Source organism: Streptomyces sp. VRA16 Mangrove soil (assembly GCF_017377775.1).
Classification (GTDB): domain Bacteria; phylum Actinomycetota; class Actinomycetes; order Streptomycetales; family Streptomycetaceae; genus Streptomyces.
In genome coordinates this window covers 346,028-402,494 of sequence record NZ_JAFVLN010000002.1, presented here as the reverse complement: position 1 = coordinate 402,494, position 56,467 = coordinate 346,028, and the positions used below count along the sequence as shown (strand labels likewise).

The window sequence follows — 56,467 nt, the reverse complement described above, 5'->3', positions numbered from 1 at the left end:
GCTGCACGTTCGTCGTGGTCGGCGCCGGGTACACCGGGACCGAGGTCGCCGCGCAGGGACAGCTGCTGACCGACGCGCTGGTGCGCAAGCAGCCGCTGCGGTTCGGGATCCGGCCGCGCTGGCTGCTGCTCGACATCGCCCCGCGCGTGCTGCCCGAACTCGACGAGCACCTGTCGCGCACCGCCCACCGCGTGCTGCGCGAACGCGGCGTCGCGGTGCGCACCGGCACCTCCGTGAAGGAGGCGACCAAGGACGGGGTGCTGCTCGACGACGGGGAGTTCGTCGACACCAGGACCCTGGTGTGGTGCGTGGGCGTGCGGCCCGATCCGCTCGTCTCCTCGCTCGGCCGCCCGCTGGAGCGCGGCCGACTGCTCGTCGACCCGTATCTGAACGTGCCGGGGCACCCCGAGGTGTTCGCGTGCGGCGACGCGGCCGCCGTGCCCGACCTGGAGAAGCCGGGCCACGGGGGGTCCGGGGGTGGTCCCCCGGAAAGGCACAGCACGCCGATGACCGCCCAGCACGCCTGGCGGCAGGGGCGGATCGCCGGGATCAACGTCGCCGCCTCGATCGGGCGCGGCGAGCGCCGCAGCTACCGGCACAAGGACCTCGGCTTCACCGTCGACCTCGGCGGCGTCAAGGCCGCCGCCAATCCGCTCGGCGTCCCGCTGTCCGGACCGCTCGCGGGCGCCGTGACCCGCGGCTACCACCTCGCCGCGATGCCCGGCAACCGCGTCCGGGTCGCCGCGGACTGGCTCCTGGACGCCGTACTGCCGCGCCAGGCCGTCCAGTTGGGCCTCGTACGGTCCTGGTCCGTGCCCTTGGACACGGCCTCGCCCGAACTGGCGCGGATGCCCGACGACACCACCGACCCGCCCGACGCAGGAACCGGAGGAACCCCGTGACCACGTCCTCGCCCGCGCCCGCCCCCGACACCGCCGAACTGACCGCCCTGGCCCAGCAGTTGAGGGTCGACTCGGTCCGTGCGGCCGACGCCGCCGGGTCCGGGCACCCCACCTCGTCCATGTCCGCGGCCGACCTGATGGCCGTGCTCGTGGCCCGCCACTTCCGCTACGACTTCGAACGCCCCGCCCACCCCGGCAACGACCGCTTCATCCTCTCCAAGGGACACGCGTCCCCGCTGCTGTACGCGACGTACAAGGCGGCCGGCGCCATCGAGGACAGCGAACTGCTCACCTTCCGCTCCCTCGGCAGCCGCCTCGAAGGCCATCCGACGCCGCAGCGGCTGCCCTGGGTGGAGACCGCCACCGGCTCCCTCGGCCAGGGCCTGCCGATCGGCGTCGGTATCGCCCTGTCCGGCAAGCGCCTCGACCGCATCGGCTACCGCGTGTACGTGCTCTGCGGCGACAGCGAACTCGCCGAGGGCTCCGTGTGGGAGGCCGCCGAGCACGCCGGGCACGAACACCTCGACAACCTCACCGTGATCGTCGACGTCAACCGGCTGGGACAGCGCGGACCCACCCGGCACGGCCACGACCTCGACGCGTACGCGCGCCGCTTCCGGGCGTTCGACTGGCACACCGTGGAGATCGACGGACACGACGTCACCGCGATCGACCGGGCGTACGCCGAGGCCCGCTCCACCGTCGGACAGCCCACCGCGATCATCGCCCGCACCCTCAAGGGCAAGGGCGTGAACTCCGTCCAGGACCGCGAGGGCCTGCACGGCAAGCCGCTGCCCGACGCGGCCGCCGCGATCGAGGAGCTCGGCGGCGACCGGGGCGTGCGCGTCACCGTGCAACAGCCGCCCGCCGCACGGCTGTTGCACGCCGTGCGCAGCGGACGCCTCGACCTGCCGCGCTACCCGGTGGGCGACGAGGTCGCGACCCGCGACGCGTTCGGCGAGGCCCTCGCCGCGCTCGGCTCCGCCCGCGGAGACGTCGTCGCCCTCGACGGCGAGGTCGGCGACTCGACCCGCGCCGAGTTCTTCGCCAAGGAGCACCCCGACCGGTACTTCGAGTGCTACATCGCCGAGCAGCAGCTCGTCGCGGCCGGTGTGGGACTCGCGACCCGCGGCTGGGTGCCCTACGCGTCGACGTTCGGGGCGTTCCTGACCCGCGCCCACGACTTCGTACGGATGGCCGCGGTCAGCGGCGCCGGGATCAATCTGGTCGGCTCGCACGCGGGCGTCGCCATCGGGCAGGACGGGCCCTCGCAGATGGGCCTGGAGGACCTGGCGATGTTCCGGGCCGTGCACGGCTCGACGGTGCTGTACCCGTGCGACGCCAATCAGACGGCCCGTCTGGTCGGGACGATGGCCGACCTGACCGGCGTCCGCTACCTGCGCACGTCGCGCGGGACCTCGCCGGTCATCTACCCGCCCGACGAGGAGTTCCCGGTGGGCGGCAGCAAGGTGCTGCGCTCCGGGGACGGCGACCGGGTCACGCTCGTCGCCGCCGGGGTGACCGTCCACGAGGCGCTCGTCGCCGCCGACGAACTGGCCGCGGCCGGCATTCCGGTACGGGTGATCGACGCGTACTCGGTGAAGCCCGTGGACCGGGTGACCCTGCGCGACGCCGCGCGGGCCACCCGGTGCCTGATCACCGTCGAGGACCACCGCGAGGAGGGCGGCCTCGGGGACGCCGTCGCGGAGATCTTCGCCGACGGCAGCCCCGCCCCGCGCCTCGTGCGGCTCGGCGTCCGCGTGATGCCGGGGTCCGGTTCACCGGAGGAGCAGCTGCGCGGCGCCGGGATCGACGCGGCGTCCATCTCGGCGGCGGTCGGACTGCTGGTGGAACATCAGGTGGCTCCCTGAGGGGGTCGCCCGGCTCCCCAGGCATCCGAGGGGCGTACATGGCCGAGGCTCGGGCACCCGGGGTGCCCGAGGGAGGCGGCCACCATGAAAGACGACGTTCGAACCATGCGCGCCGGAAGCCGGAGCATCGACCTGCACCGACCCGACAAGGTGCTGATCCCCGACGGCATCACCAAGGCGGATCTCGCCGACTACCACCGCGAGATCGCCCCGTTCATGCTGCCGCACCTGCGCGGCCGCCCCCTGATGCTGGAGCGCCACCCCGACGGCGTCGACGGGCCCCGGTTCATGCAGAAGGACACCCCGGACAGCTACCCGGAGTGGATCCGGCGGGTCGAGGTCGCCAAAGAGGGCGGCACCGTCACGCACACCGTGTGCGAGGACACCGCTACCCTGCTGTACCTCGTCGACCAGGCCGCCCTCACCCTGCACCGGTGGCAGTCCCGCGTCGGCCGGATAGACCGCCCCGACCGGCTCGTGTTCGACCTCGACCCCGCCGAGGACGACTTCACCGAGGTCCGCGAGGCGGCCCGGCTGCTGCACGGGATGCTCGACGAACTGGGGCTGCCCGGGGCGCCGATGACCACCGGATCACGCGGCGTCCACATCGTCGTACCGATCGACGGACACCACGACTTCGACGAGACCCGGGAGTTCGCCAAGGAGGTCGCGGACGCGCTGGCCGCCGACCACCCCGACACCCTCACCACGGCCCCGCGCAAGAAGGACCGCGGCGGCCGGCTCTACCTCGACGTGCTGCGCAACGGATACGCCCAGACCGCCGTCGTGCCCTACAGCGTGCGGGCCGGCAAGGGCGCCCCCGTGGCCACCCCGCTGACCTGGGAGCAGCTGGCGGAACCGGGCACGCACGCACGGCGCTGGACCATCGCCGACGCGGTGGCGCAGGCCCGCACCAACCCGTGGAGCGGGCTGCTCGGCAAGGGGCGGGCCCTTGGCCCCGCCCGGCGCAAACTCCGTGCACGGAAGGGGAGTTGAAAGGTTTGGCCAGGGCTTTTCAGGCGACCCGGAGGGTGAGGCTGCCATGACCGACAGCAGCAAGTCGGACACTGACACCGACGACAAGAACAACAAGACGCAAGGCGAGAAGACGCAGGACGAGTCCGGTCGCGCCCCGGGGCCCATGGAGGTGCTGCGCGAGGCGCGCATCCAGCTGGCGGAGCTCACCGGGATGGCGGCCGAAACCGTGTCGTCCTTCGAACGCACCGAGGACGGCTGGGAGTTGGAGATCGAGGTCCTCGAAGTGGCCCGGGTCCCCGACACGATGAGTCTGCTGGCGAGCTACCGGGTGAGCCTGGACCCGCAGGGCGTGCTCACCGGGTACCGGCGGGTCCGGCGCTACGAGCGCGGGCGGGCCGAGTCGCGAAGGCCCGGCGGCCGCTAGGCCGCCCTTCTCCGCCTCGCACCACCCACACAGACAAGGAGGACCGGCTCCCATGACCGTGGTTCCCGCACAGCAGTCAGGCGGCGGTGGTGGCACCAGCGGCCTGTACGACGTACTCGAACTCGTCCTGGACCGTGGGCTCGTCATCGACGCGTTCGTCCGCGTCTCGCTGGTCGGCATCGAGATCCTGAAGATCGACGTCCGGGTCGTCGTGGCCAGCGTCGACACCTATCTGCGGTTCGCCGAGGCGTGCAACCGGCTCGACCTGGAGACCGGCAGCAAGAAGCCGTCCGGGCTGACCGACATCGTCGGCGACTCGGTCGAGTCCGGCGCCCGCGGCAAGTCCAAGGGCGCCCTGACCGGTGCCGCGCAGACCATCTCCGACGCCTTCAGCCAGGCCCGTGAGGAGGGCCAGGCCGAGCCGAGGCGCACCCGTCGCGCCCCGAGCCGCCGTAAGGAGGAGCAGGAGTGACCAGCACCTACATCTACGGCATCGCGAGCGCCGGGCATCCCGGCCTGCCCGACGGCATGGCCGGCATCGGCGAACCCGCGCGCACGGTGCACCTCGTCAAGAAGGGGCCGCTCGCGGCGATCGTCAGCGACGCCCCCGAGGACCTGCGGCCCAAGCGGCGCGACCTGCTCGCCCACCAGAGCGTGCTCGCCGAGGCCGGGGCGGCGGGGCCCGTGCTGCCGATGCGGTTCGGCAGCCTCGCCCCCGACGACGAGTCGGTCGCCGCGGTGCTGGCCGAGCGCGCGGAGCACTACGAGGAGCGGCTGCGCGCCCTGGACGGAAAGGTCGAGTACAACGTCAAGGCGCAGCACGACGAAGAGGCCGTGCTGCACCGGGTGATGGCCGAGAACCCCGAGGTCCGCACCGTGATCGAGGCCAACCGGCAGGCGGGCGGCGGAACCTATGAGGAGCGACTGCGGCTCGGCGAGCTGGTGGTCGCCGCTGTGCAGGCCCGCGAGGCCGAGGACGCGGTGGAGCTGCAGCATCTGCTCGAACCGGACGCGGAGGCCGTCTCCACCGGGCCCGAGGGCACCGGCTGGCTGGCCAACGTCTCCTTCCTCGTGAAGCGGGACGGCGCCGAGCGCTTCCTCGCCGCGGTCGAGACGATCCGCACGAGCCACCCGCACCTCGACATCACCGTCAACGGACCGCTCCCGCCGTACAGCTTCGTGGAGCCGGGCCCGTCCGCACCGGCGGACAGCACGGAGTGAGGCGGTGGGCCTGGTGAAGGAAGTGCTGCTGCTGCCGCTCGCGCCGGTCCGCGGATCGCTGTGGGTGATGGAGCAGGTGCTGGCGGAGGCCGAGCGGCACTACTACGACCCGGCGGTGATCCGTTCCGAACTCGCCGCGCTGGAAGAGAAGTTGACGGCGGGAGAGATCGACCAGGAGACGTTCGACCGGATCGAGGACGAGCTCCTCGACCGGCTTGAAGGGAAGTGAAGCGTGAACCGAGCAGCGCTCGGCCTCGCGGTAGGGGCCGGTTACGTCCTCGGACGTACGAAGAAGATGAAGCTGGCGTTCGCCGTCGGCACCATGGTCGCCGGCAAGCGGCTGAAGCTCAGTCCGCGCGCGATCGGCGACCTGGTCTCCCAGCAGCTGCAGAACAACCCGCAGTTCAAGGAGATCGGCGACCAGCTCCGCCAGGACCTGCGCGGCGTCGGCAAGGCGGCGTCCGGGGCGCTCGTGGAGCGGCAGATCGAGGGACTCGCGGGCCGCCTGCACGACCGTACGCAGGGCGTGCGCGACCAGATCGCGGGCGTCGCACCCGATGCCGACGACGTGCGGGACGCGGGGGAGCGGGTCACCGGCACGGTGATACCGGGCCGGGGACGGCGCGGCCGTGACGAGGACGAGTCCTACGAGGACGAGCCGTACGACGACGAGGACAGCGGCGGGGACGGCGCCGAGGCCGAGCGGTACGACGCCGAGGACAAGGAAGAGGACAAGGAAGAGGACGAGGGCGAGGAGCCGTCCCGCAAGGATCCCGAGGCGGAGTCGCGGGACGACGGGGACGAGCGCAGGGGCCGACGCGCCCAGGGCGCCGACCGGCCCCGGACGGGCACGTCGACCGCGCGCCGCGCACCCGCCCAGAAGACCGCGGCCAAGAAGCCGGCGGCCAAGAAGACCGCGGCGAAGAAGGCCCCCGCCAAGAGGGCCGTGAAGCAGGCGGGGGGGCCGCAGAGTGCCGCCAAGAAGACCGCGGGCCGTGCGACCCGCGCCGCGAAGGGAGGCCGGGACCGTGGCTGACTCTCCCACGAAGGCGCTCGGAGGCCTGGCCAAGAGCGAGGCCGCCGACCATCTCAAGGCCGAAGCACAGGAGTACCTCGCCGCGCAGGCCCAGCGGCTGCTGATGGGCGCGGGCCGCAAGCTCGGCGAGACGACCCTGAAGCTGAACGACATCGCGGAGGGCAGGAGCCCCGGCTTCGCCAAGCTCGCCCTCGACGGCGGCCGCAAACTCGCCGAGGGCAAGGGCCCGGTGCGCAGCGCCGTCGAACTCGGCGCGGGGCATCTGAAGGACAAGGTCGTCGGGGCGTTCAAGGGCCTCGGCGGCAAGGGCAAGCGCAAGGGCGGCGCGGGCAAGAAGCCGACCGTCATCATGGAGTTCATCGACGTCGGCGTCGATCTGCGCACCGCGTACGACCAGTGGACGCAGTACCAGGAGTTCTCCACGTTCGCGAAGGGCGTCAAGAACGCCAACCGCGCCGACGACGTCACGTCCGACTGGCAGCTCAAGGTCTTCTGGTCCAACCGGAGTTGGAAGGCGCACACGACCGAACAGGTGCCGGACGACCGGATCCAGTGGACGTCGGAGGGCGCGAAGGGCACCACGAAGGGTGTCGTCACCTTCCACCGGCTCGCCGAGAACCTCACGCGGGTGCTGCTCGTCATCGAGTACTACCCCAAGGGCCTGTTCGAGAAGACCGGCAACATCTGGCGCGCCCAGGGCCGCAGGGCCCGCCTCGACCTCAAGCACTACGCGCGGTTCGTGACGATCCGCGGCGAGGCGAGCGACGGCTGGCGCGGCGAGATCCGCGACGGCGAGGTCGTCACCAGCCACGAGGACGCCGTCGCGCAGGAGGAGGAAGAGCGCGAGCAGCAGGAGCAGGAACCCGAGCAGGAGCAGGAACCCGAGCAGGAGTCGGAGCAGGAACAGCAGGAGGGCAAGCCCGACGACGCGTACGAGGAGGAGCCCGAGGAGGGCGAGTCCGACGACGAGGGTTACGACGACGAGGCCGGCTACGAGGAGTACGAGGACGAGGACGCCGGCGACGCGTACGAGGAGGAGCCCGAGGACGAAGAACCCGAGGGCGACGAGGAACCCGCGCGCGGCCGGGAGCGCGCCGGCAGCGGGGCCCGCCGATGACGACGGCCACCAGGGGCGGCGGCCGCTTCCCCGAGCCCTACCGGGGTGACGGCGGGGCCAACCTCGCCGACATCCTGGAACGGGTCCTCGACAAAGGCGTCGTCATCGCGGGCGACATCCGGATCAACCTGCTCGACATCGAACTGCTCACCATCAAGCTGCGCCTGATCGTCGCCTCGATCGACAAGGCGAAGGAGATGGGCATCGACTGGTGGGAGGACGACCCGGCGCTGTCGTCGGGCGCCCGGCGCAAGGAACTCGCGCGGGAGAACGCCGAGTTGAGGGAGCGCCTGGCCGCGCTGGAGGAGGCGCCGCGAGGATCGGGGCGGTCGGGGCGCCGGGGCGGGCAGGGCGGCTGAGACGCCGCGAGCGTCAGGCGTGGGCGGCGCCCCGAGGCTCTGGAGTTCGACCTCGGGCCGCCGGATGGCTGCGCTACTGCTTGCGGGCCAGGATCTCGCCGTGCACCACGGTGAACCACGCGTCGTCGTGCGTGCCCCACTCCCGCCACGTCTCGGAGACCGCCGTCAGCTGCTCGGCCGTCGCGTGTCCGTCCTTCGCGCGGTCGGCGTACGCGGAGGCGACGGTGCGGTCCGCCCACAGCCCGCTCCACCAGTCGATCTCCTCCGCCGTCGCGTAGCACCAGGTGCCGGCCGAGCACGTGACGTCCTCGCGGGCGAAACCGGCCTGCATGGCCCAGGACTTCAGGAAGCGTCCGGCGTCCGGCTCCCCGCCGTTGGCACGGGCGACGCGGCGGTACAGGTCCAGCCAGTCGTCCATGCCGGGCAGTTGCGGATACCACGCGAAGACCGAGTAGTCGGAGTCCCGGGCGGCGACGATCCCGCCCGGCTTCGTGACGCGCCGCATCTCGCGCAGCGCCTGGAGCGGATCGCCGACGTGCTGCAGCACCTGGTGCGCGTGCACGATGTCGAAGGTGTCGTCCTCCCACTGCAGCGCGTGCACGTCGGCCGTGGTGAACTCCGTGTTGGTCAGGCCCCGTTCGGCCGCCGTCGCGCGGGCCTGCGCCACGATGCCCTCGGCGTGGTCGGCGCCGACCACCTGTCCCTGGGGGACCAGGGCGGCCAGATCGGCGGTGATGGTGCCGGGGCCGCAGCCGATGTCCAGGATCTTCGCGTCCGGCTTGATCGCCCCCGAGTCGAGCAGGTAGGCCGCCGAGTTGGCGGCGGTGCGCCAGGTGTGCGAACGCAGCACGGACTCGTGGTGTCCGTGGGTGTACACGGCGGTCTCCTGAGGCATGGCCCGATCCCTTCACGTCACGGTGCGACGGGTCGCCCCGGGGCGGGCGCCCCGGGCGATGTGATCACCGTACGCCGGTTGGCCGTATTCTGAGACCCCTGTCTCACAGTATGGTCAGCGGCCGGTACACGCGCAGCTCCTCGTGTCCCTTGGTGACCGTCAACTCCCGTCCGCACGGGGCGACTTCACCGTCATAGGCGAGCGGGGTGCCCGGCGCGATGCCCGCCACGTGCAACCGGGTCATCCGGGTCGCGGTGTGGAACGGGGAACGGGACAGCGGGCCGGAGGCCGCCGCCGCGAGGAGCCGGACGCCGGGCAGCCGCCCGCCGCTGACGGTGCGTACGTCGAGCAGGCCGTCGGCGAGGTCCGCGCGCCGGCCCGCCGTCAGGCCCATCCGCCGGTAGGTGCAGTTGCCCGCGAACAGCAGCCACAACTTCCGCTTCTTTCCCCCCAGTTCGGCCTCCAGCGGATGGTCGCGGCGCAGCACGTGCACCGCCGCCACCACATCGGCGAGCCGCCCGCCGAGCCGCGCCGACCAGCGTTCGCGCTCGTGCACCAGCTCCGGATAGGCACCCAGGCTGAAGGTGTTGAGGAAGATGCCCGACGTCTCGGAGGACTCGAAGCGCCCCACGTCGACCGCGACCGCGTCGCCGCCCTGCACGGCCCGGACGAGATCGCCCGCGTCCTCGATCCCGAGGTCGTACGCGAAGTGGTTGAGGGTGCCGCCGGGCAGCACCGCCAGCGGCAGACCGTGCTCCATGGCCACCCGCGCCGCCGTGTTCACCGAGCCGTCGCCGCCCGAGATGCCGAGCGCGCGGGCCCGCGGCGCCGCCTTCTGCAGGACCTGCGCGAGATCGCCGTCGGAGAACTCCACGATCTCCGCCCGGGGCAGCGCGTCGGCCAGCGCCTTCACCCGCTCCGGCGTCCCGGCCTTGGTGTTCACCACCATCACCAGGCCCTCGCCGCCCGGCAGCGCCGGGACGTCGTCGACCAGCGGCCGTCCCGGCGACGGCATCTGGTCACGCGTCGGCACCAGACCCCGTACGGCGAACGCGGCGCCCACGCCGAGCGCCGCGCCCGCGACGACGTCGCCCGGGAAATGGGCGCCGGTGTAGACGCGGGAGGCCGCCACGGAGAACGCCACCGGGGCGACGAGCGCGCCCAGGCCCCGCGACTCCAGGGCCACGCCGGTCGCGAACGCCGCCGCCGACGCCGAGTGCCCCGAGGGGAACGACGTCGTGAAGGGCTGCCGCTTCAGACGGCGGGCCAGCGGCACCGGGTCGAGCAGCGGCCGGGCGCGGCGCACCGAGCGCTTGCCGAGCGTGTTGATGGTGGCCGACGCCACGGCCAGCGACGCGATCCCGCGCACGGCGGCCCTGCGGGCCCGCGGCGAGCCGCTCACGGCCAGGGCGCCGCCGATCGCGAACCAGAGCACACCGTGGTTGGCGGCGCGGCTGAGCCGGGGCAGGACGCGCTCGGCGCCGGGCCAGTTCGATCCGGCGGCGAACTCGAAGACCCGGCGGTCGAGACCGGCGAGCCGGCCGCGCAGGGACGGTCCGGGCCGGGCGGCCTCCAGCGGCGGCGGCGAGGGAAAGAAATCGGCACACATGTGACGACGACTACCCCGAGACCCGTCGCGCACCCAGGGCCCGGAACGGTATTCGTTTGCCCGTCACCCGCACGGGCGTCCAGAATGCGGGATCATGGGACATCTGGAAGCGGCGCACCTCGAGTACTACTTGCCGGACGGGCGGGCGCTGCTCGGTGATGTCTCGTTCAGGGTCGGCGAGGGCGCGGTGGTCGCCCTGGTGGGGCCCAACGGGGCGGGCAAGACGACCCTGCTCCGGCTGATCTCCGGCGAGCTCCAGCCGCACGGCGGGACCGTCACGGTCGGCGGCGGGCTCGGCGTGATGCGCCAGTTCGTCGGCTCGGTCCGCGACGAGACGACGGTCCGTGACCTGCTCGTATCGGTCGCGTCCCCGCGCATTCAGCAAGCGGCGAAAGCCGTCGACAAGGCCGAGCACGCGATCATGACGGTCGACGACGAGGCCGCGCAGATGCAGTACGCGCAGGCCCTGTCCGACTGGGCCGAGGTGCAGGGCTACGAGGCCGAGACGCTCTGGGACATGTGCACCATGGCCGCGCTCGGCGTCCCGTACGACAAGGCGCAGTTCCGTGAGGTGAGCACGCTCTCGGGCGGTGAGCAGAAACGCCTGGTCCTCGAAGCCCTGCTGCGCGGCACCGACGAGGTCCTCCTGCTCGACGAGCCGGACAACTACCTGGACGTCCCCGGCAAGCGCTGGCTGGAGGAGAAGCTCCGCGAGACCCGCAAGACGGTCCTGTTCGTCTCCCACGACCGCGAGCTGCTCGCCCGCTCCGCCGAGAAGATCGTCAGCGTCGAGCCCGGTCCCGGCGGCGCCGACGCCTGGGTGCACGGCGGCGGCTTCTCGACGTACCACGAGGCGCGACAGGAGCGGTTCGCCCGCTTCGAGGAGCTGCGGCGGCGCTGGGACGAGAAGCACGCGCAGCTGAAGAAGCTGGTGATCAACCTGCGGCAGGCGGCCGCGGTCAGCCATGAGATGGCCTCCCGCTACGCCGCGGCCCAGACCCGGCTGCGCAAGTTCGAGGAGGCGGGGCCGCCGCCGGAGCCGCCGCGCGAGCAGGACATCACCATGCGGCTGAAGGGCGGCCGCACCGGGGTGCGGGCCGTGACCTGCGAGAACCTGGAACTCACCGGCCTGATGAACCCATTCTCGCTGGAGGTCTTCTACGGCGAGCGGGTCGCGGTGCTCGGCTCGAACGGCTCCGGCAAGTCGCACTTCCTGCGGCTGCTCGCCGGCGACGACTCCGTGGCGCACTCCGGGATGTGGAAGCTGGGGGCGCGGGTCGTTCCCGGGCACTTTGCCCAGACCCACGCCCATCCCGAGCTCCAGGGGCGTCCGCTGCTCGACATCCTGTGGCGCGACCACGCCAAGGACCGGGGTGCGGCGATGTCTCTCCTGCGGCGCTACGAGCTGACGGCCCAGGCGGAACAGAACTTCGAGCGCCTCTCGGGTGGCCAGCAGGCCCGGTTCCAGATCCTCCTCCTGGAGCTGGAGGGCGCCACGGCCCTCCTTCTGGACGAGCCCACGGACAACCTCGACCTCGAATCGGCCGAGGCGCTTCAGGAGGGCCTGGAGTCCTTCGACGGCACGGTCCTGGCCGTCACCCACGACCGCTGGTTCTCCCGCTCCTTCGACCGCTTCCTGGTCTTCGGATCGGACGGCAAGGTCCGGGAGACGACGGAGCCGGTGTGGGACGAGCGGAGGGTCGAACGCCAGCGCTAGCCCTGCCGGGCGCACCCGATCGATGGGGGCCGCGCCCTGTCGGGGGCGCGACCGGCGGCGGGGCGCGCCCCGTCAGGGGCGCGGGGCTGTGTCCATGTGCGGTTCCGCCGCGGGGCGCGACCGGCGGTGAGGTGAGCCCCGTCGGGGGTGGCGACCGGCGGCGAGGTGTGCCCCGTCAGGGGCGCGGGGAACTGCGCGACCAGCCCCCACCGGGCCCACACCCGGCGATGGCGGGGCCGGGACCGAGCTGGAGGCCGGTTGGAGCGCTCGCCCCGCGCTGGGGTGCCGCCTTGCCCACCCTGCCGCCCATGGCGGCAGATTGCCCAAGGCTGTGGGGCCGGCACGCGGTGGAGGGTCAGTGCGGGGGGTGCAGGAGGGCGGCGAGGGCTCCTGGGGGGCCGGAGAGGGAGAGTGCGCCCGCCCCGCTCGCCGCAGCGCACAGCATGAGGGCATCGTCCGCCCGCCCGGGAAAGGCGTCCCGCGCCCCGAGCGCCAGAACATCCGCCCGCCGCACCCCGATCTGGTCCGGCACCGAGCCGACCCAGACCTGCCGGCAGGCCTCCGCCCCGCCCGCCCGGACGAGCAACTCCGAGATCCGGTGCTCGCGCGCCGCCTCGACCAGCGCGGGCACCCCCTCCGCGGCCCCCTCGCCCCGCCCGCGCGCCGCGGCGAACGACTCCAGCCCGCCGGTCCCGTGCCGCACCCGCAGTGCCGCGGGCAACCGGTCGCGCACGGCGGCACACTCCTTGTCGTCCCCGACGAGCACGACGAACTCGGCCCGCGTCTCGGCCTGGCGGCGGGTGAGCGCCTCGGCGACCTCGGCTGCGTCCGGCTCCCCGGTGTCCGCGACCAGCCACAGCGGCTCCTCACCGGCCAGATCGAGCAGGGGAGTGGTGTGCGGCAGCGCCGCCCACCGCGCCGACGTACCGGGCGGCGCCGTGCTCAGCGGCGGATCGAGCACCACTTCGCCGCCGGTGGCGAAGAACGCCCGGCCGACGGGCTCAGGGGAGTGCCACAACTCGTCCACGGCCATCCGCACCGCATGGCACGTCGCCTCGTCGGCCCCCGAGCAGGCGAGCGCGCGCTGTACCCCGAGCGCCTCCGACGAGCGTTCCTCGGCGGTGGATCCGGCGAGCCGCGAGGCGTCGACGTAGACGGAGGCCCAGGGGCCTGGCCGCTCGCACAGCGGGGTGAGGAACGCGAGGTCCATGTCTGCCTCCTTGGCGACCGCGGGCGTGGCGGGCGGGATACCACCTGCGGCGCGGGTACCCGGACCGGACACGGACAGACACCACGTGACGCAGACGAGTGAAAGGTGAGTTCCGATGGACGAACTGCGCGAGCCGCACAAGGTGCAGGAGCGAACCGAACGCCGACGGGCCCCGGTGGACGCCGAGTTCGATGCGTACGGGGTCGACCCGGAACGCCTCGACGAACCGCACCTCATGGCCGAACTCGAATCCCTGCACCGGACCCGGCACGACACCCTGCTGCACGGATCGGTGGACGCGTTGCGGAATCACACCTCGCGTACGGCCCTGCTGGAAGCGGAGTATCTGCGCCGCCATCCGGAGCGCGTGGCGGCACAAGGGCGCACCCGTGCGGGCGCTCGCCGCAGGTGACGTCGCCAGAGCCCCGCCGCCGTCGTACGCTGCTGATTCAGCGGGTACGCACGGGCATGACGCGCGTACGACGAGTCATGACGAGTCATCGCGGGGGGACAGGGTGGCGAGAACGTCCTTGCGGACGGGCGAGGTCGACCGGGCCATGGAAGCGATCAAGGACGCGTTCTATGCCAATCGGCTGGACGTGCTCGCGCGTCCCGAAAGGTTCGGAGCCGCGTTCGAGGTGCTGGCCCTCGACGGGATCACGGTGGGGGACCTGGTGTGCGGGGCCGATGTCCGGGTGCGCTGCGGGGAGTTGGGCTGCTACCACGTGAACATCCCGGTCGGCGCCCCGCTCGCCTGGCACCAGGCGAGCCACCCGGTGCAGATCACCGCGCCGGGCACGGCCGCGCTGTTCCAGCCCGACGGCAAGACGTCCGTGGACCACTGGACGGGCGAGGGAAGGGTGATCGCCATCAAGTTCGAACGCTCGCTTCTGGAGCGGCGGGTGGAGGAACTCACCGGCCGCGCCGTGCGCGGCCCCATCCTCCTCGACCCCGCTCTCGACCTGACGCAGGGACGCGGCAGGACCTGGGCGAGTCTCGTCGGGACGCTCGTCGAGGACCTGCACCAGCCGATGCGGCTGGTCGAACACCCTTTGGTCGCCGCCCCGTTGCGGGACGCGATCCTCAACGGTCTGCTGCTGAGCGCGCAGCACCGCTACCGGGACGAACTGGACCGCCCGGCGGGCGGGTTGCGGCCCGCTCCGGTCAAGCGGGCCATGGACGCGATGCGGGAACGGCCCGAACACCCCTTCACCACCGCGGAACTCGCCGCGCAGGCGCGGGTCGGAGTGCGCTGGCTGCAGGAAGCGTTCGCCCGGTACGTGGGCATGCCGCCGATGACGTATCTGCGCTCGGTCCGCCTGGAGCGGGCGCACGCCGACCTGTGCGCGGCCGACCCGCGCACGACGACGGTCGGCGACATCGCCCACCGCTGGGGCTTCGGCCACCTGGGCCGGTTCGCGGAGCAGTACCGGGCCAAGTACGGCCGGGTCCCGTCCCAGTCCCTGCGTGAAGGACCCGACGGCGTCCCGATGCACGCCGACCTGCGCACGACCTGACCCGGACGGACGGCGACCGCGCGGCAGCCACCCGGCGACCGCGCGCCAGCCGCCCGGCAACCACGCGGCAGCCACCAGGGAACCGCCCGCATACGGGCGCGGATCCCCGCACACCGGGTGCGTGCAACGGACAACGACCGCGTTCAGCGGATCGTTTCGCCGGTGCGCACGATCTACCGTCGACACGTCGCGGGGATCTCACCCCCGGGCGGTCCTGACAGTTCACCGTCCCCCGGACGGGACCGTCGCGGATCCCGGCGGCACCCGGCCCGGCTCAACTCCGCCGGGCCGGTACCAGCCCCGGCTCAGACCCCGCTGACCTGCTCGAGCAGGGCCTCGTCGAACGCCTTGAGGTCATCCGGCCTGCGGCTGGTCACCAGCACGTTGGGGCCACCCGTGCAGACCTTCACCTGCTGGTCGACCCAGGTGCCGCCCGCGTTGCGGATGTCGGTGGCCAGGCTCGGCCACGACGTCAGCGTGCGGCCGCGCACCACGTCCGCCTCCACGAGCGTCCACGCGGCGTGGCAGATCGCCGCGACCGGCAGACCGCGCCGGAAGAAGTCCCGTACGAACGCCACCGCGTCCGCGTCGGTGCGCAGCTGGTCGGGGTTGGCGACGCCGCCCGGCAGGACCAGCGCGTCGAAACCCTCGGCGCCGGTCGCCGAGAGCTCCCCGACGGTCGTGTCGACCGGGAACGTGTCCGCCCGGTCCAGATGGTGGAAGGCCTGCACCTCGCCGGGGCGCGTCGACACGAGCACGGGCTCGCCGCCCGCGTCCCGCACGGCCTGCCAGGGATCGGTCAGCTCCACCTGCTCGACGCCCTCGGGTGCCACCAGGAACGCGATGCGCATGACGTGCTCAACTCCCTTGTACGGATGCTCTGTACGGATGCTTCGTACGGATTCACTTGTGCGGGTGTGCGGGGCGGTTCAGGTCGGCGTGCCGCCCGCCCAGGTGTCCGGTGCCGCGCCGCTGATGTCGGCGAGGGCGGATTCCGGATCCTGGGTGAGAGCCAGGTCGCCCAGGCTCACCATGCCCACCACCCGGCCGTCCTCGACGACCGGAAGACGGCGCACCGCGTGCTCGCGCATCAGCGTCACCGCCGCGGAGACCGCGTCGTCCGGCCCGACCGCCACCGGATGCGGCGTGCACACCGCCTCCGCGCTGACGGTCAGCGGATCCGCGCCGTCGGCGACGGCCCGCAATGTGATGTCCCGGTCCGTCAGCACTCCGACGAGGCCCGCCTCGTCCGCCACCAGGACATCGCCGATGTCCTGGGCGCGCATCAACTGCGCGGCTTCCACCAGTGAGGCGTCGGGGCGTACCGCCACCGCGCCTGGCGTCATGACTTCCCTCACCACATCGGCCATGACCGTGGGTCCTTCCGCTCCCTCGACTGCCTCCGGATCCCCGGCCGCAGTACCCGTGCGGCGGCACTTCATTCCTGTCGTTCCGCACCGCCGGTGAGTGCCCTGGCCAGCTCCGACGCCGTACGGAATTCGGTCCCGGACGGCAGGGCCGCCACCTGGTCGACGAGCGCGTCCGGCGCGGACCGCTCGCGCAGCAGCCCGGCGAGCGGCGCGGGCGTCGCGGGGAACGCGGTCCGGCCCAGCAGCCGCGCCAGTTCGAGGCGGACGGCCGCGAGCCGGCCCGGTCCCGCGCCGGGCAGCACGGGGCCGCCGGCCACCTCCGGATCGTCGTCGGCCACCGGCTCGGGGTCGTGCCACTCCTCGGTCCTGGTGGGGTGCCCGGACCGCAGCAGACCCTGCAGCTCGTGCTTCATCTCGTCGTCGCGGTGGGCGCTCATCCGGTGGCTGCCTCGCTGCATCTGTCCCTCCAGTGACTCGGGTGACTCGGGGGTGCCCGGTCGCGTACCCGACGGACTGTGGCCGACACCCGCGGGTTTGCCGGTTCCGGCCGGGGAGACCCGGAGCCCGTCACCCCTCGCTCCGCTCGCTGGGGAAGGACAGACCATGGAACTTCTCACGGTCCTCGTGCCGGTCGGCATGCTGGGCCTGCTGCTCGCGCTCGGCCGGTACGAGGAGTGGCTGCTGCCACGCCCGAAGGAACAGGACGCACCCCCGCCCGCCGCCCCCGTCCACTGATCCGTTCCCGGGCCTTTTGCCCCCTCTCCCGAGCTGCCGGGGTGTTTGCCCCGGCACCTCAGGGGCAGGCGGACAACAGTGCTTCGGACAGGAGGCACGTCCGTGGGAGGGACCCGTACGCAGCGCGTACGCGTCCGAGGCCGCAGCACCGCTGCCTCCGCCCCCCGGGTGTGTCCGATCCCGCTCGGGGCGCGACTCCCACGGTGACCACCGAACCCAGGCACCACAACGCACCACCAGGGAGTTGCGATCCATGCGAACGCGAACCAGCGCACCCGTGAACCCGGTGAAGCCAGGTCAGCGCCATCCGCACGACGACGCCCCCGACACCGCCGAGGCCTTCGTCAGGCTCTGTGAGCTGCCCGACGGCGCCGAGCGCCAGGAACTGCGTCGTGAGGTGGTCGAGGCGTGGCTGCCGATGGCCGAGCGACTCGCGGGCCGCTTCCGTAACCGCGGTGAGTCCCTCGACGACCTCCGGCAGGTGGCCGCCCTCGGCCTGGTCAAGGCCGTCGACCGCTACGACCCCGAGCGAGGCAACGCCTTCGAGAGCTACGCCGTACCCACCGTCACCGGCGAGATCAAGCGCCACTTCCGCGATCACATGTGGACCCTGCACGTACCGCGCAGGGTCCAGGACCTGCGCAACCGCGTCCGGTTCGCGCAGCACGAACTCGCGCAGAGCATCTCGGGGCGCGCCCCGACCCTGAGCGAGATCGCCGAGCACGCCGGGATGACCGAGGACGAGGCCAGGACCGGACTTGAGGCCCTGGAGAGCTTCACCGCGCTCTCCCTCGACGCGGAGCTGCCCGGCAGCGAGGACGGCTACTCGCTGTCCGACGCGCTCGGCGCCGCCGACCCCGCGCTCGACACCGTCGTCGACCGCGAGGCCGTCAAGCCGCGCATCGCCGCCCTGCCCGAACGCGAGCGGCGCATCCTCTACATGCGGTTCTTCGGGGACATGACGCAGAGCCGGATCGCCGAGCAGCTGGGCATCTCGCAGATGCACGTGTCCCGGCTGATCAGCCGGTGCTGCGACCGACTGCGCGACCAGGTGCTCGCCGACGCCGCGTGACGCTCGCCAGGGCCTGTCCGGCGGATCTTGTCGCGGGCGGGGGGCCTGCCACGCGGACCTGCGGCGTTGTCGTCGGTGGCCAACTCCCCCAGCCTCGAACCAGGCTCCGCCAGGCTCGGCCGGGAGGTGCCCCCTTCGCGTTGACGCCCTCCTGCGCCTTGCATCTCGACGCGCCAGACCCCGCTCACCGGCAAGGAAAGGCGCGGGCCGCACGGATGCGGCCTGATCCGCCGGACCGGCCCTAGCCCCGCCGGCCCATCGCCAGCGCGATGTGCCGGGACATCACGTCCAGCGCCTGCGCCTCCGCCATGGAGAACGCCAGGCGGCCCGCGGACCGGAACAGGGTGAGGACGCCCTGGACCGGTTCGCCGGGCGACGGGATCAGCGGTACGCACAGCAGCGAGGTGACATCGGCCCGGACCAGGACCGGCGCGCCCGACGCGTCCGTGCCCAGCGCCTGCGCGTCCTCGGGGCGCACCAGCAGCGTGGGCGCCCCGCCGCGGGCCGCCTCCACGACCAGCGGCGCGCTCGCCGGGTCCTGCGCGGCGATGTCCCGCACCGCCGCGTCGTCGGCGCCCAGCACCGTGACCCGGGAGAGGCGGGCCGCTCCCGTGTCCGCCGTGACCCAGTCGGCGAACCGGGCGTGCAGGACCCGTGCCGCGCGCCGCAGCACCTCCGCCGGATCGCCGGCCGGAGCGGCGAGCAGCTCGCGCGTCATCGCGTCCATCAGATCCATCAGGGCCTGATGGCGGCTGGTCTCCGTGAGATCGGGGAGCGGTGTCGCCGCAGCGCGCGACAGCGGCACGGAGGAGTCGTCGCCGGGCTGCAGCAGGACCAGCACCGTGGTGCGCGGCTCGTTGCCCGGGCGCAGGCCCGTCAGCGTGACCCGGACCGGCTGCTGCGCGGACTGCTGGAGGTGCACCGTCAGACCCCGGTCGCCCTCGCCCCTGGCCACCGCGGCGACCTGGGAACGGAAGGCGGCCCGGTCGGCGTGCGCCAGCAGACCGGTCAGCGGGCGCCCGGTCGCGTACCCGGCCCGCACCCCGGTGAAGTTCGTCGCCGCGAAGTTCAGCCGGCGCACCACGCACTCGCGGTCCACGAGCGCCACCGGCAGCGGCAGCCGCTGGAAGACGGCGCGCAGCAGCTGCTGTTCCTGCCGGTCGGCCCCGGCCGAACGCCCGCTGGGGCCACCGCTGTCGGCGGTCAGCCGCTCGTACCACGGCCACAACTCGCGTACCGCGTGATCGAGTTCGAAAAGGGCGGCGTCGAGGACCGCCGGAAGCTCCTCGGTGGGGACGGAACGTGCGGCCTTCAACTCCGCCACCCGGCGCACGAGATCCGCCAGTTCCTCACCGAACTCTTCCATCTGAGCCATGCCGAGAACCTATCCCGGACAGCAGTTTTCCGGGGCCGAGTGGGGGAAGCCGTAGAGAGGTGAGGAGGCGTTTTTCCGATGCGCAAGGCCGACCGGAACGAACCAGTGACGGACGTGCAGCGGGCGTTCGGGACGTATGCCGCGCGATCCGCGCATCTCGCTCCCGACATCCCCGAAGCGGGTCTCCCGGCCCGCAGGCTCTCCGAGCTCGCGGAGGAGGCGGTGCGCTGCACCGCCGAGTGCTGCGGCGCGGTGGCGACCGTGACCGACGGCACCGACGAGCGACCGACGGCCGTCACTCATCCCGACCTGACCGCCCTGATCTCCGTGCAGCTGCGGTCGGGCGAGGGGCCCATCCCCGTGGCCGAGGAGCAGGGCAGCCCCGTCGACGCCACCGACCTGCTGGAGGACCGGCGCTGGCCGCAGTACCGGGCGGTCGCGCTCGACTCCGGGGTGCGCTCCAGCGTGACCATCCCCTTCCGCAGCGCGGACCTCACCGTCACGCTCAGCCTGTACAGCTTCCGCGCCGGCGCCCTCGCCGACGCCCCGCACGGCCCGGTCCGCGCCCTCGGCGATCTCGCCGCGACCTGCATGCTGCGCGACCGTTCCTACCGCGCGGCGCTCACCGAGCTGGACCAGCTGGGCGCCGCGCTGCGCACCCGGCCCGTCGTCGACCAGGCATGCGGCATCGTCATGCATGTGCTGGGCTGCGACGCGGACGCCGCGTTCACCGTGCTGCGCCGCATCTCGCAGGCCACGAACCGGAAACTGTCCGAGGTGGCCTCCGCCGTCGTCGAGAAACGGGGGCGCGGGCTCGAGCGGGAGTTCACGGCGCTGACCCGGTGAGGCGGCCGCGCCCTCGGATGTCCGTCGCTCCGGCACCGGCCACGGCGCAGCACGCCGCGCGCGAACCCGGCCTCGAATGTGAGGCTGGTTCCAGCACCACCACCGCGGCGACGAACACGGCACGGAGGCACCATGCGGCACCCGGACCCCGAAGGACGCGGCCCCGTGCGCTACGGGCCGCCGCTGCCGGAGCCGGGTCTGCCCGTGCTGCCCGAGCTGGCCGCCGTGGTCGCCGCGGCGGCGGCCCGCGCCCACCCCGAACCGCCCGGCGGCCCGCCCGCACTCCTCGAAGCGGCCCGCGGGCACGGGCAGCGGCGCGGCCTGGCCCCCGAGCGGGCCCGGGTCACCGCGGCCCCCGGCGCCGCCCCGCTGCTGCTCGCGCTCACCGCCGCGCTCGGCGGTGACGTCCTGGTGCCGCGCCCCTGCCCGGCCTGGTGGGTGCCGCAGGCCAGGCTCATCGGGCGGGACGTCTTCCACGTACCGACACCCGCCGAGTGCGGCGGCGTCCCCGATCCGTACGCCCTCCTGGAGACCGTCCGCCGGGTCAGAGCCGAGGGCGGCGACCCCCGGCTGCTCGTCGTGTCCGTGGCCGACGACCCGACGGCCACCGTGCCGCCGCCCGAAGTGCTGCACGAGGCCGTGGAGGCCGCCGTGGGGGAGGGCCTGCACGTCGTCAGCGACGAGACCTGGCGCGACACCGTCCACCCCGGCCCGGACGGCTCAGGGCCCGGCACCGTCCTGTTCAGCCCCGCCGAGATGTTCCCCGGCCGGGTCACCGTCCTCACCGATCTGACCGGCGCGTATCTGCCGCCGTCGCTGCCCGCCGCCTGCGCCCGCTTCGCGCCGACCGCCGAGGGCGACCGGCTCGCCGCCCGCACCCTCGACATCCTCACCGCGACCGGCGCGCACCTCGCCGCACCGGTCGCGGCGGCGGCGACGTACGTCCTGGAGGAGGGCGCGGAGGTCACCGCCCGCCGCACCGCCGCCGTCGCCCTGCACGCCCGGGTGGCCGCGGCCCTGCACCGCACGGTGCTCGCGGCCGGCGGCCTGGCCCGACCGCCGCGCGCCGGGCGCCACCTCTACGTGGACCTGGAGCGGCTGCGCCCGCGCCTGTCGGCCCGTGGGGTCACCGACGCCCAGGACCTGGAGGAGTACCTCACCGACCGGCTCGGGATGCCCGCGCCCGGCGGGCACCGCTTCGGCGACGACCAGGGCGCCCTGCGCGTCCGGCTGTGCACGGGGCCGCTGCTGGGCTCAACCCCGGCCGAGCGCGCGGCGTCTCTCACCTCACCGGAGCCCCTGGGATTGCCGCACGTGGCAAGGGTGTTGAGCATGGTGGAGTCCGTGCTCGGTGAGCTGCGCGACCCCGGTGACCGCGCAGACCCGGAAGGCACGGGTGCGGCAGGCGAAGGATGGGAGTCCGAGCGATGACGCAGACGTCCGGAGCGACGACCAACGAGAGCGCGGGAGAGCGGGGCGGCGCCACCGCGTCCCCACGGCCCCTCGTCGAGCCGCGGCCGCTCGGCGGGGGAGGCACCGGATACGTTCCGCGCCGCTGGCCCAAGTCCTTCGCCGACCGGCTGACCGCGCCGCTCCCCGGCCTGCGGGCCTTCGCCCGGTTCGCCCGCGAGGGCAAGGTGCGGCCGACGGCCGAGGGGCTCGCCGACATCCCGAGCCTGCCCTTCGAGCCCGGTCCGCTCCCGGACGTCGACACCCGCACCGTCGCCGTCACCTGGGTGGGCCACGCGAGCTGGGTGGTGCGCATCGGCGGCCTGACCGTCCTCACCGACCCGGTCTGGTCGCGGAAGATCCTCGGCACCCCGGCCAGGATCACCCCGGTCGGCGTCGCCTGGAGTGCCCTGCCCGCCGTCGACGCGGTCGTCATCAGCCACAACCACTACGACCATCTGGACTGGCCGACCCTCAGAAGACTCCCGCGCGAGACGCCCGTCTTCGTGCCCGCGGGGCTCGGCCGCTGGTTCTCCCGCCGCCGCTTCACACGCGTCACCGAGCTCGACTGGTGGGAGGCGGCCGAACTGCGCGGCGTCAGATTCGACTTCGTGCCCGCCCACCACTGGTCCAAGCGGACCCTCACCGACACCTGCCGCACCCTGTGGGGCGGCTGGGTCCTCACCGACGGGGAAGGGCAGCGGGTCTACTTCGCGGGCGACACCGGCTACGGCCACTGGTTCGGCGAGATCGGTCTGCGCTACCCGGGGATCGATCTGGCCCTGCTCCCCATCGGCGCCTACGACCCGCGCTGGTGGCTGGAGGACGTGCACTGCGCACCGGAGGACGCGGTGCAGGCCGCACAGGACGTGGGCGCCCGCTTCATGGCGCCCATGCACTGGGCCACGTTCCTGCTGTCGGCCGAGCCGGTCCTGGAACCGCTCACCCGGCTCCGCGCCGCCTGGGAGAAGGCGGGCCTTGCCCGCGCGTCGCTGTGGGACCTGCCGGTCGGCGGTTCGCGGGTCCTGACGGCCTGAGCCGCGGCGCGGCCGTACGCGTGCGGACCGGCCCGGGGCTCAGGCGTGCTGACGGTCCGACGGGCGCCGCATCCGCCGCCACACCGACGGGACCGCGCTGATCAGCACGGTCAGCAGGATCGCCGCGACGATGCCCTCCCACGGCTCGGCGAACAGCGAACCGCCGACGATCCCGATCACCTGGTACGTCGCCGCCCAGGCCAGGCAGGCCGGGATGTCGCCGCGCACGAACCGGCGCAGCGGCATCTTGGCGAGCAGACAGGCCAGCATCACCGGGATCCGCCCGGCCGGCACGAGCCGCGACAGGACGAGCACCGTCACCCCGTGGTCGGCGAGCTTGTCCTGCGCCTGTGTCAGCCGTTCCTCCGGCGCCCGCGCGCGGATGGCCTCCAGCCATTTCGACCCGTTCTTCGAGCGCATCCCGCGCTGTCCGAGCCAGTACAGGGCCACGTCCCCGAGGAACGCCGAGAGCGAGCCCACCGCGAACACCATCAGCAGCGAGAACGGGAGCGTCTGGTGGAAGGCCACCACCGCCGCGGAGCTCACCAGCGCGCCCGTGGGCACCACCGGTACGAGCGCGCCGATGAAGACGAGCAGGAACAGCGAGGGGTAGCCGACGGCCTGCTGCGTCGACTCCGGCGGCACGACGGCTGTCGTCACGGCGAGCATCACCGTCCCGCCACCTCAGGCCGCACGCTCTCGCCGTGCCCGAGCCGGTGCACCGTCACCCCGGGCGCGCGCAGCGCCGCCTGCCGCACGAACTCGTCGCCCGGCGTGTGGAACTCGTGCGGGCGCACCGCGTCCAGGCCGATCGGCCAGTACGTGCCGTAGTGCACCGGCACCGCCGCGCGCGGCGCGATCCGGGTCAGCGCCTCGGCGGCCCGCGCCGGATCGAGATGGTGCGAGCCCAGGTAGGGTCCCCAGCCGCCCACCGGCAGCAGCGCCACGTCCACCTCGCCGACGGCCTCGGCCATCCCGTCGAAGAGGCCGGTGTCGCCCGCGAAGTACGTCCGGGCCTCACCGGCCATCACATAGCCGAGCGCGGGCGCGCGCTGCGGCCCCACGGGCAGCCGCCGCCCGTCGTGATCGGCGCGCACGGCTTTTATGACGACGTTCCCGACCTCGACCTCGGCGCCCGGCTCGACCTCGACGAACCGCAGCGAGCGCAGCCTCCGCAGCGCCGGCACGGCGCGCCGCGCGCCCCGCGGCAGCAGCACGCGGGTCCCCGGCGCTAGCCGGGCCAGCGACGGAACGTGCAGGTGATCGGCGTGCAGATGCGAGACGAGGACGACATCGGCGTGCGCGGCGCGGGGCGGCGGAGGAGCGCCGCGCCGCCGTCGCAGATGGGCGAGGCGGCGGGCGAAGAGCGGATCCGTGAGCACGCGCGTGCCCGCGTCCTCGACCGTGCAGGTGGCATGACCCCACCAGGTGATCTCCACCGGCACCCGTTGCCTCCTTCATGCGACTCCCCCGAGCCTACGTGCAGGAGTAGGGTCGACGCCGAAAGCTGGAGGTGAGGGGGACACCATGGGCCCAGGACTACGGGTCACGGCCATTGCCGGGCTGACCCCGCTGGAGCGACTGGACGCGGACCCCTTCCTCGTCGACTCGCGCGGCCAGTACGCCATGTGCGCCCGCTGGGCCGCCGACCGCGGCTACGTCGTCACCCGCCAGCTCCTCGTGCACGCCCTGCGCCCCGACCACGACGTGCTGTGGGCGGACGTCGACGCGGGCCTGGTCGACCTGTTCGTCGCGCCCAGCGACCGGGTGCTGCGGGTGGCGCTGAGCTCGGTGGACGCGTTCACCGCCGAGTGCGCGCGGCGCGGGGTCCGCCTGGAGACGGTGGGCTCGGCGGAACCCACGTACGACGCGGAGATGAAGGCCCGTGTGCACCGGCGCCTCTCCATGCCCACCGCGGGGTACGACGGCTGCTAGGCAGGCGTCGGACCGGCCGGGGGCAGGGCGCGTTCCCCGGTTGCGCAAATGGTGTGAAACCCTTACCCGGACACGAACAGATCAGGGTGAACCGACCAGGGTGAGGGGAGCGGGAACGTGGCCTCAGGCCGGTGGTGGCGGCGCGCGGTGAGCCAGGGCTGGCGGTCGCTGACCGTGTGGGCGGCCGGCACGCTCACGATGATGATCCTCGCCGGGCTGCTGCCGGACTTCCAGCTCCAGTCGGACGACGGCGACAGCATGACCCGGGTCGCGATCACCGCGGCCCTCGGCGCCGGCGCGTTCGCGGTGCTGTCCGCCCTCGTCTGGCCGATCCTCGTGCGCGCGCTGCTGCTGGTCCCCGCCCTCGTCCTCGGTCTCGTCGTCTTCTTCCTCAACGGCGCGGTGCTCCTGTTCGCCCTCAAGCTCATCCCCGAGAACCGGGGCGAGGCCAGCCCGGAGACGGCCGTGGTGGTGGCCGCCGTCATGTCGGCCGTCGCCTCCGCCACCGGTGGTGCCCTCGCCGTGCGCGACGACGACGCGTACCGGCGCCGCCTGTACCGGCTGGCCGCGCGCCGACGCCGCAAGAGCGACGAGGCGGACTCCTGCCCGCCCACCCCCGGCACCGTCTTCCTCCAGCTCGACGGCGTCGGCCACGAGGTGCTGCGCCGCGTCGCCCGCGACGACGTGATGCCCACGGTCGGCTCCTGGCTGCGCGACGGCACGCACCGGCTCACCCCCTGGCGCACCGACTGGTCCAGCCAGACCGGCGCCAGCCAGCTCGGCATCCTGCACGGCTCCAACCACGACGTGCCCGCCTTCCGCTGGTACGAGAAGGACACCGGCGAGATCCAGGTCTCCAACCGGCCGACCAGCGCCGCCGAACTCCAGCGCCGTGCCGTCGAGCACACCGGCGACGGCGGACTGCTCACCGTCGACGGCGCCAGCCGCGGCAACCTGTTCAGCGGCGGCGCCGAACAGGTCGCCCTCGTACTGTCCGTGGCGGCCCGGCGCGGCAAGGAGAACAGATCCAGGGCCGGATACTTCGCCTACTTCTGCGACCCGGCGAACGCGGTGCGCACCGCCCTTTCCTTCTTCGCCGAGGTGGGCCGGGAGATCGGGCAGTCCACGCACGCCCGGCTGCGCAAGCGCCGCCCGCGCGTCGCACGCGGCGGGCTCTACCCGTTCATCCGCGCCTTCGCGACCGTCGTCGAGCGGGACGTCGTCGTCGCCGCGGTCATCGGTGACATGCTCGCCGGGCGCAGTGCCGTCTACGCCGACCTCGTCGCGTACGACGAAGTGGCGCACCACTCGGGACCGTTCAGCCGCGACGCCGAGAAGGTCCTCGAACGGCTCGACCGGTCCCTCGCGCTGCTGTCGAAGGTCGCCGAGCACGCCCCGCGCCCGTACCGCATCGTCGTCCTGTCCGACCACGGCCAGAGCCCCGGCGAGACGTTCCGCTCCCGCTACGGGCTCACCCTCCAGGACCTGGTCCGTGCGGGCTGCGGTCTGCCCGTGCCGCGCCGGGCACGCCGCACCCGTTCGGGCGCCGAGGCCCGCTCCGCCGTGCGCGCCGCCCTGCACCGGCCCGTCGAGGAGGGCGAGCAGGCCGCGCACCGCGGGAAGCGCAGCGAGCCGGTGGTGCTCGCCTCCGGCAACCTCGGCCTCGTCTCCTTCCCCGACGTCCCGCACCGGATGAGCAAGGAGGAGCTCGACACCCGCCACCCGGCGCTCCTGGCGACCCTCGCCAACCATCCCGGCATCGGTTTCCTCCTCGTACGCAGCGAGGAGCACGGCGGCGTGGTGCTCGGCGCGCAGGGCGTCGAGGTGCCCGTCGCCGAGCTCGCCGACGGACGGGGGCCGCTCGCCGACTTCGGGCCCGGCGCCGCCGACGCCGTGCGCCGCACCCACTCCTTCCCGCACACCGCGGACATCATGGTCAACTCCATGTACGACCCGATCGACGGCGAGGTCCTCGCCTTCGAGGAGCAGATCGGCTCGCACGGCGGGCTCGGCGGCGCCCAGGGCCGCCCGTTCCTGCTCTCGCCGCTCGCCCTGTCCGAGCCGGTCGAGGACGGCGGCGCTCTCGTCGGCGCCGAGCAGATCCACCGCGTCCTGCGCCGCTGGCTGCGCGAGGGACACGGACCGCAGGTCCCGCTGGCGGCCGATCCCATACCCCTGGAGAATTCGCTACGTCAAGACCCCGAGGCTGCATCATTTGCGGTCGCGCCCCAGGAGCCGCAGGACAAATCCGCCTGATTTGGAGCCGGGTGTCCGCCGACCGGACGATGGGACGTCGCCCGGCGATCCCGAGGCGGCGTCAGCACGACCGAGAGGCGCACCCCCCACATGCACGACACCGGAACCGCACCCCCACCGGCTCCGGCCGCCACGCCTGGCCGACACGACAGCAAGCACGCCCGCCGGTTCGGCCTGCCGATCGCCACGTGCCTGGTGATCGGCAACATCATCGGCGGAGGCATCTTCCTGCTGCCGGCGTCCGTGGCCCCGTACGGCACCATCGCGCTCGTCGCGTTCGTCGTCCTCACCGTCGGTGCGATCGCCCTCGCGCTCGTCTTCGGCCGGCTCGCCCACCGGCACCCGCAGACCGGCGGGCCCTACGTCTACGCCCGTGAGGCCTTCGGCGACTTCGCCGGGTTCCTGGCGGCGTGGTCCTACTGGATCACGACGTGGGTGAGCAACGCGGCCCTCGCGGTCGCCGCCGTCGGATACCTCGACGTCCTGCTGCCCATCCACGGCTCGACGTTCTGGACGATCGTCGCCGCCCTCGCCTGCCAGTGGCTGCCCGCCCTCGCGAACCTGGCCGGAACCCGGTACGTGGGCGCCGTCCAACTGGTCTCGACCGTGCTGAAGTTCGCGCCGCTGCTGCTCGTCGCGGTCGGCGGCCTGTTCTTCTTCCAGAGCGACAACCTGGGCCCGTTCCGGGCGAGCGGCGACTCCGCGATCGGGGCGGTCTCCGCGTCCGCCGCGATCCTGCTCTTCAGCTACCTGGGCGTCGAGTCCGCCTCCGTGAGCGCCGGCGAGGTCCGTGACCCCCAGCGCAACGTGGGCCGCGCGACGGTCCTCGGCACGGGCCTGGCCGCGCTGCTCTACCTGCTGTGCACCGTTTCCGTGTTCGGCACCGTCCCGCACGACCGGCTGGTGAACTCCACGGCCCCGTTCTCCGACGCCGTCAACGCCATGTTCGGCGGCACGTGGGGCGGCACCGCCGTGGCCGTGGCCGCGCTCGTGTCGATGGTCGGCGCGCTCAACGGCTGGACCCTGCTCAGCGCCCAGACGCCGTACGCCGCCGCCAAGGACGGCCTCTTCCCGAAGGCGTTCCTGCGCAAGCGGCGCGGGGTGCCCACGTTCGGTGTGCTCGTCGCCGTGTCGCTGGCCTCGCTGCTGACGATCTACAACTACACGTCCGGTTCCGCGGCGGTCTTCAACACCCTGGTCCTCGTGACGACGTTCACCGCGACCGTCCCGTATCTGCTGGCCACCGCCGCGCAGATCTACTTCCTGCTGTCGGGACAGGGGGAGCGGGTCCACACGTCCCGTCTCGTCCGGGACCTGGTGCTGGCCCTCGTCGCGTTCGGGTTCTCGATGTGGCTGGTCGGCGGAGCGGGGTACGCGGCCGTCTACCAGGGGGTGCTGTTCCTGTTCGTGGGCGTGCTCGTCTACGCGTGGATGGCGGCCCGCAAGAAGCGAGCCGCCATCGCCGAGGCGCCGTGACTCCGGCTGTCGTGTCGCGACCGCGGGTTCGTCGTGGCTGATCGCGCACGACCGGCCGGGAGCCGCCTCCGCAGCACGGACCCCGTAGACGTCAGCGCGCGAGCGGCGCCACGATCCACCTCAGCTTCTTGTACATGGAGTCACGGGAGCCCAGTTCGACCAGCTTCCGCGCCGCGGGATACGCCTCGTTGCCCTCGATCTCGTACCCGACCTCCAGCGTCCCCGGCACGTCCCTGACCTCGAGGTGGGCTTCGATGTCGGCCGCCGAACGCTCGGCGTCCGCCGCCATCGCCGTCAGATGCGCGATGCGCCGCCGCTGCGCCTCGTCGAGCGCCTGCCGCGGGTCGCGCGCACCCGGCGAGGAGAGCGCCTGCGTGCCCTTGCCGGACGGAGGTGCGACCGCGGAGCTCGGGGTGCGGGTCTCGCCGGAGGGCCGGCGGGTCGAGACCGTCGCCTGCACCACGGTGCCGTCGTTGTCGAGGACCACCCGGAACTGCCCGCGCCCCGGCGTGATCACCGGGATGCCGCCGAAGGCCTGCCGGAACGTGACGTGTGTCTGCAGCGACACCGGCTCACCGATCCGGGAGCCGTCCTTCTTGCCGGAGTTCTGCATCAGGTCGTGCACCCCGTCGACGACCAGCTCGGCCCCGGCCGTGAGGTCGGAGTGCTGCTGCACGAACTGACGGGCCAGCTCCACGGCCCGGTCGGTCTCCAGGCGGCGGGTGTTGCGGTGGTTGGCCTCGGCCAGGCGCACCCAGCGCACCGCCTGCGGCGCCGTCGAGATGAACCGGTCGCCGGAGCTCGCGCTCAGCACGCCCTGCCGCTCGACCTGCACCTCCTGGAGCGCGGCCTGCGGGAAGTGCGCGAGCTGTCCCAGCGCGGCCAGTTCACGGCTCGGGTCGCGCGGCGCGAGCTGCACGATCTGCGGGCTCGACGGCGGCTGCGTCATCGCCTCGCGCAGCCCCTCGCGCGCGGAGTACCAGCGCCACGCGTACCAGGCGTCGGAGACGTGCTCGCGGTAGAAGTTGCGCTCCGCGTTGAGCCGGTTGACCGCGTCCTGCTGCGTGGGCCCGGTGGCCGCGACCGAGGGCGCCTGCCCGTGGTAGATGTCCCAGCTCGCGTTCAGCCAGGCGTCGCAGTACGTCTGCCCGGCCCGCCACTTCTCCCAGAACTTCCTGCCGTAGTCCGGGCTGTCGATGCTCGTCGACTCGAACCCGAAGATCATCCGCGAGCCCAGGTTGGGCCCCGCCCAGGTGCGTACGGGGGAGTGCCCGTCGAGCACCCGCAGCGAGTTGCACGTGGACCAGAACACGTAGTTCGCCTTCTCGTTGCCGAAGGCCATCCGGTTCGAGACCGCGTCCGAGCGGTTGTCCCACACCCCGCCGAGCGGCGCGAAGAACACCCCGTTGCCGTCCATGCCGCCGTGCCCCGAGTGGTACACGGCGACGACGGCGTCCACCCCGTACCGGTCCTGCCAGTTGTCGTACGTCTCCTCGTACGCCCACACCTGGACGCCGTTGTCCGCGAACCAGAAGTTGCGGTCGTAGAACTGCTGAAGGTACGCGAGCCAGCCCGTGGCGTCCTCGTGCGTGTGCGAGAGCGGGTTCTGGTTCACGAACTTCTGGATGCTGAACGCACCCCACCAGCCGAACGTCGAATCCCGGTCCGCCGCGCCCGGCTTGCCGGTCTCCAGCGGTGACGGACCGCGGTCCGCGTAGATCATGCGCATGATCGAACCCCCTGCGAATCCCCGTGAGTCGCCCCCTGGTCGGGGGGCCTCAAAGTGTCACCGCGGTGCCGTCTTGCCCAGCGCGCATTCCGGCCATGGTGCCCCGCGGGAAATTCGGCTGCGGGCGCGCACGGCGGGGTTCACACTGGGCGCACCGGGCAGCCGCGCCGCCGCGCGCCCCGGTCGTCGACCGCCGGGGCAGGGACCCGGCCACCCCTTCCACCCCTCAAGGAGTCAGTACGTTGCAGGCTGCCGTCACGGTCACGCCCTCCCGCATCCCGGAGCTGCTGCTCGGTCTCGCGACGGTGCGGCCGGTCTTCATCTGGGGCGCCCCCGGCATCGGGAAGTCCTCTCTCGTACGGGACTTCGCGGACTCGCTGGGCCTTGAGTGCGTGAGCCTGCTCGGCACGCAGCTGGCCCCCGAGGATCTGATCGGTGTGCCGCAGATCCGCGACGGACGCTCGGTGTTCTGCCCGCCCGAGGCGATCGCCCGCGACGAGCCGTACTGCCTGTTCCTGGACGAGCTGAACGCGGCGACCCCCGATGTGCAGAAGGCCTTCTACTCGCTGATCCTCGACCGCCGCATCGGGAACTACGAACTGCCCGAGGGCTCCATCGTGATCGGCGCCGGCAACCGCGCCACGGACAACGCGCTGGCCCGCCCCATCGCGTCGGCGCTGGTCAACCGGCTCGCGCACGTCCACCTCCAGGCCTGCGCGCAGGCCTGGCTGGGCTGGGCCGCGGGCGCCGGCATCCACCCCTGGATCCAGGACCACCTCACCGACCGCCCCGACCACCTGTGGTCGAAGCCGCCGAAGACCGAGGAGCCGTTCTCCACGCCCCGGTCCTGGCACATGCTCAGCGACGCGCTGCACTCCTTCGGGCCGACGCTCGACGACGACACCCTGAAGGTCCTCGCGCACGGCACGCTCACCCCCGCCCACGCGGTCGCGTTCTGCGGCTACGCGAAGATCGTGCGCAGCCGCTTCGGCCTGGACGCGATCCTGAAGGGCGACGCCCGCTGGCCGCACCGCGTCGAGGACCGCGACCTGCTGTACTACCTCGCCGAGGCGTTCCGCGGCCGCCTCGCCAAGGACCTCCCGGCTTCCAAGGAGCACGCCTCGCCCGCGGTCCGCCAGACCGCCTACCGCGCCAAGTCCCTGCTGGTGCAGCTCGCCGAGATCTCCGTGGAGGTCGCGCAGACCGTCATCGCGGACGACACCGACGGCAACCCGCTGCTGCCCGCCTGGTTCCTGGTGGAGGCGGCCCGCGACATGCCGCGCCTGGTGGAGGCGCGCCGATGAGCGGCACGACGAAGAAGGCGAAGAAGGAGTCGAAGGCCGGCGAGGAGCGCCCCGATCCGGCAACGGAGGCCTATCTCAAGGGCCTTGCCCTGGTGCGGGCCAACCCCGCCCTGGACTCCCTCGACGCGGACTTCTGCCGCGGCGGCTGCAAGGTGGCCCCGCCGAACGGCTGGGCGCTCGTCGACTCCGACGGCTGCGTCCATGTCCACCCCACCCGGCGGGCCGAACCCGCCGAGTGGGCCTGGGTGTTGGCGCACTGCCTGCTGCACCTCGGCTTCGGGCACGTACCGGCCGCGACGGGCAGACGCGTCCAGCCCGACGCGTACGAGCTCGCGGCGCGCTGCGTCGTCGTGCACCGCTTCCAGCAGACGTTCCCCGTCGGACGCCCGCCGGAGGGACTGCCCGCCGCCTTCCCCGGCGGCGACGAGGAGACCCTCGTCGCGCGCTGGCGCCGCGACGGCATCCCGCCCGAGTACCGGCACTGCGGCACCGGCGGCCCCGCACCCGACCAGGTCCTGGAGCCCTGGCCCCTCTGGTACGGGCCGGTCAAGGACTGGCAGGAGGCCTTCGCGCGCGCCCTGACCCGCACCGTGTCCGCGGCGATGGACGTGGCGGCCGGGCGGCGCGACGACATCAAGGGCGAGCGGGTGCCGCAGCGCCCCTGGGAGCGCGCCCTGAGCTGGTTCGTCTCCTCGTACCCGCTGCTCGGCGGGATCGCGGCGGGCATGACGATCGTCGCCGACGCCGAGCTGGCCCGCGCCCACGACATCTCCGTCGCCGCCGTCAACGCCGACCTCGGCGAGATCTACGTCAACCCCCTCAAGCGCCACACCGACGAGGAGTGGCGCTTCATCCTCGGCCACGAGATGCTGCACGCCGCGCTGCGCCACGGCGACCGGTGCGGCGCCCGCGATCCATACCTGTTCAACGTCGCGGCGGACTACGTCATCAACGGCTGGCTGCGCGAGATGCAGATCGGCGAGATGCCCGAAGGGCTGCTGTACGACCGGGAGTTGGGCGGCCTGTCCGCCGAGGAGGTCTACGACCGGATCGCCGCCGATCTGCGTACGCGTCGCCGTCTCGCCACCCTGCGCGGCAAGGGCCGCGGCGACATCCTGGGCGAACCCCTCGGCCCGGTGCGGGACTTCGTCGACCTGGACGAGTTCTACCGGCGCGGCCTGGTCCAGGGCTTCGACCTGCACCAGCAGCAGGGCGAGCGGGGTTACCTGCCGCTCGGCCTGGTCGAGGAGATCAGGGCGCTCTCGCACCCGCCCGTGCCCTGGGACGCCCAACTGGCCCGCTGGTTCGACGAGTTCGTGCCCCGCCCCGAGCCGGTCCGTACCTACGCCCGCCCGGCGCGCCGCCAGGCGTCCACGCCGGACATCCCGCGCGCGGGCCGCTCCTTCCCGCCGGAAGAGGTGGCCCGCTGCACCTTCGGTGTCGTCCTCGACACGTCCGGTTCCATGAGCCGCACGATGCTCGGCAAGGCGCTGGGCGCGATCGCCTCGTACGCCGCGGCCCGTGACGTGCCCGCGGCCCGGGTCGTCTTCTGCGACGCGACGCCGTACGACGCCGGGTACCTCCCGGTGACCGAGATCGCGACCCGGGTCCGGGTGAAGGGGCGCGGCGGCACGGTGCTGCAACCCGGCGTCGACCTGCTGCGGCGTGCCGACGACTTCCCCGCGGGGGCGCCGCTGCTGATCATCACGGACGGGGCCTGCGACGTCCTGCGGGTCACCCGCGAGCACGCGTATCTGCTGCCGCAGGGCGGCCGGTTGCCGTTCACGGCCCGTGGCCCGGTGTTCCGGGTCCGCTGACGCGGCGGGTTCCCGCTCGCGGTGGCGCGCACCAGGTGCCCGGATGTGATCGGATGGTTCCTACAGCCGACCGGTAACCGAAAGGACCCATCGTGGCCACCACGCGCTCCGCCCACACCGTCTGGGAAGGCAACCTGCTCGAGGGCAGCGGCACCGTCACCTTCGACTCGTCCGGCATCGGCCAGCAGGCGGTGTCCTGGCCGTCGCGCGCCGAGCAGGCGAACGGCAAGACCAGCCCGGAGGAGCTGATCGCGGCCGCGCACTCGTCCTGCTTCTCCATGGCGCTGTCGCACGGCCTGTCCGGCGCGGGCACCCCGCCCACCAAGCTGGTCACCTCGGCCGACGTGACGTTCCAGCCGGGCGAGGGCATCACCGGCATCCACCTCATCGTCGAGGGCACCGTGCCGGGCCTCGACGAGCAGGGCTTCCAGGCCGCAGCCGAGGACGCCAAGAAGAACTGCCCCGTCAGCCAGGCGCTGACGGGCACGACGATCACGCTCACGGCCAAGCTGGCATGACCGTCTGACGTTTCGTCAGGGCAGTGCGACGGTGCCCCGGAACCCGCGACAGGGTTCCGGGGCACCGTCGCGTCCGGGGTCGCGTCGACCCTGAGCTGGGGAGATCGAGCGAGGTGCACACCAGTCTCGGTGATTGAAGCTGCAAGATATGGAGCGTTTTCAAGCACCTATTGTCATCGTCGGCTTGGGTGGTGCAAGATTCAGCCAGCCTCGCGGGCCGGTGTCGGAGCCCCGCGGCCCCTCCCCGCCACCCTCGATGCCGGAGGTGTATGTGACGACGCCCGCGTCCACATCGCCCGGCCAGGTCGTACCCCGGCCGGCCGACCCCCCAGACGCACGGCAGGACCGCGGCGCCGGATCCGTCCCGCGCAAGGCCACCCTGCGTCAACGGCTGCGCCGCGACCGGATGTTGCTGCTCCTGTGCGTCCCGGGAATCCTGTACTTCGCGGTCTTCTTCTATCTGCCGCTGGCCGGCAACATCACGGCCTTCCAGGACTACCAGCCGTACCTGGGCTTCATGCACAGCCTCTGGGTCGGCATGGACAACTTCAACGCGCTGCTCCAGGAACCGGAGTTCTGGACCGCGGTGTGGAACACCCTCCAGATCAGCGCCGTGCAGCTCCTGCTCTACTTCCCGGCGCCGATCCTGCTCGCCCTGTTCCTCAACTCGCTGATCAGCACGAAGACCCGGCGTCTGATGCAGACCGTCGTCTACCTGCCGCACTTCCTGTCGTGGGTCGTCGTGGTCAGCTTCTTCCAGCAGATGTTCGGCGGCGTCGGCACGGTCAGCAGCGTGCTGAACGACCACGGCGTGCACGTCGGCAACATCATGAACAACCCCGACACGTTCATGCTCCTGCTGACCTCTGAGTCCGTCTGGAAGGACGCGGGCTGGGGAGCGATCATCTTCCTCGCCGCGATGGCCTCCATCGACACCGGGCTCTACGAGTCGGCGGCCATGGACGGCGCCGGCTGGCTGCGCCGCATGTGGCACGTGACCCTGCCGGGCATCCGCCCCGTGATGGTCATGCTGCTCATCCTGCGGCTCGGCGACATCCTCTCCGTCGGTTTCGAACAGGTCCTGCTCCAGCGGGACATGGTCGGCGCGGACGCCTCCGAGGTCCTCGACACGTACGTCTACTTCCACGGCGTCGTGGACGGCGACTGGGGCATGTCCACCGCCGCGGGACTCATGAAGGGCGTCATCGGCTTCGTCCTGATCGTCGTCGCCAACAAGGTCGCCCACCGCCTGGGTGAGCAGGGGGTCTACCAGTGAGCACCGTATTCGCCCCACGGCTGCGCAGCGGCCGTCGCCACCCGGACCGGCCCGTCTGGATGGAGCAGCCGAGCCGCGCCGGACAGACCGTCAAGCTCGTCGTCATCCTGGCGATGATCGTCGCCGTCGGATATCCGTTCCTGCTCGCGATCGGCACCAGCCTCTCCTCCAAGGCCGAACTCGCCGCGAACGGCGGCTACGTCCTCTTCCCGCACCACCCCACCCTCGAGGCCTACCGGGTGGTGCTGGCCGGCGGCGTCGTCACCCGGGCCGCCCTGGTCAGCGTCGGCGTCACCCTCATCGGCACCGCCCTCAGCCTGCTGTGCACGGTGTGTCTGGCCTACGGACTGTCCCGGCCGGGGACGTTCGCCGGCAAGCCGCTGCTGCTCGTGGTCGTCGGCACGTTCCTCTTCACGCCCGGCGTCATCCCCAGCTACCTCGTGGTGCAGGAACTCGGCCTCATCGACTCCTACGGCGCGATGGTCCTGCCGATCATGCTCAACGCCTTCAACGTCATCGTCGTACGCGCCTTCTTCCAGGGCATCCCCGACGAACTGCACGAGGCGGCCCGGCTCGACGGCGCGGGCGAACTCACCATCATGTGCCGCATCGTGCTGCCGCTGTCCAAGGCCGTCATCGCCGTCGTCGGCATGTTCTACGCCGTCACGTACTGGAACAGCTTCTTCAACGCGATGCTGTACATCAACGACTCCAACAAGCTTCCGCTGCAGGTCATCCTGCGCTCGTACGTGATCCAGGGCGACACCTTCAACGCGAAGGCGCTCGGCGTCAGCGTCCTGCCCGCGACGACGGCCCTGTCCATGGCGGTGCTGATCCTCGCCGTGCTGCCGATCGTCGTGGTCTACCCCTTCCTCCAGAAGTACTTCGTCAAGGGCGTGCTCACCGGCGCCGTCAAGGCCTGACCCTCCATCAGGTCTCGTTCCGTCCCTCCCCAGTTCACCGCTCCTTAGGAGAACCATGCCTTCCACCAGTCTGAACCGCAGAGGGTTCCTCGGCGCCGCCGGTGCGGCGGGCCTGACCGTCGCGGGCGGCGGCCTGCTCACCGCGTGCGGTGACGGGGGAGCCCAGGGCGGCGGGGCGGAGGCGTCCGCCAAGCTGAAGCTGCCGACGTACGTACCGGCGAAGGTGCCCGCGCCCGACCTGCCGGGCAACGCACAGGGCCTCGACCCGGCCTATCTGCGCTACCCCAAGGACCTCGTCAAGAGCGTGACGAAGGCTCCCGGCGACGGCAAGCCGATCACCTGTCTGACCGAGACGTTCACGACGCCGGCCCCGGCGATGAACCGCAACGGGTACTGGCAGGAACTGAACAAGCGCCTCGGCTCCGAGATGCACATGACGATCGTCAACGGCCTCGGCGCGGACAGCGTCTACCGCGAGAAGTTCAACGCCATGATCGCGGGCGGTGATCTGCCCGACCTCATGTGGTTCCCGCCCAACCAGGGCCTGAAGAACGTCCCCGACCTGCTGCGGGCCAAGTTCCACGACCTGACCCCCTACCTCTCCGGCGACGCGGTCAAGAAGTACCCGAACCTCGCGAACATCCCCGGCTACGCCTGGAAGACCGCCGTCATCAACGGCAGGATCTGGGGGTACGCGGTGCCGTACGGGCGCAGCGGCCAGGTGTACGTGGCCAACGAGAACTTCTGGAAGCCGGTCGGCGGCACCGAGTTCGAGAGCGCGCAGGACTTCTTCGACAAGGCCAAGGAACTCCTCGACACCAAGCGCAAGAAGTACGTCCTCGAACCGGCCTACGCCAACCACATCCAGCAGTTCGCGTACTGGCACGGCGCGCCGAACACCTGGCGGCTCGACGGCGGCAAGCTGACCTACTTCTTCGAGACGGAGGAGTACCTGGCGGGCATCGAGTTCGCCCTCAAGTGCCGGCAGGCGGAGCTGTTCTGGCCCGACCCGAACCTCACCACCACCCTGGAGAAGATGGAGGGCGGCTTCCTCGGCCTGCACGTCCAGTCCTTCCCCGGCTTCCTCAACGACAGCAACATGTACGACTGGCCGGAGAAGGTCGTCGTCCCCTTCGCCGCCGAGAAGGGTTCCACGCCCACCTGGTCCTACGGCTACGGCTCGGTCGGCTTCACCGCCATCAGCAACAAGGTCCCCAAGTCCCGGATCCCCACGCTCCTGAAGGTCCTCGACTACCTCAGCGCGCCCATGGGGACCGAGGAGCGGCTCTTCCTCGACAACGGCATCGAGGGCACCCACTACACCCGCTCCAGGAGCGGCGACGTCGCCCTGACCAAGAAGGGCAACGCCGAGGTGCTCACCACCCGGCAGGCCATCAATTTCTTCGGCAATGCCCCCGAGAGCCTCTACCTGCCGAACAAGCCGGACGTCACCCGCTCCATCCACGCGGCGCAGACGGAACTGATGAAGCTGGCCCAGGTCGACCCGACGATCGGCTACTTCTCCGACACCTTCGCGCAGAAGGGCGCGTCCGCCAAGGACGAGGTCTACACCGCCGTCAAGGACATCGTCGCAGGCCGCAAGCCGCTCTCCTCCTTCAAGAAGGAGGCCCTGCCCAAGTGGCGGCGTACCGCGGGTGACGCCATGCGCCACGAGTACGAGCAGGCCATCGCGAAGGGCACGAAGTGAGCGACGACCTCCGGATCGGCGTCATCGGCCTCGGCCTGCGCCGCAACCTCGCCACCGCCGCCCACCGGCCCGGCCGCGGCTCCGTCGTCGCGGCGGCGGCCGACCTCGATCCGGCCGTCCGCGCCCAGGTGCCCGAGTGGTACGAGGGCGCCGTCGCCGTCGACGACCACCGCAGGCTGCTCGACGACCCGGACATCGACGCGGTCGTCGTGGCCACGCCCGACGACACCCACGAGGCCATCGCCTGTGACGCGCTGCGCGCGGGCAAGCCCGTCTACGTGGAGAAGCCGCTCGGAATCTCCGTCGAGCAGTGCGACACGATCCTGCGTACCGCGTACGAGACCGGCACCCGCCTCTACGTGGGCCACAACATGCGTCACATGGGTGTCGTGCGCACCATGCGCGACATCATCGCCCGCGGTGACATCGGCGAGCCGAAGACCGTCTGGGTGCGGCACTTCGTCTCGTACGGCGGGGACTACTACTTCAAGGACTGGCACGCCGACCGGCGCCGCACCACCGGACTGCTGCTCCAGAAGGCGGCGCACGACATCGACGTCGTGCACTGGCTGGCCGGCGGCTACACGACCCGCGTCAACGCCCTCGGCGACCTGATGGTCTACGGCGACCTGCCGCGCCGCGCGCCGGACACCCCGCGCCCCGACGGCTGGCTGCGCGAGTTCGACTGGCCGCCCACCGAGCGCAAGGACCTGCACCACGTCGTCGACGTCGAGGACGTGTCCGTGATGAACATGCGCCTGGACAACGGCGTCATCGCCGCCTACCAGCAGTGCCACTTCAGCCCGGACTACTTCCGCAACTACACCGTCATCGGCACCGAGGGCCGCCTGGAGAACTTCGGCGACCGGCCCGGCGACGAGGTCCGCGTCTGGAACACCGGGCCGACCTCCTACCGCGCCGACGCCGACGTCGTCCACCGGGTGCCGGCCGCCACCGGCTCGCACGGCGGCGCCGACGAGAGCATCATCGGCGAGTTCTGCCGCTTCGCCCGGGAAGGTGGCGTCACCGACACCGATCCGGTGGCGGCCCGGATGAGTGTGGCCGCCGGTGCGCTGGCCACCCGCTCCCTGCGGGACGGCGGCACCCCCTACGACGTACCGCCGCTCGATCCGGCTCTGGCCGACTACTTCGCGAACGGCCAGCCCGGCGCACGGTAGCCCGCCCCCTTGACGTAGGCCCGCTCAAGTTTTGTGCTGGATACCAGGACAACCTGAGCGGGCCTTCGTATGCGATACGGGTGTGAAAGGGGACGCGTCATGGGGCGTGCGGTCGGTATCGATCTCGGGACGACGAACTCGGTGGTGGCCGTACTGGAGGGCGGTGAGCCCACGGTCATCGCCAACGCGGAGGGCGCGAGGACCACCCCCTCCGTCGTCGCCTTCGCCAGGACGTCGAACGCGGAGGTCCTCGTGGGCGAGGTCGCCAAACGGCAGGCCGTCACCAACGTCGAACGCACCGCACGTTCCGTCAAACGCCATATGGGAGAGGCCGGTTGGCACTTCCCCGACAGCGGGTCCATCGACGGGCACCGCTACAGCGCCCAGGAACTGTCCGCCCGTGTTCTGCAGAAACTCAAGCGTGACGCCGAGGCATATCTCGGCGAGGACGTCACCGACGCCGTCATCACCGTGCCCGCCTACTTCGACGACGCGCAGCGCCAGGCCACCAAGGAGGCCGGTGAGATCGCCGGCCTGAAGGTGCTGCGCATCATCAACGAGCCGACGGCCGCCGCGCTCGCGTACGGACTCGACAAGGGCGACGAGCAGACGGTGCTCGTCTTCGACCTCGGCGGCGGCACCTTCGACGTCTCCCTCCTGGAGATGGGCGAGGGCGTCATCGAGGTCAAGGCCACCAATGGCGACACCCAGCTGGGCGGTGACGACTGGGACCAGCGCGTCGTCGACCACCTCGTACGGCAGTTCAAGAACGCGTACGGCATCGACCTCGCTCAGGACAAGATGGCGCTGCAACGGCTGCGCGAGGGCGCCGAGAAGGCGAAGATCGAGCTGTCGTCGTCGAGCGAGACGAACGTGAACCTGCCGTACATCACCGCCTCCGCACAGGGTCCGCTCCATCTCGACGAGAAACTGACGCGAGCTCAGTTCCAGGAACTCACCGGGGACTTGCTCGACCGGTGCAAGAAGCCGTTCCATCAGGCCGTCAAGGACGCGGGGGTGGAGCTGTCCGCCGTCGACCATGTGATCCTCGTCGGCGGGTCCACGCGGATGCCCGCCGTCACCGAACTCGTACGCGAGCTGACCGGCAAGGCCCCGCACAAGGGCGTCAACCCGGACGAGGTCGTCGCCGTCGGCGCGACCCTCCAGGCCGGGGTCATCCGCGGTGACGTGAAGGACGTGCTGCTGCTCGACGTGACCCCGCTCTCCCTCGGCATCGAGACCAAGGGCGGCGTCATGACCAAGCTCATCGAGCGCAACACCACCATCCCCACCCGCCGTTCGGAGATCTTCACCACCGCCGCCGACAACCAGCCGTCCGTCGGCATCCAGGTCTTCCAGGGCGAGCGGGAGATCGCCGCGTACAACAGGAAGCTCGGCGTCTTCGACCTCACCGGGCTGCCGCCCGCGCCGCGCGGCGTGCCGCAGATCGAGGTCACCTTCGACATCGACGCCAACGGGATCATGCACGTCTCCGCGAAGGACCTCGCCACCGGCCGCGAGCAGAAGATGACCGTGACCGGCGGCTCCGCGCTACCCAAGACCGACATCGACCGGATGATGCGGGAGGCCGAGGAGCACGCCGAGGAGGACCGCAAACGGCGTGAGGCGGCGGAGGCCCGCAACGAGGCGGAGCAGCTCGTCTACCAGACCGAGCGGTTCCTGCGGGACAACGCCGAGCGCATCCCGGGCGGCACCAAGAGCGAAGTGGAGTCCGCCGTCGCGGAGTTGAAGACCGTCCTGAACTCCGAGTCGCCGGGCACGAGCGAGCTGCGCGAGGGCGTGCGCAAGCTGGCCACCGTCAGCCAGAAGATGGGGCAGGCCATGTACGCGCAGTCCTCCGGTGGCTCGCAGGAGCCCGAGACGCCGACCGAGGCCGCGGAAGACGTCGTGGACGCCGAGATCGTCGACGAGGAAAAACCGGAGGGCAAGGGTGACGGCAGGGGAGAGGGCAGGGGCGGCGCCGCCTGAGCCGCCGCGGCCGGGCTACAGCTCGGCCCGGAGCTTCGTCAGCAGCTCCAGCGTCCGCTCCGCGCTCGCCGCCTGCGCCGCCAGGTGGTCCAGGACCTCCAGGTGCATGCCCACCTCTTCCCGCGCGTCGAGGTACAGGGCACCGGTCACGTACTCGCTGAACACCATGTCCGGCAGCTCCCGCACCGGGAACCGGAACAGGGTGAAGGGCCCGTACGTGGCCGGGTGCGGGCCCGACGCGAACTCGGCCAGCTGGAGCGTCACATGCGGCATCCCGGCCGCCTCGATCAGCCGGTCCAGCTGACCGCGCAGCACCGCGGGGCCGCCGGGCGGCCTGCGCAGCACCGTCTCGTCCATCACGGCCCACAGATGCGGCGCGTCCTCGCGCGTGAGCAGCGACTGGCGGGCCATGCGCAGGGAGACGTGTCGCTCGATGTCGGCGGGCCTGGCACGGCCCACCGTGCCGGCGTCGAAGACCGCGCGGGCGTACTCCTCGGTCTGCAACAGGCCGGGGACGAAGTGCGGTTCGTAGGAGCGGATCATCTCGGCCGCGCCCTCAAGGCTCACGTACAGGCTGAACCACTCGGGCAGCACGTCGTGGTAGCGCTGCCACCAGCCGGGCAGGTTCGCCTCCTCGGCGAGCGCCACGAACGCCTCGATCTCCCGTTCGTCGACCTCGTACAGCTCCAGGAGCATCTGCACGTACGGGATCTTGAGGGCGACCTCGGCGGTCTCCATCCGGCGGATCGTGGCCGCGGTGACGTGCAGCGCGCGGGCCGCGTCGTCGCGTTTGAGGTCCCTGGCCTCGCGCAGATCGCGCAGGCGTCTGCCCAGGACGACCTGGCCCACGGTGGGGGCGGGCCGACGTTCACTCACCTTTCCACGCCCCCCAAGGGTTCAGGAATCAGGAGCCAGTGCGCTCCCACCCCCGTCGTTCCGGCCGCGCGGTCAGACGCCGCGGGTCGCGGCTGCGGTAGACCACGTAGGGACGGAACAGGTACTGCACCGGCGCGCTGAACATATGCACGAGCCGGGTGAACGGTACCAGCGCGATGAGTGACATGCCCACTACCGCGTGAATCTGGTAGAGCACGGGCACCCCGTGCATCAGATCGATGTCGGGGCGCAGCGTGAACAGGCTCCGCGACCAGGGGCCGATGGTCTCGCGGTAGTTGTAGCCGTTGCCCGACGCGTGCGTGAGCTTGGCGACCATGCCGAGCACGATCGCGCCGAGCAGGACCACGTACATCAGCTTGTCGTTGCGGGTCGTCGCCCGGAACACCGGGGCCTTGAAGCGGCGCCGGTACAGCAGCATCAGGATGCCGCAGACCGTGAGGACGCCCGCGAACGTGCCGCCGATCAGCGAGAACATGTGGTACGTGTGCTCGCTGACGCCCACGTTCTCCGTCCACGACATCGGGATGAACAGACCGACGAGATGGCCGACGAGGACGAACAGGATGCCGTAGTGGAAGACCGGCGAGGCGATGTTCAGCAGCTTCGACTCGTAGACCTGCGAGGAGCGGGTCGTCCAGCCGAACTTGTCGTAGCGGTAGCGCCAGATCGTGCCCGCGATCAGCAGCACGAAGACGACGTAGGGCAGGACGCCCCAGATGAGGGTGGTCACGGGGCGTGCTCCCTTTCCTTGTGGGGTTCCAGCTCCAGCAGGGGCAGGGTCCCGAAGGGTTCGAGGCCCACTTCCTCGCGGGGCGGGCCCGAGCGGGCCAGCGCGAGGGCTGCGGCGCGGTCCTTGGGGGAGGCGCCGGGCAGCGCCGCGCACACGGCTTCGAGCACGGTCGCGTACGGCGTGCCGTGCTCGGTGAGGGCGAGGCGGAGCAGCTCGATGCCGCTGCGGTGGTCCTCCAGCAGGAACGGTCCCGCCTGCGCCGAGAACTCCAGCACCGCCGGAAGGTAGTCCGGCAGTTCCTCGCCGGTGAACTCCAGGCCGTGCTCCCGGTAGATCTCCTTCATCTCCACCAGCGACATGCCGCGCCTGCGGGTGTCGCCGTCGCGCCACCACGTCAGATACAGGCTGTGCCGGTTCTTGAAGTCGAAGACCTGGACGTAGTGCGCGGAGAGATCGGGCAGCGGTGTCGACTCCGCGTGGTCGACGAACGGGGCCAGCCGGGGCGCCGCGGCGCGGATCAGCGGCAGCCGCTCGTACAGCTCCTCGTCCGGGTACGTGAGACAGAGCGCCGCCGCCTGGAAGAGGAGCGAGGTGCGGTCCGTCATCAGGTCTCCTCGGGCTGGTCGGCGGTCTGACGGTTCTTGGTGAGGTGGAACGTCTCCACGGAGACGACCGGCAGCAGCTTGCGGCCGCCGCTGGTGCTCGAACCGGAGTCGCCGCCGAAGGGGCCCTCGCCGCCCATGCCCGGCCCGTCCGCGTAGTCGAGCGAGCAGGAGTCGGGCAGCGCCGACTCCTCCAGGCGCTGGGCGTCGCCGACGGCCGCGGTCGGGATGACGTAGCGGTCCTCGTACTTGGCGATGGCGAGCAGCCGGTACATCTCCTCGATCTGCACGGCGTCCATGCCGACGCGCTCGGCGATCGAAGCGTCGGGCAGATCACCGAGGTTGATGGCCCGCATGTGCGAGCGCATCGCCGCGAGCTTTTCGAGGGAGGAGCGGACCGGGCCGACGTCGCCCGCCGTGAAGATCTCCGCCAGGTACTCCAGCGGGATGCGCAGGGTGTCGATCGCGCCGAAGAGATTGCCGGCGTCCTCGCCGTCGTGGCCGGTCTCGGTGAGCGCGTCGACGACGGGGGAGAGCGGCGGGATGTACCAGACCATCGGCATCGTCCGGTACTCGGGATGCAGCGGAAGCGCCACCTTGTACTTGCTGATCAGCGCGTGGACGGGGGAGCGGCGGGCCGCCTCCACCCAGTCGTAGGGGATGCCCGCCTCCTCGGCGGCGCGCCGCACGGCCGGGTCCTCCGGGTCGAGAAAGACACCCAACTGCGCCTCGTAGAGGGCCTTGTCGTCCTTCGTCTCGGCCGCGGCCGTCACCTTGTCGGCGTCGTAGAGGATGACGCCGAGATAGCGGAGCCGGCCCACGCACGTCTCGGAGCAGACCGTCGGCAGGCCGACCTCGACGCGCGGGTAGCACATCGTGCACTTCTCGGCCTTGCCGGTGCGGTGGTTGAAGTACACCTTCTTGTACGGGCATCCGGTCACGCACATCCGCCAGCCGCGGCAGTTGTCCTGGTCGACGAGGACGATGCCGTCCTCCTCGCGCTTGTACATCGCGCCGGACGGGCAGGACGCCACGCACGCCGGGTTGAGACAGTGCTCGCAGATCCGCGGCAGATAGAACATGAAGGTCTGCTCGAACGCGAACTTCACCTTGTCGGAAGCCTCTTGGCCCTGCCGGCGCGCCTTCTCCACCATCGGGTCGAGCTCGCCGTACTGCGCCGCGCCGCCGAGGTTGTCGTCCCAGTTCGACGACCACTCGATCTTCATCGGCTTGCCGGTGATCTGCGAGCGCGGCTGCGCCACCGGGTAGTCGTCGCCGAGCGGGGCGTCGGTCAGGTTCTTGTAGTCGTACGTCCAGGGCTCGTAGTAGTCCTTGATCTCCGGCAGCTTCGGGTTGGAGAAGATGCCGGCGAGCTTCTTGAACCGGCCGCCGCCCTTGAGCTTGAGCGCGCCCTTCTTGTTGAGCTCCCAGCCGCCGCGCCACTTGTCCTGGTCCTCGTAGCGGCGCGGATAGCCCTGCCCGGGGCGCGTCTCGACGTTGTTGAACCAGACGTACTCCATGCCGCCCCGGTTGGTCCACGCCTGCTTGCAGGTGACAGAGCAGGTGTGGCAGCCGATGCACTTGTCGAGGTTCATGACCATCGCGATCTGAGCCATGATGCGCATCAGTACTGGACCTCCTGGGAACGGCGCCGGATGACGGTGACCTCGTCGCGCTGGTTGCCCGTCGGGCCGAGGTAGTTGAACGCCCAGCTCAACTGGGCGTATCCGCCGATGAGATGGGACGGTTTCAGGATCAGCCGGGTCAGCGAGTTGTGGATGCCGCCGCGCCTGCCGGTCGTCTCCGCCTTCGGCACGTTCACCGTGCGCTCCTGCGCGTGGTGCATGTAGACCGTGCCGGCCGGCATCCGGTGCGAGACGATCGCGCGGGCCACCACCACACCGTTGCGGTTGACCGCCTCGATCCAGTCGTTGTCCTTCACGCCGATCGAGTCGGCGTCCTGCGGGGACATCCAGATGGACTGGCCGCCGCGGGACAGCGCCAGCATGAACAGGTTGTCCTGGTACTCGGAGTGGATGGACCACTTGTTGTGCGGCGTGAGGTAACGGACCGTCACCTCTTTCTCGCCGTCCGGGCCGAGGGCCGGCTCGCCGAAGAGCCGGTTCATGTCGAGCGGCGGCCGGTACACGGGCAGCGCCTCGCCCAGCTCGTGCATCCAGTCGTGGTCGATGAAGAAGTGCTGGCGCCCGGTGAGGGTGTGCCAGGGCTTCAGATGCTCGGTGTTGAGCGTGAAGGCCGTGTAGCGCCGGCCCCCGGACTCGCTGCCGGACCACTCCGGCGACGTGATCACCGGCACGGGCGCGGCCTGGGTGTCCGCGTACGTGACGCGCTTGCCCTCGTGCTCGGCGGAGAGATGCGCCATCTCCTGTCCGGTACGGGCTTCGAGGGTGTGGAAGCCCTGGGTGGCGAGGCGCCCGTTGGTGGTGCCGGACAGCGCGAGGATGGTGTTCGCCGCCTTGACGGCGGTGTCGAGCAGTGGGCGCCCGTCAGCGGGGCCGCCGCGCACGACACCGTTCAACTCCCGTAGATACGCGACCTCTTGGTCGGGCTTGAGGGTGATGCCCTTGGCGGGCAGACCCAGCTTCTCGACCAGCGGGCCGAGCGAGGTGAACTTCGCGCCGATCGCGGTGTAGTCCCGTTCGACCAGGACGAGGTTCGGCATCGTCCTGCCGGGCACCGGCTCGCACTCGCCCTTGCGCCAGTCGAGGACGACGCCGCCGGGCTGCGCGATCTCGCCCGGGGTGTCGTGCTGCAGCGGCGCCGCCACCAGGTCCGTGCGGGTGCCCAGATGGTCGACGGCGAGCTCGCTGAGCTTCTCCGCGAGCGCCTTGAACGTGTCGAAGTCGGTGCGGGCCTGCCACGGCGGGTCCACGGCCGGCGTGAACGAGTGCACATAGGGGTGCATGTCCGTCGACGACAGGTCGTGCTTCTCGTACCAGGTCGCGGCGGGCAGCACGACGTCGGACAGGAGCGTCGACGACGTCTGGCGGAAGTCGAGGGAGAGCAGCAGGTCGAGCTTGCCCTCGGGGGCCTCGTCGCGCCAGGTGACCGTCGTCGGCCGCTCCTCGGGCGAAGCCTCCTCGGCCCGCAGGGAGGAATGGGTGCCGAGGAGGTGCTTGGTGAAGTACTCGGCGCCCTTCGCGGAGGAGCCGAGCAGATTGGCCCGCCACAGGGTCAGGACGCGCGGCCAGTTCTCGGGCGCGTCCGGGTCCTCGCAGGCGAACTTGAGGGTGCCGGCCTTGAGTTCGGATACCGTCTCCTCGACGCTCTGCTGTCCCAGGTCGAGCGAGCTGCGGTCGAACGTCGGGTACGACGGCATCCAGCCCGAACGGGCCGAAAGGGCGAGGCAGTCGGCGCCCGTCATCCCCTCGAAGGCGCCCTTGCCGAGCGGCGACGCGAGCACGTCGGCGCCGAACTTGTCGTAGCGCCATTGGTCGGTGTTGGTGAACCAGTACGCGGCGCCGATCATCTGCCGCGGCGGCCGTGACCAGTCGTTGGCGGAGGCGAGCGACGCCCAGCCGGTGACCGGACGGCACTTCTCCTGGCCGACGTAGTGCGCCCAGCCGCCGCCGTTCCTGCCCTGGCAGCCGGTGAGCTGGAGCAGCGAGAGGAACCCGCGGTAGATGGTCTCCGAGTGGAACCAGTGGTTCGTGCCGGCGCCCATCAGGATCATGCAGCGCCCGCGCGACTTCTCGGCGGTGGCCGCGAACTCCCGGGCGATCTTGATGCACTTGGCGGCGGGTACGGAGGTGTGGGCTTCCTGCCAGCCCGGTGTGCCCGGAGAGTCCCCGTCCTCGTACGACGACGGCCACTCGCCGGGCAGGCCGTCGCGCCCGACGCCGTACTGGGCGAGCAGCAGGTCGAAGACCGTGGTGACCAGCGGTCCACCGGGGCCGCCGAGCCGCGTCGCCGGCACCCCGCGCCGCACCGTGTCGCCGCGCCCCTGTCCGTGCGTGCCGCCGTCGGTGTCGAAGCGCGGGAGCAGCACCTCGACGCCGCCCGCCACCGCACTGCCGTGCAGGCTCAACTGCGGCTTGATGCTGCCCAGTTCGAGGTTCCACTTGCCCGCGCCCGAATCCGTCCAGCGAAAGCCCAGCGAGCCGTTCGGGACGACGGGCTGCCCGGTCGCCTCGTCGAGCACGGCCGTCTTCCACTCGGCGCCCTCGCCGCTCTGCCCGAGGTCGCTGGCGCGCAGGAACTTCGACGGCACGAACGCGCCGTCCCGCTCCTCCAGCGTGACCAGGAACGGCAGATCCGTGAACTTCTTGACGTAGTCGGTGAAGAACGGCGTCTCGCGATCGACGAAGAACTCCTTGAGGATCACGTGCCCCATCGCGAGGGCGAGCGCGCCGTCCGTGCCGGGGTGCGGGTGCAGCCACTCGTCGGCGAACTTCGCGTTGTCCGCGTAGTCCGGCGCGACCACCACGACCTTCTGGCCGCGGTAGCGTGCCTCCGCCATCCAGTGCGCGTCGGGGGTCCGCGTGACGGGGACGTTCGAGCCCCACATCATCAGATACGCCGCGTCCCACCAGTCACCCGACTCGGGGACGTCCGTCTGGTCGCCGAACACCTGCGGCGAGGCGACGGGCAGATCCGCGTACCAGTCGTAGAACGACAGCATCGGCGCGCCGATCAGCGACATGAAACGGGCCCCCGCCGCGTGCGACACCATCGACATCGCGGGGATGGGGGAGAAGCCGGCGACCCGGTCGGGACCGTACGTCTTGATGGTGTGGACGTGCGCGGCGGCCACGATCTCCACGGCCTCGTCCCACGTCGCCCGCACCAACCCGCCCTTGCCGCGCGCCCGTTGGTACCGGCGGCGGCGCTCGGGATCGTTCTGGATGTCGGCCCAGGCGAGCACCGGGTCCTTCAGGCGGGCCTTCGCCTCGCGGTACAGCTCCAGGAGCACCCCGCGGATGTACGGATAGCGCACGCGCGTCGGCGAGTACGTGTACCAGGAGAACGCGGCGCCGCGCGGACAGCCGCGCGGTTCGTACTCGGGACGGTCCGGACCCACGCTCGGATAGTCCGTCTGCTGGGTCTCCCAGGTGATGATGCCGTCCTTGACGTACACCTTCCACCGGCACGACCCGGTGCAGTTCACCCCGTGGGTCGAGTTCACGACCTTGTCGTGACTCCACCGGTCCCGGTAGAAGACGTCCCCGTCGCGCCCGCCCTCGATCCGCACACTGTGCAGGTCCTCGGCGGCCGTCCCACGCCGGAAGAACCGGCCGGCCTTCAACAGCGCCGCCGCCGGCTCGGCCGGGGCGTCCGTCGTGTCAGTCACCGTCTGCTCCCTCGGTATCCGTCCTTCGCACGGTAGGGGTACAGCCCGGTGAGCGCCGTTGGGCAGGGGCCGTTCGGGTACCGGGAAGGGGCAGGTGGGGCGGGGGAGGCCGCGCCGTCGGGCGGGGGTCCGGACGCAGCCTCTCAGCCGGTCCGGCCCTCGCGCTCCGCGCACGCCCGCAGGATGCGCACCGCTCCCTCCAGCACCTCGCGGCCCTGCATCACCGGCAGCCGCAACCGGTCGCGGAAGCCGTCCACCGCCGAGAACGCCGGGCCGGGCACCACGGCCACGCCCCGGCGCCGGGCCAGCTGGGCGAGGGCCTCGGTGTCCGTGCCGGGGACCCGCACCCACAGCGCAGGGCCGCCCGCGGGCGGGTCCCACTCCCAGGCCGGGGCCAGCTCGCGCAGCACCTCCTGCGCCGTCACGAGACCGGAGCGCAGGGCGGCGCGGCGCTCCGCGCGGGCCGCGGGCAGCCGGTCCAGGAGCCGGACCGCGAGCAGCTGGTCGAGGACCGGGCAGGCCAGGTCGACGGACTTCTTGATGCCGCCGAGCCGGGCGATGGCCGGCGCGGCCGCCCGCACCCAGCCGATCCGCAGCCCGCCCCAGAACAGCTTCGAGAACGTGCCGATCGTGTACGCGGACGCCGGCAGCGGGACCGGCGGCGGCGCACCGTCGTCGGTCAGCGTCAACTCGGCGCACGAGCTGTCCTCGACGGCGGCCAGACCGCCCTCCGTGAGCGCCGTCGCCCAGCCGCGGCGGGCCGCGCTGTCCAGGGTGCGGCCCGTCGGGTTGTGCACCGTCGGCTGGAGATAGACGAGCCGCGGCCGCACACGGGTGCGCAGCAGCGCGCGCAGCCCCGCCACGTCCGCCCCGTCGGGGCCCGCGCCCGGCCGGTCGCCGCCCACCGGCACGATCCGCGCCCCGCGCGACCGCAGCGCCTCCAGGGCGCCCCGGTACGTCGGGTTCTCCACGACGACCGTGTCACCGGGCTCGACCAGCGCCTGCGCGATCAGCCACACCGCCTGCTGCGACCCCGACGTGACGAGGATCTGGTCGGCCGTCGTCGGCAGTCCGGCCGCGCGGTAGTACGCGGCGATCCCCTCGCGCAGCTCCGGGAGCCCGTGCGGGTGGTAGCCGTCCGCGGTGAGCGGGGTCCGCAGATCGGCGGGGCCGAGCGTGCCGAACGCCTCCGCGACGACCCGCAGCCCCGGCAGCGCGCCGCTCGACAGATCGAGGGGCGCCGAACGCGAGTCGAAGCTCGCGAGGCGGCCGTCGCCGCGGCTCTGCCCCGACAGGCCCGAGCCGCGCAGCCGGGAGCCGCTGCCGCGCCGGCTCTCCAGGCGGCCCTCCCCCTCCAGGAGCGCGTACGCCGCCGTGACCGTGGAGCGGCTCACGCCCAGCACCGCCGCCAGTTCGCGCTGCGAGGGCAGCACGGTGCCCGTCGGCACGTCGCCGCGCTCGGCCAGCTCGGCGAGGGCCGTGGCCAGTTGACGCGGCAGCGGGCCGGTGCCGTCCGTGGACCAGCCGGTCAGGAGCCGGGACAGACGAGAGGCGGTGATACGGCTCATTCCGCCATCTTCGCCCAGGAACCACCCGGACGCGGCCGGAGGCGGCACAGGCCAATCCGGCCGCACTGGTCGTTGTCGGCCGGCCCGAGCGGGCGCAGGATCGGCGGCATACCGCACGACGTGAAGGAGTGTGAACCCAAGATGGCGACCGTGGCGCTGGTCGGGACGCTGGACACGAAGGGTGCCGAGTACGCGTGGCTGCGCGACCGGCTGCGGGAGCACGGCTGCGAGGTCGTGCTCGTCGACGTCGGAGTGCTCGCACCGCCGGGCGGCGCGCCGGACGCCGACGTGCCCGCCGACATCGTGGCCCGCGCCGCCGGCCACGACCTCGCCGCGCTCCGGGCCGCAGGCGACCGGGGCGCCGCCGTCGCCGCGATGGCCGAGGGCGCCGCCGAGGTGATCGGCGAGATGCACCGCACCGGCGTGCTGCACGCCGTGCTCGCCGCGGCCGGCAGCGGCGGCTCCGCGATCGCCGCGCAGGCCATGCGGGCGCTGCCCATCGGCGTACCGAAGGTGCTGGTCAGCACGATGGCGGGCGGTGACGTCGCCCCGTACGTCGACAGCAGCGACCTCACCCTCATGTACAGCGTCGTCGACATCGCGGGCATCAACTCGGTGTCCCGGCGCGTCCTCGGCAACGCCGTCGCCGCCGTCGCGGGCATGGCCGCCGAACACGAGAAGGCCGGTGCGGACGGCGACGGGCGCAAGGTGGTCGCGGCCACCATGTTCGGCGTCACCACACCCGCCGTCGAGGCCGCCCGCGCCCGCCTCACCGAACTCGGCTACGAGGTCCTCGTCTTCCACGCCACCGGGGCCGGCGGCCGCGCCGTCGAGAAGCTCGCCGCCGACGGCATGCTCGACGGGGTCCTCGACCTGACCACCACCGAACTCGCCGACGAACTGGTGGGCGGGGTGCTCAGCGCGGGCCCCGACCGGCTCACCGCGGCGGGCGCCGCGGGCGTGCCGCAGGTCGTCGCGCCCGGTGCCCTCGACATGGTCAACTTCGGCCCCGAGGCCACCGTCCCCGCCCGCTTCGCCAACCGCCGCCTCCTCGTGCACAACCCGACCGTGACCCTGATGCGCACGACACCCGACGAAATGCGGACGCTCGGCGAGGAGTTGGGCCGCAAGATCGCCGAGTCCGCGGGCCCCGCCGAGATCTTCTGGCCGCTGCGCGGCGTCTCCGCCGTCGACATCGCGGACGGCCCCTTCGAGGACGCGACCGCCGACGCCGCGGCCCTGGCCGCCGTACGTGGCACGGGCGTGCGCCTGCACGAGCTCGACGCCCACATCAACGACCCCGCGTTCGCCGTCGCCATGGCGGACCGCCTGCACACCCTCATCACCACCACGGAAGAATCCGGAGCATCGCGATGAACCGCAAGGAAGCCCTCGACCGCCTCACCTCCCAGGTCGCCGCGGGCCGCCCGGTCGTCGGCGCGGGCGCGGGCACAGGACTCTCCGCCAAGTGCGCGGAGGAGGGCGGCGTCGACCTCCTCATCATCTACAACTCCGGCCGCTACCGGATGGCGGGCCGCGGCTCCCTCGCCGGGCTGCTGCCGTACGGCGACGCCAACGCCATCGTCGTCGACATGGCCCGCGAGGTGCTGCCCGTCGTCCGCGACACCCCGGTCCTCGCCGGGGTGTGCGGCACCGACCCGTTCCGTCAAATGGGCCTGTTCCTCGACCAGTTGAAGACCATGGGCTTCGCCGGGGTGCAGAACTTCCCGACGGTCGGCCTCTACGACGGCACGTTCCGCGTCAACCTCGAAGAGACCGGGATGGGGTACGGCCTGGAAGTCGACATGGTGCGGGCCGCCCACGAGCGCGACCTGCTCACCGCGCCGTACGTCTTCGACCCCGACCAGGCCGCCGACATGGCCCGCGCGGGCGCCGACGTCCTCGTCCCGCACGTCGGCCTCACCACCAAGGGCTCCATCGGCGCCGGCACCGCCCTGACGCTCGATCAGGCGGCCGCCGCCGTGCAGGAGATGCACGACGCGGCCAAGCGCGTGAACCCGGACGTCCTCGTGCTGTGCCACGGCGGCCCGATCGCGGAACCCGAGGACGCCCAGTACGTCCTCGACCACACGGACGGCGTCGTCGGCTTCTTCGGCGCCTCGTCCGTGGAGCGGCTGCCCACCGAGCGGGCGATCGTCGCACAGACGGAGGCGTTCAAGGCGCTCACCGTCGGCTGACCCGCGCCGGGCGCGGCCGGTCCTTACCCGGCAGGTAATCGACCGGCCCGCGCGGCCCGGGCAGGGTGGTGGCACCAGCGGGGCAGCGCCCCCGCGCCGACGACGGAAGGTGATCCGCATGTCCGCCGCCACCACGCCAACCACCGCTCCCGCGAGCCGAGTTCAGGGTGCCCTCTGGTTGCGCCGCTTCCTGGCCCTCGACGCGCTCGTCACGGGCGCCAACGGTCTCGCCTACGCCGCCGCGTCCGGCCCGCTCGGCCGGTTCCTCGGCGTCGATCCCGGCCTGCTCCTCGAACTCGGCGTGCTCCTGCTCGCGTACGGCGTCGGCGTGGCGGCCCTGGCCGCGCGCGGCAATCCGCCCGTGCTCGGCGTGCGCACCGTGATCGAGATCAACCTCGTCTGGACGGTGCTCAGCCTCGTCGCGCTCTTCGCGTGGCTGTCGCCGAGCGCGGCGGGCACCGTGTGGGCGGTCCTTCAGGCGGCCGTGGTCGCCGGGTTCGCCGCGCTCCAGAACACGGCGCTGCGCGCCACCCGCTGAACATCAACTCACCGTGGTCCGCAGGTACTTGACCGTCGCCGGGTCGGCCGGGAGCAGCGTCTCGACGGCCAGCTCGGCGACGGTCACGTCCATCGGCGTGTTGAACGTCGAGATGGACGACACGAACGACAGCACGTGCCCGTCGTGCTCGATCACCATCGGCAGCGCGAAGTACGGCACGGGCTCCGCCGGTTCGGTGTCCGTGACGGAGCTGCCGGAGGGCTCGGGGACCGGGTAGGCCGCGACCTCCTCGTACAGGGCGCGCAGCGCGTCCGAGCGGGCCAGCGCGATCTGCCGCTCCATCTGGGCCAGCAGGTGCCCGCGCCACTCGCGCAGATTCAGGATCCGGGGCGCGAGGCCCTCGGGGTGCAGGGTCAGCCGCATCGCGTTCAGGGGACCCGCGAGCAGATGCTCCGGCAGGGTCTCCATCAGCATCGCGATGCCGCGGTTGGCGGCGATCACGTCGTACGTGGCGTCGACGATCAGCGCCGGATACGGCTCGTAGCCGCGCAGCAGCCGCTCCAGACCCTCGCGCAGCGAGCCGAACTGCGGGTCGTCGAGGGACGTCTCGGTGTAGCGGGGCGCGTAACCTGCCGCGAGCAGCAGGGCGTTGCGCTCCCGGATCGGTACGTCGAGGTGTTCGGCGAGCCGCAGCAGGAACTCCTCGCTGGGGCGCGAGCGGCCCGTCTCCACGAAACTGATGTGCCGCGCCGAGGAATCGGCGCGCAGCGCCAGCTCCAGCTGGCTGACCCGCCGCCGCTCCCGCCAGTCGCGCAGCAGCCGGCCCACTTCGGAGGTGTTCTTGCGCGTCGCGGATATCGCCCGGGTCGTCATGGGGAGACCGTAACCGGAAGTGGTGGCAGGCTGGAGGTATGCCTACAGAGCCGCTTTCGCAGAAGGAGATCGAGGACCGTCTCGCCGAGCTGCCCGGCTGGTCGCTCGACGGTGCCCGGATCACCCGCACCTACCGCCTGGCCACGCACTTCGCGGCGACCGCCCTCGTCGTGCACATCGCCCAGACCCAGGAGGAGCTCGACCACCACTCGGACCTCACCCTCGGTTACAACACGGTCACTCTCGCGGTGAACACGCACGACGCGGGCGGCGCGGTGACGGAGAAGGACTTCGAACTGGCCCGCAAGGTGGAGGGGTTGGCGCCCGGCCACGGCGCGAGCTGAGGTACCGTCCGGCTGTGCTCGACTACGACCAGGAAGCCGCACGGTACGACGCGACCCGCGGCGGCGAACCCCGTGCCCGCGCCGCCGCCGACGCCGTCCTCGGGCTCGTCCCCGACACCGCCCGCACCCTCCTCGACCTGGCCTGCGGCACCGGCATCGTGACGCGCCGCCTCGCCAGGACCGGCCTGCGCCCGCTCGGCGTCGACCTGGCCGACGGCATGCTGCGGGCGGCGGGGCCTCGCCTGGACGGGCGGGTCGTCCGCGCGGACACCCGTCGACTCCCCTTCCCCGACGGCACGTTCGACGCCGTCACGGCGATCTGGCTGCTCCATCTGCTCGACGACGCGGAGCCCGTCGTCGCGGAGGCCGCCCGCGTGCTGCGCCCCGGCGGCGTCTTCGTCACCACTGTCGACAAGGACGCCGCCCACCTGGTCGGCAGCGACGTCTGCGCCCTGGTGAAGCCGTACGCCACCACCGACCCCGCCGACGCGAGCGCCCGCGTCACCGCGTACGCGCGCCGGCGCGGCCTGCACCCGTGCGGCGAGGCCCGCTTCCTGGGACACGGACAGGGCCGCACACCGAACCGGCTGGCCCGTCACGTACGGCAGGGGCGCGTCTACAAGGCGGGCGGCGCGGAACTCGCGGCCCGCCTCGAAGCGCTGCCGGACCCCGAGCTGCCGCGCCCCGACCCGACGTACACGCTCCTCGCGTTCCGGTCGGCCTGAAGGGGGCGCGCGGTGGGGGAGCGAAGACCGGGGCGCCGGTGGCGGCGCGCGGCCGTGGTCGTGGTCGTCCTCGGGGTGACCGCGGGCGGGATCGCCCACTGGGTGGCGGACCGGCTCGACGCCGACGTGGAGTTCACCGAGGTCTCCTCACCGGCCGCGCTCGTCGGGATCTGGCGTCTCGACGACACCGACACGCGGATCCGGTTCACGGCCGACCGCCGGTTCACGGCGACCGGTCTGCCGGCGGAGGTGTTCACCCCCTCCGCGGACGGCACCTTCGCGGGTGGCGGCAGCTGGCGCGTCGGTGACGGCGGACGGTCCGTGGACCTGAAGGCGGACGACCCGCCGCCCGGCACGGACGCGCTCGCGGAGCCGCCGTCGCTCGGTGTGGTGCGCAACGGCGACGGCCTGTGGCTGTGCGTCCTCTCCGGCTCCCCCGGGGTGCTCTGCGACTACCTGCTGCGGCGCGCCGACGACACGTAGCCGGGGGCTCGCAGGATCAGTGACCCGCCTCCAGGTGCTCGACCAGCGCCGTCAGCGCGGCCACCGTCTCCGCGTCCCGCGCCTCGTCCTGCGCGGTGTTCCAGGCGCTGGTCTTCACCACGACCACGTCGGCCCGCCGGTCGATCCACAGGTACTGGCCGTGGATGCCGATCCCCGTGAACGTCCCGCGCCCGCCGGCCACCGTCCACCATTGGTTCGCGTACCCGTAGTGGCGCGGCAGGTCGGGGCCGAGCGCCCCGGTCTCCAGATGCGCGAGGCCCGCCCCGTGGCTGCGCTCGACCCACGCGGAGGGCACGATCCGCTGCCCCCGCAGCTCGCCGCCGCGCGCCATGACCAGGCCCACCTTGGCCAGGTCCCGCACGGCCGCGTTCAGTGAACCGCCACCCAGCGCGGTGCGCGGTCGTCCCCGGGTGAGGAAGTAGTACGCGTCGCTCTCCGCGCCGATCCGGCTCCACAGGCGGCTGTGCGCGTACCGGGCGAGCCGCTCGCCCGTCGCCGCCTCCAGGACCCAGCCGAGGACCTGCGAGTCCACCGTCGAGTAGTTGAACGTACCGCCGGGCGCCGCCGCCCGCGGCAGCGAGCGCACCACGTCCATCAGCGAGCCGCCGTTCGACACCGTCCGCTCGAACCGGGCGAACGACGACTCGGGATCGGCGTAGTCCTCCACGAACTCGACGCCGCTGCTCATGTGCAGCAGATCCTCGACGGTCGGCCCGTCGTACGCGCTGCCCGCCAGTTCGGGAACGTGGCTCACGACCTTGTCGTCCACCGAACCCAGCGCCCCCTCCTCCAGCGCGATGCCTATGAGCAGCGAGGTCACCGACTTGGTCAGCGAGAACAGCTGGAACCTGGCCCGCTGTGACGCGAACCGGCCCGGATACTCCTCGTGGACCACCGCACCGCGATGCAGCACGGCGAAGCCGGTGGTGTGGGTGTGAGCGTGCAGCTGCGCCAGGGTGCGCCGCTCGCCTTCGTGCTCGTACGTGAAGTCGCGCAGCCCCGAGCCGCGAGGCAGCGGCACCGGCGCAGAGGCCCGCGCCACCGGCTCGGTGGGCAGGAGGGCGGACATGTGCGTGAACGTCCACTCGTTGTACGGGCGGGAGAACGCGATCTCCGCCTGGTGCCGCCAGAGCCAGGTCCCCCCGGCGACCGCCGCTCCGATCGCGAGGGCGCCCGCGCGCCGCGTACCCGTTCCCATGCGTCCTCCCGCGTACCGCCGTCACGATTGCCGCTTGATCGTGACACCGCGGACGCGCGGCGGGCAAGGAGATCAGGAACACGGGCCCGGGCCGTCACACGGCGTCCAGGCGCTCCCGCTCCTGAGCCGTCAGCTCCAGATCCACCGCGCCCAGGCTCTCCTCCAACTG

Annotated in this window: 54 protein-coding genes (2 of these 54 cut by a window edge); 35 read left to right on the top strand and 19 right to left on the bottom strand. The window is 72.1% G+C overall.

Annotated features, from left to right (window positions below; all coding sequences use genetic code 11):
- The 10 genes from J3486_RS07525 to J3486_RS07480 all read left to right on the top strand — a co-directional run.
- Positions 1-902, top strand: partial view of an NAD(P)/FAD-dependent oxidoreductase gene (locus J3486_RS07525; RefSeq protein ID WP_207819324.1) — the 3' portion only. 478 nt of this gene lie to the left of the window's left edge; only the last 902 of its 1,380 coding nucleotides appear in the window; its start codon lies off the left edge, out of view; the stop codon is at positions 900-902.
- The gene (locus J3486_RS07520) at positions 899-2,773 is read left to right on the top strand and encodes a transketolase (RefSeq protein WP_207819323.1); all 1,875 of its coding nucleotides are present in this window, start codon (positions 899-901) and stop codon (positions 2,771-2,773) included. Before J3486_RS07525 ends, J3486_RS07520 begins: the two co-directional genes overlap by 4 nt.
- A 105-nt stretch (positions 2,774-2,878) precedes the next feature.
- Entirely contained in the window at positions 2,879-3,769 is an 891-nt protein-coding gene (gene ligD, locus J3486_RS07515; RefSeq protein WP_207819321.1) for a non-homologous end-joining DNA ligase, read from the top strand.
- Positions 3,770-3,815: 46 nt separating this feature from the next.
- A complete protein-coding gene (locus tag J3486_RS07510) occupies positions 3,816-4,175 on the top strand; it encodes a gas vesicle protein (RefSeq protein ID WP_207819319.1) in 360 nt (119 codons plus the stop codon).
- A 52-nt stretch (positions 4,176-4,227) separates the two neighbouring features.
- Entirely contained in the window at positions 4,228-4,647 is a 420-nt protein-coding gene (locus tag J3486_RS07505; protein ID WP_207819317.1) for a gas vesicle structural protein GvpA, read from the top strand.
- The gene (locus J3486_RS07500) at positions 4,644-5,396 is read left to right on the top strand and encodes a GvpL/GvpF family gas vesicle protein (RefSeq protein ID WP_207819316.1); all 753 of its coding nucleotides are present in this window, start codon (positions 4,644-4,646) and stop codon (positions 5,394-5,396) included. Before J3486_RS07505 ends, J3486_RS07500 begins: the two co-directional genes overlap by 4 nt.
- Before the next feature lie 4 nt (positions 5,397-5,400).
- Positions 5,401-5,625 carry a gas vesicle protein GvpG gene (locus tag J3486_RS07495; RefSeq protein ID WP_207819314.1) on the top strand — a complete coding sequence of 75 codons (225 nt, stop codon included), beginning with the start codon at positions 5,401-5,403 and terminating at the stop codon, positions 5,623-5,625.
- A gap of 3 nt (positions 5,626-5,628) precedes the next feature.
- Positions 5,629-6,432, top strand: coding sequence for a DNA primase (locus J3486_RS07490; RefSeq protein ID WP_207819312.1), 804 nt, complete (start codon positions 5,629-5,631; stop codon positions 6,430-6,432).
- Positions 6,425-7,549, top strand: a complete 1,125-nt coding sequence (locus tag J3486_RS07485) for an SRPBCC family protein (protein WP_307804722.1) — start codon at positions 6,425-6,427, stop codon at positions 7,547-7,549. Before J3486_RS07490 ends, J3486_RS07485 begins: the two co-directional genes overlap by 8 nt.
- A complete protein-coding gene (locus J3486_RS07480; RefSeq protein ID WP_207819311.1) occupies positions 7,546-7,908 on the top strand; it encodes a gas vesicle protein in 363 nt (120 codons plus the stop codon). The genes J3486_RS07485 and J3486_RS07480 overlap by 4 nt, the downstream gene beginning before the upstream one ends.
- Positions 7,909-7,981: 73 nt before the next feature.
- On the opposite strand, the gene J3486_RS07475 is transcribed toward J3486_RS07480, so the two are convergent.
- The gene (locus tag J3486_RS07475) at positions 7,982-8,803 is read right to left on the bottom strand and encodes a class I SAM-dependent methyltransferase (protein ID WP_207819309.1); all 822 of its coding nucleotides are present in this window, start codon (positions 8,801-8,803) and stop codon (positions 7,982-7,984) included.
- 103 nt (positions 8,804-8,906) lie between these two features.
- The gene (locus J3486_RS07470) at positions 8,907-10,412 is read right to left on the bottom strand and encodes a bifunctional phosphatase PAP2/diacylglycerol kinase family protein (protein WP_207819307.1); all 1,506 of its coding nucleotides are present in this window, start codon (positions 10,410-10,412) and stop codon (positions 8,907-8,909) included.
- 94 nt (positions 10,413-10,506) lie between these two features.
- Between J3486_RS07470 and J3486_RS07465 the strand changes: the two genes are divergently transcribed.
- Positions 10,507-12,129, top strand: coding sequence for an ABC-F family ATP-binding cassette domain-containing protein (locus J3486_RS07465; protein WP_207819306.1), 1,623 nt, complete (start codon positions 10,507-10,509; stop codon positions 12,127-12,129).
- Positions 12,130-12,484: 355 nt separating this feature from the next.
- On the opposite strand, the gene J3486_RS07460 is transcribed toward J3486_RS07465, so the two are convergent.
- Positions 12,485-13,339: a hypothetical protein gene (locus J3486_RS07460; RefSeq protein ID WP_207819305.1), complete on the bottom strand. Its 855-nt coding sequence runs from the start codon at positions 13,337-13,339 to the stop codon at positions 12,485-12,487.
- Positions 13,340-13,454: 115 nt separating this feature from the next.
- On the opposite strand from J3486_RS07460, the gene J3486_RS44635 reads away from it, so the two are divergent.
- The gene (locus tag J3486_RS44635; RefSeq protein WP_207819740.1) at positions 13,455-13,751 is read left to right on the top strand and encodes a DUF6158 family protein; all 297 of its coding nucleotides are present in this window, start codon (positions 13,455-13,457) and stop codon (positions 13,749-13,751) included.
- Positions 13,752-13,854: 103 nt separating this feature from the next.
- Positions 13,855-14,856 (top strand): AraC family transcriptional regulator, encoded by a 1,002-nt coding sequence (locus J3486_RS07450; RefSeq protein ID WP_207819304.1) that lies wholly within the window; start codon positions 13,855-13,857, stop codon positions 14,854-14,856.
- 305 nt (positions 14,857-15,161) lie between these two features.
- Here the strand turns inward: J3486_RS07450 and J3486_RS07445 are convergent, their stop codons facing one another.
- The 3 genes from J3486_RS07445 to J3486_RS07435 all read right to left on the bottom strand — a co-directional run bounded on the left by J3486_RS07445 (position 15,162) and on the right by J3486_RS07435 (position 16,684).
- Entirely contained in the window at positions 15,162-15,707 is a 546-nt protein-coding gene (locus J3486_RS07445; protein ID WP_207819303.1) for a type 1 glutamine amidotransferase domain-containing protein, read from the bottom strand.
- A 78-nt stretch (positions 15,708-15,785) separates the two neighbouring features.
- The gene (locus tag J3486_RS07440) at positions 15,786-16,226 is read right to left on the bottom strand and encodes a CBS domain-containing protein (RefSeq protein WP_207819302.1); all 441 of its coding nucleotides are present in this window, start codon (positions 16,224-16,226) and stop codon (positions 15,786-15,788) included.
- 68 nt (positions 16,227-16,294) lie between these two features.
- Entirely contained in the window at positions 16,295-16,684 is a 390-nt protein-coding gene (locus J3486_RS07435; protein WP_207819300.1) for a DUF2795 domain-containing protein, read from the bottom strand.
- A gap of 145 nt (positions 16,685-16,829) precedes the next feature.
- Between J3486_RS07435 and J3486_RS44630 the strand changes: the two genes are divergently transcribed.
- Both J3486_RS44630 and J3486_RS07430 read left to right on the top strand, forming a co-directional pair.
- Positions 16,830-16,961: a hypothetical protein gene (locus J3486_RS44630; RefSeq protein WP_267878166.1), complete on the top strand. Its 132-nt coding sequence runs from the start codon at positions 16,830-16,832 to the stop codon at positions 16,959-16,961.
- Positions 16,962-17,214: 253 nt separating this feature from the next.
- On the top strand, positions 17,215-18,033 hold the full coding sequence (locus tag J3486_RS07430) for an RNA polymerase sigma factor SigF (RefSeq protein ID WP_207819298.1): 819 nt from the start codon (positions 17,215-17,217) through the stop codon (positions 18,031-18,033).
- Positions 18,034-18,274: 241 nt separating this feature from the next.
- On the opposite strand, the gene J3486_RS07425 is transcribed toward J3486_RS07430, so the two are convergent.
- Entirely contained in the window at positions 18,275-19,408 is a 1,134-nt protein-coding gene (locus J3486_RS07425; RefSeq protein ID WP_207819296.1) for a PAS domain-containing protein, read from the bottom strand.
- 78 nt (positions 19,409-19,486) lie between these two features.
- Between J3486_RS07425 and J3486_RS07420 the strand changes: the two genes are divergently transcribed.
- The 3 genes from J3486_RS07420 (at position 19,487) to J3486_RS07410 (ending at position 22,740) form a co-directional block, all read left to right on the top strand.
- Positions 19,487-20,254, top strand: a complete 768-nt coding sequence (locus J3486_RS07420; RefSeq protein ID WP_207819294.1) for an ANTAR domain-containing response regulator — start codon at positions 19,487-19,489, stop codon at positions 20,252-20,254.
- A 132-nt stretch (positions 20,255-20,386) separates the two neighbouring features.
- Entirely contained in the window at positions 20,387-21,685 is a 1,299-nt protein-coding gene (locus J3486_RS07415) for an aminotransferase class I/II-fold pyridoxal phosphate-dependent enzyme (protein WP_207819293.1), read from the top strand.
- Positions 21,682-22,740 (top strand): MBL fold metallo-hydrolase, encoded by a 1,059-nt coding sequence (locus tag J3486_RS07410; RefSeq protein ID WP_207819291.1) that lies wholly within the window; start codon positions 21,682-21,684, stop codon positions 22,738-22,740. Before J3486_RS07415 ends, J3486_RS07410 begins: the two co-directional genes overlap by 4 nt.
- Positions 22,741-22,779: 39 nt before the next feature.
- On the opposite strand, the gene J3486_RS07405 is transcribed toward J3486_RS07410, so the two are convergent.
- Both J3486_RS07405 and J3486_RS07400 read right to left on the bottom strand, forming a co-directional pair.
- Entirely contained in the window at positions 22,780-23,409 is a 630-nt protein-coding gene (locus J3486_RS07405; RefSeq protein ID WP_207819290.1) for a DedA family protein, read from the bottom strand.
- Positions 23,409-24,185 carry an MBL fold metallo-hydrolase gene (locus J3486_RS07400; protein ID WP_207819288.1) on the bottom strand — a complete coding sequence of 259 codons (777 nt, stop codon included), beginning with the start codon at positions 24,183-24,185 and terminating at the stop codon, positions 23,409-23,411. Before J3486_RS07400 ends, J3486_RS07405 begins: the two co-directional genes overlap by 1 nt.
- 82 nt (positions 24,186-24,267) lie before the next feature.
- On the opposite strand from J3486_RS07400, the gene J3486_RS07395 reads away from it, so the two are divergent.
- From J3486_RS07395 to J3486_RS07385, 3 genes are all read left to right on the top strand, one after another.
- Complete coding sequence (locus tag J3486_RS07395) at positions 24,268-24,675, top strand: hypothetical protein (protein ID WP_207819286.1); 408 nt, start codon at positions 24,268-24,270, stop codon at positions 24,673-24,675.
- 198 nt (positions 24,676-24,873) lie between these two features.
- A complete protein-coding gene (locus tag J3486_RS07390) occupies positions 24,874-26,931 on the top strand; it encodes a phage holin family protein (protein WP_229377726.1) in 2,058 nt (685 codons plus the stop codon).
- Positions 26,932-27,021: 90 nt separating this feature from the next.
- Positions 27,022-28,407 (top strand): amino acid permease, encoded by a 1,386-nt coding sequence (locus J3486_RS07385; RefSeq protein WP_207819282.1) that lies wholly within the window; start codon positions 27,022-27,024, stop codon positions 28,405-28,407.
- Positions 28,408-28,498: 91 nt separating this feature from the next.
- On the opposite strand, the gene J3486_RS07380 is transcribed toward J3486_RS07385, so the two are convergent.
- Positions 28,499-30,136: a DUF6345 domain-containing protein gene (locus J3486_RS07380; protein ID WP_207819281.1), complete on the bottom strand. Its 1,638-nt coding sequence runs from the start codon at positions 30,134-30,136 to the stop codon at positions 28,499-28,501.
- Positions 30,137-30,378: 242 nt separating this feature from the next.
- On the opposite strand from J3486_RS07380, the gene J3486_RS07375 reads away from it, so the two are divergent.
- The 8 genes from J3486_RS07375 (at position 30,379) to dnaK (ending at position 40,849) form a co-directional block, all read left to right on the top strand.
- On the top strand, positions 30,379-31,440 hold the full coding sequence (locus J3486_RS07375; RefSeq protein ID WP_207819279.1) for an ATP-binding protein: 1,062 nt from the start codon (positions 30,379-30,381) through the stop codon (positions 31,438-31,440).
- Entirely contained in the window at positions 31,437-33,257 is a 1,821-nt protein-coding gene (locus J3486_RS07370; RefSeq protein WP_207819277.1) for a hypothetical protein, read from the top strand. The genes J3486_RS07375 and J3486_RS07370 overlap by 4 nt, the downstream gene beginning before the upstream one ends.
- 92 nt (positions 33,258-33,349) lie before the next feature.
- On the top strand, positions 33,350-33,775 hold the full coding sequence (locus J3486_RS07365) for an OsmC family protein (RefSeq protein ID WP_207819276.1): 426 nt from the start codon (positions 33,350-33,352) through the stop codon (positions 33,773-33,775).
- A gap of 256 nt (positions 33,776-34,031) precedes the next feature.
- Entirely contained in the window at positions 34,032-35,051 is a 1,020-nt protein-coding gene (locus tag J3486_RS07360) for an ABC transporter permease subunit (protein ID WP_207819706.1), read from the top strand.
- Positions 35,048-35,974: a carbohydrate ABC transporter permease gene (locus tag J3486_RS07355; RefSeq protein ID WP_207819274.1), complete on the top strand. Its 927-nt coding sequence runs from the start codon at positions 35,048-35,050 to the stop codon at positions 35,972-35,974. The genes J3486_RS07360 and J3486_RS07355 overlap by 4 nt, the downstream gene beginning before the upstream one ends.
- Before the next feature lie 55 nt (positions 35,975-36,029).
- Entirely contained in the window at positions 36,030-37,682 is a 1,653-nt protein-coding gene (locus J3486_RS07350) for a hypothetical protein (protein WP_207819272.1), read from the top strand.
- Complete coding sequence (locus J3486_RS07345) at positions 37,679-38,860, top strand: Gfo/Idh/MocA family protein (protein ID WP_207819270.1); 1,182 nt, start codon at positions 37,679-37,681, stop codon at positions 38,858-38,860. The genes J3486_RS07350 and J3486_RS07345 overlap by 4 nt, the downstream gene beginning before the upstream one ends.
- A 99-nt stretch (positions 38,861-38,959) precedes the next feature.
- Entirely contained in the window at positions 38,960-40,849 is a 1,890-nt protein-coding gene (gene dnaK / locus J3486_RS07340; protein WP_207819269.1) for a molecular chaperone DnaK, read from the top strand.
- Positions 40,850-40,864: 15 nt separating this feature from the next.
- Here dnaK and J3486_RS07335 read toward each other — a convergent pair whose 3' ends face one another.
- From J3486_RS07335 to J3486_RS07310, 6 genes are all read right to left on the bottom strand, one after another.
- Entirely contained in the window at positions 40,865-41,725 is an 861-nt protein-coding gene (locus J3486_RS07335; protein WP_207819267.1) for a helix-turn-helix transcriptional regulator, read from the bottom strand.
- A 28-nt stretch (positions 41,726-41,753) separates the two neighbouring features.
- Positions 41,754-42,476, bottom strand: a complete 723-nt coding sequence (gene narI, locus J3486_RS07330) for a respiratory nitrate reductase subunit gamma (RefSeq protein ID WP_207819266.1) — start codon at positions 42,474-42,476, stop codon at positions 41,754-41,756.
- Positions 42,473-43,081 (bottom strand): nitrate reductase molybdenum cofactor assembly chaperone, encoded by a 609-nt coding sequence (gene narJ, locus J3486_RS07325; RefSeq protein ID WP_207819264.1) that lies wholly within the window; start codon positions 43,079-43,081, stop codon positions 42,473-42,475. Before narJ ends, narI begins: the two co-directional genes overlap by 4 nt.
- Entirely contained in the window at positions 43,081-44,703 is a 1,623-nt protein-coding gene (gene narH, locus J3486_RS07320) for a nitrate reductase subunit beta (protein WP_207819263.1), read from the bottom strand. Before narH ends, narJ begins: the two co-directional genes overlap by 1 nt.
- Complete coding sequence (locus J3486_RS07315) at positions 44,703-48,389, bottom strand: nitrate reductase subunit alpha (RefSeq protein ID WP_207819261.1); 3,687 nt, start codon at positions 48,387-48,389, stop codon at positions 44,703-44,705. Before J3486_RS07315 ends, narH begins: the two co-directional genes overlap by 1 nt.
- A 143-nt stretch (positions 48,390-48,532) precedes the next feature.
- A complete protein-coding gene (locus J3486_RS07310; protein ID WP_207819260.1) occupies positions 48,533-49,957 on the bottom strand; it encodes a PLP-dependent aminotransferase family protein in 1,425 nt (474 codons plus the stop codon).
- 141 nt (positions 49,958-50,098) lie between these two features.
- Between J3486_RS07310 and J3486_RS07305 the strand changes: the two genes are divergently transcribed.
- The 3 genes from J3486_RS07305 (at position 50,099) to J3486_RS07295 (ending at position 52,693) form a co-directional block, all read left to right on the top strand.
- Positions 50,099-51,334: a Tm-1-like ATP-binding domain-containing protein gene (locus J3486_RS07305; RefSeq protein ID WP_207819259.1), complete on the top strand. Its 1,236-nt coding sequence runs from the start codon at positions 50,099-50,101 to the stop codon at positions 51,332-51,334.
- On the top strand, positions 51,331-52,155 hold the full coding sequence (locus J3486_RS07300; RefSeq protein ID WP_207819256.1) for a phosphoenolpyruvate hydrolase family protein: 825 nt from the start codon (positions 51,331-51,333) through the stop codon (positions 52,153-52,155). Before J3486_RS07305 ends, J3486_RS07300 begins: the two co-directional genes overlap by 4 nt.
- 118 nt (positions 52,156-52,273) lie before the next feature.
- Positions 52,274-52,693, top strand: coding sequence for a hypothetical protein (locus J3486_RS07295; protein ID WP_207819254.1), 420 nt, complete (start codon positions 52,274-52,276; stop codon positions 52,691-52,693).
- A gap of 3 nt (positions 52,694-52,696) precedes the next feature.
- Here J3486_RS07295 and J3486_RS07290 read toward each other — a convergent pair whose 3' ends face one another.
- Entirely contained in the window at positions 52,697-53,527 is an 831-nt protein-coding gene (locus J3486_RS07290; RefSeq protein ID WP_207819252.1) for a helix-turn-helix domain-containing protein, read from the bottom strand.
- Between the two features lie 38 nt (positions 53,528-53,565).
- Here J3486_RS07290 and J3486_RS07285 point away from each other — a divergent pair, with 38 nt between their 5' ends.
- Genes J3486_RS07285 through J3486_RS07275 form a run of 3 tightly spaced genes read left to right on the top strand, consistent with a single transcriptional unit; the run spans position 53,566 to position 55,079 of the window.
- The gene (locus J3486_RS07285; RefSeq protein WP_207819250.1) at positions 53,566-53,871 is read left to right on the top strand and encodes a 4a-hydroxytetrahydrobiopterin dehydratase; all 306 of its coding nucleotides are present in this window, start codon (positions 53,566-53,568) and stop codon (positions 53,869-53,871) included.
- Between the two features lie 14 nt (positions 53,872-53,885).
- A complete protein-coding gene (locus J3486_RS07280) occupies positions 53,886-54,596 on the top strand; it encodes a class I SAM-dependent methyltransferase (RefSeq protein WP_207819248.1) in 711 nt (236 codons plus the stop codon).
- Positions 54,597-54,608: 12 nt separating this feature from the next.
- A complete protein-coding gene (locus J3486_RS07275; protein WP_207819247.1) occupies positions 54,609-55,079 on the top strand; it encodes a hypothetical protein in 471 nt (156 codons plus the stop codon).
- Positions 55,080-55,095: 16 nt separating this feature from the next.
- Here J3486_RS07275 and J3486_RS07270 read toward each other — a convergent pair whose 3' ends face one another.
- Both J3486_RS07270 and J3486_RS07265 read right to left on the bottom strand, forming a co-directional pair.
- Positions 55,096-56,298: a serine hydrolase gene (locus tag J3486_RS07270; protein WP_207819246.1), complete on the bottom strand. Its 1,203-nt coding sequence runs from the start codon at positions 56,296-56,298 to the stop codon at positions 55,096-55,098.
- A gap of 94 nt (positions 56,299-56,392) precedes the next feature.
- A protein-coding gene (locus J3486_RS07265) for an aldo/keto reductase (RefSeq protein ID WP_207819705.1) crosses the window boundary here: on the bottom strand, positions 56,393-56,467 show its final stretch. It continues 909 nt past the right edge of the window; the window shows 75 of its 984 coding nt (coding positions 910-984); its start codon lies off the right edge, out of view; it ends in the stop codon at positions 56,393-56,395.

Bases quoted from the DNA above. Each gene is read 5' to 3' on its own strand.
- J3486_RS07435 (WP_207819300.1), bottom strand. From the start codon at position 16,684: ATGCAGCGAGGCAGCCACCGGATGAGCGCCCACCGCGACGACGAGATG.
- narJ (WP_207819264.1), bottom strand. From the start codon at position 43,081: ATGACGGACCGCACCTCGCTCCTCTTCCAGGCGGCGGCGCTCTGTCTC.
- J3486_RS07395 (WP_207819286.1), top strand. From the start codon at position 24,268: ATGGGCCCAGGACTACGGGTCACGGCCATTGCCGGGCTGACCCCGCTG.
- J3486_RS07510 (WP_207819319.1), top strand. From the start codon at position 3,816: ATGACCGACAGCAGCAAGTCGGACACTGACACCGACGACAAGAACAAC.
- J3486_RS07475 (WP_207819309.1), bottom strand. From the start codon at position 8,803: ATGCCTCAGGAGACCGCCGTGTACACCCACGGACACCACGAGTCCGTG.
- J3486_RS07270 (WP_207819246.1), bottom strand. From the start codon at position 56,298: ATGGGAACGGGTACGCGGCGCGCGGGCGCCCTCGCGATCGGAGCGGCG.
- J3486_RS07430 (WP_207819298.1), top strand. From the start codon at position 17,215: ATGCGAACGCGAACCAGCGCACCCGTGAACCCGGTGAAGCCAGGTCAG.
- J3486_RS07415 (WP_207819293.1), top strand. From the start codon at position 20,387: ATGCGGCACCCGGACCCCGAAGGACGCGGCCCCGTGCGCTACGGGCCG.
- J3486_RS07460 (WP_207819305.1), bottom strand. From the start codon at position 13,339: ATGGACCTCGCGTTCCTCACCCCGCTGTGCGAGCGGCCAGGCCCCTGG.
- J3486_RS07425 (WP_207819296.1), bottom strand. From the start codon at position 19,408: ATGGCTCAGATGGAAGAGTTCGGTGAGGAACTGGCGGATCTCGTGCGC.
- J3486_RS07405 (WP_207819290.1), bottom strand. From the start codon at position 23,409: ATGCTCGCCGTGACGACAGCCGTCGTGCCGCCGGAGTCGACGCAGCAG.
- J3486_RS07305 (WP_207819259.1), top strand. From the start codon at position 50,099: ATGGCGACCGTGGCGCTGGTCGGGACGCTGGACACGAAGGGTGCCGAG.
- J3486_RS07505 (WP_207819317.1), top strand. From the start codon at position 4,228: ATGACCGTGGTTCCCGCACAGCAGTCAGGCGGCGGTGGTGGCACCAGC.
- J3486_RS07445 (WP_207819303.1), bottom strand. From the start codon at position 15,707: ATGCGCATCGCGTTCCTGGTGGCACCCGAGGGCGTCGAGCAGGTGGAG.
- J3486_RS07390 (WP_229377726.1), top strand. From the start codon at position 24,874: ATGATGATCCTCGCCGGGCTGCTGCCGGACTTCCAGCTCCAGTCGGAC.
- J3486_RS07470 (WP_207819307.1), bottom strand. From the start codon at position 10,412: ATGTGTGCCGATTTCTTTCCCTCGCCGCCGCCGCTGGAGGCCGCCCGG.
- J3486_RS07410 (WP_207819291.1), top strand. From the start codon at position 21,682: ATGACGCAGACGTCCGGAGCGACGACCAACGAGAGCGCGGGAGAGCGG.
- J3486_RS07300 (WP_207819256.1), top strand. From the start codon at position 51,331: ATGAACCGCAAGGAAGCCCTCGACCGCCTCACCTCCCAGGTCGCCGCG.
- J3486_RS44630 (WP_267878166.1), top strand. From the start codon at position 16,830: ATGGAACTTCTCACGGTCCTCGTGCCGGTCGGCATGCTGGGCCTGCTG.
- ligD (WP_207819321.1), top strand. From the start codon at position 2,879: ATGCGCGCCGGAAGCCGGAGCATCGACCTGCACCGACCCGACAAGGTG.
- J3486_RS07440 (WP_207819302.1), bottom strand. From the start codon at position 16,226: ATGGCCGATGTGGTGAGGGAAGTCATGACGCCAGGCGCGGTGGCGGTA.
- J3486_RS07310 (WP_207819260.1), bottom strand. From the start codon at position 49,957: ATGAGCCGTATCACCGCCTCTCGTCTGTCCCGGCTCCTGACCGGCTGG.
- J3486_RS07480 (WP_207819311.1), top strand. From the start codon at position 7,546: ATGACGACGGCCACCAGGGGCGGCGGCCGCTTCCCCGAGCCCTACCGG.
- J3486_RS07420 (WP_207819294.1), top strand. From the start codon at position 19,487: ATGCGCAAGGCCGACCGGAACGAACCAGTGACGGACGTGCAGCGGGCG.
- dnaK (WP_207819269.1), top strand. From the start codon at position 38,960: ATGGGGCGTGCGGTCGGTATCGATCTCGGGACGACGAACTCGGTGGTG.
- J3486_RS07290 (WP_207819252.1), bottom strand. From the start codon at position 53,527: ATGACGACCCGGGCGATATCCGCGACGCGCAAGAACACCTCCGAAGTG.
- J3486_RS07295 (WP_207819254.1), top strand. From the start codon at position 52,274: ATGTCCGCCGCCACCACGCCAACCACCGCTCCCGCGAGCCGAGTTCAG.
- J3486_RS07360 (WP_207819706.1), top strand. From the start codon at position 34,032: ATGCCGGAGGTGTATGTGACGACGCCCGCGTCCACATCGCCCGGCCAG.
- J3486_RS07385 (WP_207819282.1), top strand. From the start codon at position 27,022: ATGCACGACACCGGAACCGCACCCCCACCGGCTCCGGCCGCCACGCCT.
- J3486_RS07465 (WP_207819306.1), top strand. From the start codon at position 10,507: ATGGGACATCTGGAAGCGGCGCACCTCGAGTACTACTTGCCGGACGGG.
- J3486_RS44635 (WP_207819740.1), top strand. From the start codon at position 13,455: ATGGACGAACTGCGCGAGCCGCACAAGGTGCAGGAGCGAACCGAACGC.
- J3486_RS07370 (WP_207819277.1), top strand. From the start codon at position 31,437: ATGAGCGGCACGACGAAGAAGGCGAAGAAGGAGTCGAAGGCCGGCGAG.
- J3486_RS07380 (WP_207819281.1), bottom strand. From the start codon at position 30,136: ATGCGCATGATCTACGCGGACCGCGGTCCGTCACCGCTGGAGACCGGC.
- J3486_RS07285 (WP_207819250.1), top strand. From the start codon at position 53,566: ATGCCTACAGAGCCGCTTTCGCAGAAGGAGATCGAGGACCGTCTCGCC.
- narH (WP_207819263.1), bottom strand. From the start codon at position 44,703: ATGCGCATCATGGCTCAGATCGCGATGGTCATGAACCTCGACAAGTGC.
- J3486_RS07350 (WP_207819272.1), top strand. From the start codon at position 36,030: ATGCCTTCCACCAGTCTGAACCGCAGAGGGTTCCTCGGCGCCGCCGGT.